Origin of the sequence: Streptomyces echinatus, from assembly GCF_014203595.1 — a bacterium.
In the GTDB taxonomy this organism is placed as follows: domain Bacteria; phylum Actinomycetota; class Actinomycetes; order Streptomycetales; family Streptomycetaceae; genus Streptomyces; species Streptomyces echinatus.
This window is the reverse complement of record NZ_JACHJK010000012.1, coordinates 206,230-262,234: the sequence shown is the minus strand read 5'-3', so window position 1 is coordinate 262,234 and position 56,005 is coordinate 206,230. Positions and strand designations below refer to the sequence as shown.

Sequence of the window (56,005 nt, the reverse complement as noted above, 5' to 3'; positions counted from 1 at the left end):
GATGTCGTGTGTCGGACGGGCGGCGCGAGGTGACGTGCCGTCGGCGGGGGGGCGGCCCGGTCCGCGCGATGTCCGTCACATCACCGCAAGGCTGTTACACGTCGTCGTTCGTGCGTCACCGCATGTAAACCCGCGTCAACACTTCGTAAGACCTCGGTGAACCCGGCGTCCCCGATGTGCGCGCGGACCGGCGCCACGAGTAATGTCCTCACCTGCACAGACTCATATCGCCCACCTTGACATCGGAGGACCCGTTGTCCCGCTTCGCGCTCATCAAGGCAGTGCTCGGACCGATCATGCGCCTGATGTTCCGCCCACGGGTGGAAGGCGCGGAGCACATTCCGGGCGACGGCCCGGTGATTCTGGCCGGTAATCACCTCACGTTCATCGACTCGATCGTGCTGCCGATCGTCACGAAGCGTCAGGTGTTCTTCATCGGCAAGGACGAGTACGTCACGGGCAAGGGCTTCAAGGGCCGGCTGATGGCCTGGTTCTTCACCGGCGTCGGCATGATCCCGGTGGACCGGGACGGGGCGAACGGCGGCGTGGCCGCCCTGATGACCGGGCGTCGGATCCTGGAAGAGGGCAAGGTCTTCGGCATCTACCCCGAGGGCACGCGCTCGCCCGACGGCCGGCTGTACCGCGGGCGCACCGGTATCGCGCGTCTGACGCTGATGACCGGCGCGCCGGTGGTGCCGTTCGCCGTGATCGGTACGGACAAGCTGCAGCCGGGCGGCCGGGGCATCCCGCGGCCCGGCCGGGTCACCATCCGGTTCGGTGAGGCCATGGAGTTCTCCCGCTACGAGGGCATGGACCGGGACCGGTACGTGCTGCGGGCCGTGACCGACTCCGTCATGACCGAGGTCATGCTCCTGTCGGGTCAGGAGTACGTGGACATGTACGCCACCAAGGCCAAGGCCGCCTAGAGCCGTCCGACGGACCGGCGCGGTGCCGCCGTCCGTCCGCCTGCAGGTGGAATCTGTCCCCGACACATCGAGCATTCGGCCGTATGAAACGGCCATATGACCCCACAACATGTCTGATTCAGACATGTACAAACCTTCTCGGCGTACTCTGCTCCGTACCCCGATCGCCGCCGCCGGCGCGGGACTCCTGGCATCCTGCACCAGCTTCGGGTCCGACCCCAGCGCCGGACCCGAACACGCGAGCGGCGGGGAGAAGTTCGTCCCGGCCGGGCCCAAGGGGTACGTCAACCCGTCGGATCCGGAGGTCCTCGCGGCCGAGCGGAAAAGAGGGGCCGGCCGCGTACGCACCTTCAGGTTCACCGCCGACGAAGCCACGCTGGACCTGGGCGGGCGGTCGGTCCGCACCTGGGCGTACAACGAGGAGGTGCCGGGCCCACTGGTGCGCGTCACCGCCGGCGACATGCTCGACCTGACGCTCGCCAACCGGCTGCCCGCCACGACCACGCTGCACTCCCACGGTGTACGGCTGCGCTGCGACATGGACGGTGTCCCGGACCTGACCCAGCGCGCCATCGCCTCCGGGGACGACTTCCGCTACCGCTTCACCGTGAAGCACCCGGGAACGTACCTGCTGCACTCCCACGTCGGGATGCAGCCCGACCGGGCCCTGTACGCGCCGCTCATCGTCGAGGACCCCAAGGAGCCGCTCTCCTACGACAAGGAGTGGCTGGTGATCCTGGACGACTGGCTCGACGGCGTGGACGGCTCCACCCCCGACGAGGTCCTGAACCAGCTCAAGCCCGGCGGCTCCATGGACATGGGGGGTATGGCCATGGGGCCGGGCCACCACAGTCAGAGCCCGGGCGGGTCGAAGAAGGCGCACGCCTCGCCGGCCAAGAAGTCCTCGGGCCCCAACCGGGTGCTGCACAAGTCCCACAGCCGGATGCTCCACGGGGAGGGCGGCAGCGTCGCCTACCCGTGCTACCTGGTCAACGGGCGCCTGCCGGACAACCCCTCGGTGTTCCGCTGCCGTCCCGGCGACCGCGTGCGGCTGCGCATCATCAACGCCGGTTCGGAGAGCGCCTTCCGGGTCGCGCTCGGCGGCCACAAGATGACCGTCACGCACACCGACGGCTATCCCGTGAAGCACAAGCAGACCGACTCCCTCCTGATCGGCATGGCGGAGCGGTACGACGTGCTGGTCACGGTCCATGACGGGGTCTTCCCCCTGGTCGCGCTCCCCGAGGGCAAGAAGGGCAGGGCGCTCGCCGTCCTGCGCACCGACAAGAAGAGCAGGAACCTTCCCTCAGCCGATGTCCACCCGGACGAACTCGACCGGGAGACCGTCCCCGCGCGCCGCCTGCTGCCGGACGACTCCGTGGCGCTGCGCGAGCGTGACCCCGACCGCGAGCTGCGCATCAGGATCACCGGCAGCATGGAGAAGTTCGACTGGGGGTTCGACCACAAGGCCTACTCCGCCCAGCAGCGTCACGCGGTCCGGGCCGGCGAGCGCGTGCGGCTCACCCTCATCAACGCCACCAGCATGTGGCACCCGATGCATCTGCACGGGCACACCTTCTCGGTGACCGGCCTGGACTCCGTGGGCGCGCGCAAGGACACCGCGCTCGTGCTGCCGCACCGGAAGCTGGTGATCGACTTCGACGCCGACAACCCGGGACTGTGGATGCTGCACTGCCACAACCAGTACCACTCGGAGAGCGGGATGATGACGGTGCTGGGCTACCGCAAGTGACGTCCGGGTGACGCGGCCGGTCCGGGCCGGGCCGCGCGGGGGCCTTCGCACGCCCGGGCGGCCCGGCAGCGCGTCGGCGGGGCTCCGCACGCCCGGGCCGGTCCGCTCAGCCCGTGCTCTCCAGGCTCTGCCCCTTCAGCAGGAACCACGCCACGGCCGAGGCCGCGAGGAGGACCACCGCCCCCGCTCCCGAGGCCAGGTGGAGACCGTGCACAAAGGAGTCGCGGGCCGCGTCGAGCAGGGCCTCCGCCTGCTGCGGCGGCAGGTGGGCCGACGCCTGCACCGCGGCCCCCAGGGACTCATGGGCGTCGGCCGGGGTTCCGGCCGGGCCGGTGAAGCCGCGGTAGACACCGGTCACGATCGAGCCCAGCAGGGCGATGCCGAGCGCCGCGCCCAGCTCGTACGCCGTCTCGGAGACCGCCGAGGCGGCGCCGGCCTGGTCCTTGGGGACGCTGGAGAGGATGACGTCGGCGGTCACCGTGAAGGAGAAGCCCGCGCCGACGCCCACGACCAGCAGGGCGGCGCCGAGGACCGGGTAGCCGGTGGACTGGCCGAGGGCCGTCAGCGCTGCCAGGGCGACACCGACGGCGGCCAGGCCGCCCGAGACCACCGTGCGGACCGAGAAGCGCCGGGCGGCACGGCCCGCGACCAGACCGGCCGCCACCGCGCCCACGGCGGCGGGCAGTTCGGCCAGACCGGCCTCGAACGGGCGTCGGCCCTGGACGAGTTGCAGGTACTGCGAGAGGAAGAACACCAGCCCGGACATGCCGAGGACGGTCAGCAGGTCGGCGAGGACCGCTCCGCTGAAGCCGCGGCGCCGGAACAGCCGCATGTCGAGCAGCGGTACCGGCATGGTGAGCTGGCGGTGGACGAAGCCGTAGAGGGCCGCCGCACCCAGCAGGCCGGAGCCGAGGACCGTCCCGGTGAGGCCGTGGGTGGCCGCCTCCTTCACCGCGTAGACCAGGGCGATCATGCCGATCAGCGACAGCAGGACGCTGATCAGGTCCCACGGGCCCGGGTGCGGATTGCGGGACTCGGGCAGGGTGCGGATCCCGACCAGGACCAGGACCGCCATCACCGGCAGGTTGATCAGGAAGACCGAGCCCCACCAGAAGTGTTCGAGGAGGAATCCGCCGGCGATCGGGCCGACGGCCGTACCGGCGGAGGCGGTGGCGCCCCAGATGCCGACGGCCAGGCTGCGCTCGCGCGGGTCGTGGAAGATGTTGCGGATCAGGGCCAGGGTGGCCGGCATCAGCGTCGCGCCCGCGACGCCGAGCAGCGCCCGGGCCAGGATCATCAGTTCGGGTGTCGTCGCGTAGGCGTTGAGCACGGACAGCGCGCCGAACGCCGTGGCGCCGACCAGCAGGATGCGCTTGCGGCCGATGCGGTCGCCGAGGCTGCCCATGGAGACCAGCAGACCGGCGATGACGAAGGAGTAGACGTCGCCGATCCACAGCAGCTGGGTGCCGGAGGGGTCGAGGTCTTCACTGATGTAGGGGGTCGCCAGGCCGAGGACGGTGGCGTCGACGGCCACCAGCAGCACGGCCAGGACGAGGACGGAGAGCGCGAGCCAGCGGCCCGGGCGCTTCACCGCCCCGGTCTCGTGTGCCGGCTGCAGGGTGCTGGTCATGATTCCTCTCTTCGTGCGCGTGTGCGTCGTGCGTGTTCGTCACGGGGTGGTGCGTCGTGCGCCGCCGAGCAGCAGCTCGACGATCATGTAGGTGAAGTCGTTGGCGGCCACCCGGCCCTCGCTGACGGCCCAGGCGCCGGAGGCCAGCAGGCCGTAGAGGGCCTCGGTGAGCCAGGCCGGGGTGAGGTCGATGCGGAACTCGCCGGTCTCCTGACCGCGCCGGAACAGGGCCGTGAGGCGTTCGTCCATGCGGGCCCAGCCCTGGTTCTGCTGCTCGCCCTCGAACAGCTGGTTCTCGGTGTAGAGGAAGGCGAGCAGTCCGGCGGCGGGTTCGATCGCGCGGACGAGACGGTGTACGGCCTCGCCCGCCGGCCCCTCGTCCACCCGGGCGGTGTCCAGTGCGGCCTCGCACTCGGCGATGCCGAGCGCCTCCAGCGCCCGGACGAGGGCGTCACGGCCGGCGAAGTGGCGGTGCAGCGTGGCGCGGCTGATCCCGGCGGCCTTGGCGACCTCGTCCATGGTCGCCGTGGATTTGCGCGTCAGCAGGGTGGCTGCGCTGCGCAGCACGTGGTCACGATCGAGGGCCATGAGACAACAATAGCCCACGTGAGACATTCTTGTCTCACAGTGGGCATGCGTGACTCATAGCTGCTGATCAGGACGCTGATCGTCAGTGCCAGGGCAGCCCTGCGCGCCGCTTCCAGTAGGCGGCCGGCTCCTCCCTCAGCGTGGCGAGGCGGGTCAGCTGGTCCACGTCGAGGTCGACGGCGGGGGCGTGCAGGTTGGAGAAGAGCTGGGGGACGGTCGCGGCGCCGGAGAGGACCACGCCGGCCCACGGCTGGCGCAGGATCCAGGCGAGGGCGACGGCGTCGCAGCCGAGGGAGGTCTCCTCGGCCACCGCCTTCAGCATGTCCGGGGCGTGGGGTTCGGCCAGCCGGCCGTTGGCCATGCCCTCCTTGACGATCACGGTGAGCCCCGCGTCGTGCGCCTCGGCGAGGGCGGGGCCGGCCGAGGTCTCCAGGGCGTTGTACGTGGACTGGACGGTACGGAAGAGGGGTTCGCCGTCGACCGTGACGGCAAGGGCGGCGCGGATCGCGTCGGCCTGGGCGGGGCCGCTGGTGGAGAAGCCGACGGTCAGACCGCCGGCGGCGGCCTCGGCGAGCCGCGCGTGCAGGTCCCGGTCGGTGAGGGCCGGGCTGTCCGGGGTGACGGAGTGGATCTGGTAGAGGTCGAGCCGGTCGCCGAGCAGGGCGTCGGTCTCGGCGCGCTGCCGGTCGTAGGTGGCGAGGCCGTGGTCCTTGACCTCGTGCTGTTCGGCGTCCGTCGTCCAGCCGGCGGTGTAGGTGTAGCCCCACTTGCTGCCGACGACCACGTCGTCGATGTCGGGGCGGGCGTTCAGCCAGTCGGCGAGGAACTCCTCGGAGCGGCCGTAGGAGCGGGCCACGTCGAAGTACCGGACGCCCTGGGCGTAGGCCGCGTCGAGGAGTTCGTGGGTGCGGGTGCGCAGGGCGTCCGCGCTGCGGTTCTCGCCGAGGTCCCGGTCCCTGCCGAGGTTGATGTAGCCGGGGCGGCCGACCGCGGCGAGGCCGAGGCCGATGTGGCAGGTGGGGGTGGTGGCTGTGGCCAGTCGCGCGAAGGGCATCGCGGGCTCCGTTCGGTCGGCTCCGGTCCGGCTTTCGACCAACGTAACCCGCGGTGGGCCGGGGGGCCGGGCGCCATCTGGCTCGGGCCCTGAGGTGGTTCGGCGGGTGCGCGTACCTCGTGGTTGCCCGCGCCGTTCCCCGCGCCCCCTTGCGCCTCTGGGCCCCAGGTGCGTCGGCGGGTGCGGCGGGTCTGTGGTTGCCCGCGCCGTTCCCCGCGCCCCTTTGGGGGGCGCGGGGTTCGGGGGGCTGTCAGGGGTGGGTTTTGGCTGTTGCCCAGGTCTGCTGGGCCGCTACGTCGGCCTTCACCTCTGCCAGTTGGACGGCCACCGCGGCGGGGGCCGTGCCGCCTCGGCCGTTGCGGGACGCCAGCGCGCCGGGGACGTTGAGGACCGAGCGGACCTCCGGGGTGAGGTGGGCGGAGATCTTCGCGAACTGCTCGTCCGTGAGGTCGTCCAGTTCCTTGCCCTCGGCCTCGGCGACCTTGACGCACTCCCCCGCGACCTCGTGCGCCACGCGGAACGGCACGCCCTGCCGGACCAGCCACTCGGCGATGTCGGTGGCGAGCGAGAAGCCCGCCGGGGCCAGCTCCTCCATGCGCTCACGGTGGACGGTGAGGGTGGCGATCATGCCGGTGAAGGCGGGGAGCAGCACCTCCAGCTGGTCGCAGGAGTCGAAGACCGGCTCCTTGTCCTCCTGGAGGTCGCGGTTGTAGGCGAGGGGCAGTGCCTTGAGGGTGGCCATCAGTCCGGTGAGGTTGCCGATGAGACGGCCGGACTTGCCCCGGGCCAGCTCGGCGATGTCCGGGTTCTTCTTCTGCGGCATGATCGACGAGCCCGTGGAGAACGCGTCGTGCAGCGTGACGAAGGAGAACTCCTTGGTGTTCCAGAGGATGATCTCCTCGGCGATCCGGGAGAGGTTCACGCCGATCATCGCGGTGATGAAGGCGAACTCGGCGACGAAGTCACGGGAGGCCGTGCCGTCGATGGAGTTGCCGGCACTGCCGTGCTCGAAGCCGAGGTCCTCGGCGACCGCCTCCGGGTCCAGGCCCAGGGAGGAACCGGCGAGCGCGCCGGAGCCGTACGGCGACACGGCCGTCCGCTCGTCCCACTGGCGCAGCCGCTCGGCGTCCCGGGACAGGGACTGTACGTGGGCCAGGACATGGTGGGCGAAGAGCACCGGCTGGGCGTGCTGGAGGTGGGTGCGGCCGGGCATCGCGACGTCCGGGTGGGCCTCGGCGAGGCCGATCAGCGCCTCCTGGAGGTCGGCGATCAGGCCGCCGATCGTCCGGGCGTGGTCCCTGAGGTACATCCGGAAGAGGGTGGCCACCTGGTCGTTCCTGGACCGGCCGGCGCGAAGCTTGCCGCCGAGGTCCGGGCCGAGGCGCTCCAGCAGGCCGCGCTCCAGGGCGGTGTGCACGTCCTCGTCGGCGACGGTGCCCACGAAGGTGCCGGCGGCGACGTCCGCCTCCAGCAGGTCGAGCCCGGCGATCATCCGCTGGAGCTCGTCCTCGGTGAGCAGTCCCGCCTTGTGCAGCACGCGCGCGTGGGCGCGCGAACCGGCGATGTCGTAGGGCGCCAGTCGCCAGTCGAAGTGGACGGACGCGGACAGCTTCGCCAGCGCCTCGGCGGGACCGTCGGCGAAACGGCCGCCCCAGAGCCGTACGTCACCGCTGTTGCTGCTCACTTGCGTTGCTCCTCGAAGCTTGTGATGTGCCACCGCCTCCCCACCCTTCCAGGCGGGGAGGCGGCTGTCAGGCCGATGCGCGCGAGGTGACCCGCGGGGGTTACGCCAGGTCCCGCTTGGCGGCGATCTTCGACGACAGGCTGTAGATGTCGATGAAGCCCTTGGCCGCGGCCTGGTCGAAGGTGTCGCCGGTGTCGTAGGTGGCCAGGTTGAAGTCGTACAGGGACGACTCCGAGCGCCGGCCGGTGACGACCGCGCGGCCGCCGTGCAGGGTCATCCGGATGTCGCCGGTGACATGCTGGCTGGCCTCGTCGATGAAGCCGTCCAGGGCGCGCTTGAGCGGGGAGAACCACTGGCCGTCGTAGACCAGCTCGCCCCAGCGCTGCTCGACCTGCCGCTTGTAGCGGGCCAGCTCGCGCTCGACGGTGACGTTCTCCAGCTCCTGGTGGGCCGTGATCAGCGCGATCGCGCCCGGGGCCTCGTAGACCTCGCGGGACTTGATGCCGACGAGGCGGTCCTCGACCATGTCGATCCGGCCGATGCCCTGGCCGCCCGCGCGCTCGTTGAGCTGCTGGATGGCCTGGAGGACCGTGACGGGCTTGCCGTCGATCGCGACCGGGACGCCCTGCTTGAAGCTGATGACGACCTCGTCGGCCTCGCGCTGGACGGCCGGGTTGGAGGTGTACTCGTAGATGTCCTCGATAGGGGCGTTCCAGATGTCCTCCAGGAAGCCCGTCTCGACCGCGCGCCCGAAGACGTTCTGGTCGATGGAGTACGGGGACTTCTTGGTGGTGGCGATCGGGAGCTGCTTGGCCTCGCAGAAGGCGATCGCCTTGTCCCGGGTCATCGCGTAGTCGCGGACCGGGGCGATGCACTTCAGGTCGGGGGCGAGGGCGACGATGCCGGCCTCGAAGCGGACCTGGTCGTTGCCCTTGCCGGTGCAGCCGTGGGCGACCGTGGTGGCGCCGTGCTTCTTGGCGGCGGCGACGAGGTGCTTGACGATCGTCGGCCGGGAGAGGGCGGAGACCAGCGGGTAGCGGTCCATGTACAGGGCGTTGGCCTTGATCGCCGGGAGGCAGTACTCGTCGGCGAACTCGTCCTTGGCGTCGGCGACCTCGGCCTCCACCGCACCGCACGCGAGGGCGCGCTTGCGGATGACGTCCAGGTCCTCGCCGCCCTGGCCGACGTCGACCGCAACGGCGATGACCTCGGCGCCCGTCTCCTCGGCGATCCAGCCGATGGCGACGGAGGTGTCCAGACCGCCTGAGTAGGCGAGTACGACGCGCTCGGTCACGGGTTTCTCCTCACAGTGCATTCGCTGACATGCATGAGTATGCAGGGTTCTGCATGATTCGTCAATCAACGCCCTGGGCCGGCGGTCAGCCGCACCGGATCGGGTGATTCCTTAGACAGACGAAAGAGCCGGGGCGATACTCGGGAGACATGGGAAAGACCTACGAGCGCATAGACGGCAGACTCCGCGCCTTCATCGAGGAACAGCCCCTCTTCTTCACCGCGACCGCCCCGCTCGCCACCGACGGCACGGTCAACCTCTCCCCCAAGGGCCTCAAGGGCTCCTTCGTCGTCCTCGACGAACTCACCGTGGCCTACCTGGACTTCGCCGGCTCCAACGCCGAGACCATCGCCCACCTCCGGGAGAACGGGCGGATCACCCTGATGTGGTGCGCCTTCCAGGGCCCGCCGAACATCGTCCGCGTGCACGGCCGGGGCGAGCCGGTCTTCCGCGACGACCCGCGCTTCCCGGAACTGCTGGCCCGGTTCCCGGACATCGACCACACCGCCCACGGACTGCGCGCGGTCATCGTGGTCCACGCCGAACTGGTGCGTGACACCTGCGGGTACGCCGTCCCCTACATGGCGTACGAGGACGACCGCGATCTGCACGGCAAGCGGTTCGCCCGCGAGGACGACGCCTCGCTGAACATGTACTTCACCAAGAAGGAGCACGTCGCGACGAGCCTGGACGGACTGCCCGGGCTGCCGTTGCCGTTGCCGCCGTCTACTGTCTGAGCCATGCGCCCCGGTGTGGTCCTCGCCCTCGTGTCCGCCTCCTCCCTCGCCCTGCTCGGCGCCGCGCCGGGCCGCGGCCCGGCACCGCTGCCGGCCGGGATGGCGGACACGGGCGGCGGCAGCCAGCTGATCCTCGCCCAGGCCCCGGACACCGGCTCCACGGAGGGCACGGTCAGCTGGTGGGACCTCCGGGACGGGCAGTGGGTCCAGGCCGGGTCCGCGCCGGCCCGGTTCGGGTCCAACGGGCTGGTGGAGGGCACCACCCGGAAGCAGGGCACGAACACGACACCGACGGGGCTGTACGAGCTCCCCTTCGCCTTCGGGATCAAGACGGCGCCGGCCGGGACGCGGGTCGCGTACCGCCCGGTGCGGGAGAGCTCCTGGTGGTGCCAGGACAACGACTCCGCCTCGTACAACCGCTGGGTCGACCCCCTGCCGGCCGACTGCGCCGCGGCCGAGTCGGAGCACCTGATCGACTACCAGGCGCAGTACGCCTACGGCCTCGTCGTCGCCTTCAACTACGCGCAGCCGGTCCGCGGACGCGGCGCCGGCATCTTCCTGCACGTCAACGGGGAGGCCGCCACGGCCGGGTGCGTGTCGGTGCCGGAGGACGCGATGCAGCGGATCCTCGGCTGGACCGACCCGAAGACGAACCCGCACATCGCGATCGGCACGGAGAGCGGCGAAACCGCGCTCACCCGGTACTGACCCGCCCGGGGGCGGCCGCACGGTGAAAGCGGCCGCCCCCCACACACACCAGCGGTCCCTCCGTCCGCTCCGGACTCGGCCGGCCTCTGAACACTCGGCGGACGCCGCACGTATTCACGGGCCAAGGGTCAAGTCCCCCCGGAGGAACCGTGACCACCACGCTCGCAGGCGGACGTGCCGCCCGCCGCCAGACGATGCGCCGCATCCGCCCGCGCCGCTCCCCGGCCGTCCCGCTGCTGCTCGCCGTCTGGGCGGGCGCGGTGGCCGTGCTGTGGCTGTGGTGGCACAACACCCCCTCCATCGCCGACGACACCGGCCGGATCCTCAACGCGGGCCGGATCACCGGTCTGCTGGCGGGCTATCTGATGGCGCTGGTCGTGCTGCAGATGGCGCGCGTCCCCGCGCTGGAACGGCGGGTCGGCTCCGACCGGGTGGCCCGCTGGCACGCGATGAGCGGCCGGTACACGCTGTCCCTGATCGTGGCGCACGTCTTCCTCACCATGTGGGGGTACGCGCGCCAGGCCGGCAAGTCGCTCGGCGACATCGTCCAGCAGACGGTCGACTCCGTCGAACAGCTGCCGGACATGGGGAAGGCCGCGATCGGCACCGGCCTGTTCGTGGTCATCGGCCTGTCGTCGATCGGCGGGATCCGCCGCCGGCTGCCGTACGACGCCTGGTACCACGTGCACCTGCTGACGTACGCGGCGGTGTTCCTGACGTTCTGGCACCAGATCAGCACCGGCAACGACTTCGCGGTCGAGCCGGCCGCCAAGACCTTCTGGTACGGCCTGTACGGCGCGGTCACCGCGCTGGTGGTCTGGTACCGCGTCCTCACCCCGATCCGGCTGAACGTCCGCCACCGCATGCGCGTGGAGGCGGTGGTCGAGGAGACGCCCGGCATCGTGTCGGTGCTGATCAGCGGGCACAAGCTGCACCGGATGGGCGCGGAGGCGGGCCAGTTCTTCCGCTGGCGCTTCCTCGCCCCGGGCATGCGCTTCAGCTCGCACCCGTACTCCCTCTCGGCCGCCCCGCGCCCCGGCATGCTGCGGATCACGGTGAAGGCGATCGGTGACCACAGCGCCCGGCTGCGGGAGCTGACGCCCGGAACCCGGGTGTGGGCGGAGGGCCCGTACGGCGCGCTCACCGCGCAGCGCCGCAGCCGCGGCAAGGTGCTGCTGGTCGCGGGCGGGGTGGGCATCACGCCAATGCGGGCGCTGTTCGAGACGCTGCCCGGGGCGGCCGGGGACATCACCCTCCTGTACCGGGCCAACACCACCCAGGACCTGGCGCTGTGGGACGAGCTGGCGGCGATCGCCGAGGAGCGGGGCGCCCGGCTGATGTACGCCGTGAACAGCCCCGAGGGCGAGCGCCCCGACATCTCCGCGGAGAACCTCCAGCGGAAGGTCCCGGACATCGACCGGCACGACGTCTTCATGTGCGGTCCGCCCGGGTTCGCGCAGTCGGTGTACGAGGCACTGCGCGGGGCGGGGGTTCCCGCCCGCCGTATCCACCACGAGTCGTTCGAGATGTGAGCGGAGCTGCGAAAGCGATGAGGAAGAGCCACCCCGTCCGACGGGTCGTGCTGGCGAGCGCCGCGACCGTGTCCGCAGTCGTGCTGCTGCTGTCGCTGAAGCCGGCGTCGGACCCGGCCACGGCGTCGGCGGCGGGCGCCGCCCCGCAGCAGACGGCGGGTCAGCGACCGCAGGGCGGGGCCCGGGCCGGCTCCGGCACCGTGACCGGTGACGCGGCGCAGACGCAGTACGGGGCCGTGCAGGTACGGCTGACCGTGAGCGCCGGGAAGATCACCGAGGCGGAGGCGGTCCAGGCACCCAAGGGCGGCCTCAGCGACCAGAAGACCCAGCTCGCGATCCCGAGACTCAACCAGGCGGCGGTGACCGCGGGCAGCGCGGACATCGACTCGGTGTCCGGGGCGACGTACACGAGCGAGGGCTACAAGAAGTCGCTGCAGTCCGCGCTGGACAAGGTGGAGCCGGCCGCTTCGGGCGCCGACGGCCCGGCCGCGGGCTCCTCGGGCCCGGCGCAGGCGCGCACCGTCACGGGGAAGGCGGCGCAGACCCAGTACGGGCCGGTCCAGGTGCGGATCACCGTCAGCGCCGGGAAGATCACCGAGGCGGAGGCGGTCCAGGCACCCAAGGGCGGCCTCAGCGACCAGAAGACCCAGCTCGCGATCCCGAGACTCAACCAGGCGGCGGTGGCCGCGGGCAGCGCGGACATCGACGCCGTCTCCGGGGCCACCTACACCAGCACCGGCTACCGGCAGTCGCTGCAGTCGGCCCTGGACCAGGCCGGTGACTGACACGGTGGCCGAACCGGCGAGTGCTCCGGAGGTGGCGCGTCACGCGGAGGAGGTCATGGGGACCGTCTTCTCGTTCGACGTCCGCGGCGGGGAACCGGCCGCGGTACGGGAGGCGCTCGCCGAGGCCGTCGCCGGGCTGCACCGGGCGGACGCGGTGTTCAGCACGTACCGCGAGGACAGCGACGTGTCGCGGCTGGCGCGGGGCGAGCTGAGCGTCGAGCGGTGCGCTCCCGAGGTGGCCGAGGTGCTGGAGCTGGCGGCCGAGGCGGAGCGGGTGAGCGAGGGCTGGTTCAGCACGCGGTACCAGGGCTCGCCGGACCCCACCGGCATCGTCAAGGGCTGGGCGGCCGAGCGGGCGGCGCGGACGGTCGGGAAGGTCGAGGGGGTGCACGGGGTCAGCGTCAACGGCGGCGGTGACGTACAGCTGCTGGGTGCGCCGGAGCCGCGTCGGGCCTGGCGGGTGGGAGTGGCCGATCCGCTCCGGCCCGGCGGGCTGGCGGCGGTGATCTCGGCGGCCGGCACCGAGGAGCTGGCGGTGGCGACGTCCGGTACGGCGGAACGGGGGGCGCACATCATGGATCCGCGCACCGGCCGGCCCGCGGTGACGGACCTGGTGGCGGTGACGGTGGTGGGGCCCCGGCTCACCTGGGCGGACTGCTGGGCCACGGCGGCGTTCGCGATGGGCTCGCGGGCGGGGCTCGCATGGCTGGAGTCGCTTCCGGACGTCGAGGCCCTGCTCATCACCGCCGGGGACGAGGTGCGCTGCACCGACGGTCTGGCGGCACGGCTGGGCTGAGCGGTGGTTCACTCCTCCGGGGTCAGGACCTGTCCCTTCCGCAGGGGGGCGGTGGCGAGGACGGTGCCGTCGGCGGAGGTCAGGCGGGCGCCGGAGAACCGGGTGAGATCGACGTCGACGCCCGCACCCCAGTGGCCGCGTCCGTCGCGCACGGGGAACGTGCCGACGCGGACGTCCGTGCCGTCGCCGCGCTCCAGGAGACAGGTGACCTCGCCGGTGTACGGGGTGCCGGGGCCGGTGAGGGCGACGGACACGAAGATCCAGGCGGGGCTGCCGGGGTGGGCGTAGATCTCGCCGACCGCGGCGCCGCCCCCGGCCGGGGTCATGTCGCCGACGAGCACGGGCTCGGACTCGACGGCGGGCGGCGGTGCGGCGGTGACGTCCTGCACGGCGGTGCCGACCGCCCAGCCGGCGAACCCGACGGCGAGGGCGGCCGCGGCGGCGGCCGCCGCGAGCCGCAGCCGGGCCCGCCGGGCGCGGACCCGCAGGCCCTGGTGCGCGGGGCCGGGGGCGCGGGCCCGCCGGTGGCCCCCGGCCGGGGCCGCCTGCCGGGCCAGCCCGCGCGCCACCCGGTTGTCGAAGCCGGGCGGTGGCTCGCCGTCGGGCAGCAGGCCGATCAGCCGGTCGCCGACGAGGGTCAGTTGCCGGACGTACTCCCGGCAGTCGGCGCAGCGGTCCAGATGGGCGACCGCCTCGGCCCGCTCCCGGCCGGGCAGCACGCCCAGCGCCAGTTCGGCGCCGACCTCCCGCAGCGTGTCGCAGGTGGGGTCACTGGACATGGTCGCCTCGCTCCAAAGACGCGACGACGGCCCGGAGTTTCGCCATCGCCGCCCTGATCCGCGTCTTGGCGGTGCCCAGCGGTATCCGCTCCGCGTCGGCGACCTGCCGGGCCGTCATGCCGTAGACGCCCGCCATCATCACCGCCCGGGCCTGTTCGCGCGGCAGGCGGGCCAGGGCGGCGCGGAGCTGGGTGGAGGCCTCGTCGGCCAGCGCCCACCGCTCGGGGGTCTCGGTGACGACGCCGAGGAGTTCCTCCAGGTCCTCGGGCGCCATCGGCTCGGTCCGCCGCGCTCGGACGGCGTCGACGGCCAGGTTGTGCGCGATGGTGGTCAGCCAGGTCATCACCGAGCCGCGGCGCGGGTCGTAGATCTGGGCGTGCCGCCACGCACGCTCGAACGTCTGCTGGGCGACGTCCTCGGCGAGCTGCGGGTCCCTGGTGACGGCCATGGCGACCCCGAAGACCCGGTGCTGGAACCTCCGGACGAAGATCACGGCGAGCTCCGGATCGCCGGTGGCCAGCCCGGAGAGCAGAGCCTCGTCCGGGAGACGGCCGACGGGGAACCGTGAGCCCGACACACCTCTGTATACGTTCGGCGGCCACCAGGGGATTGCCCGCCCGCCTGTCCGCCCGCCGCGGAAGATCACATGGACATTCTCCGTCGGCGGACCGGGCCCCGCATGCGGGTCAGTGGCCGTTCTGCGCCAGCCGCAGCAGGTGGTCCGCCAGCGCCTGGCCCCCGGTCGGATCCCGGCTGATCAGCAGCAACGTGTCGTCGCCCGCGATCGTGCCGAGGATGTCGTGCAGCTCCGCCTGGTCGATGGCGGAGGCCAGGAACTGCGCGGCCCCGGGCGGGGTCCGCAGGACCACCAGGTTCGCCGAGGCCTCCGCGGAGATGAGCAGTTCCTGCGACAGGCGCCGCATCCGCTCCTCTTTCGCCGACTCCCCCAGCGGCGCCCGCGGGGTACGGAATCCGCCCTCGCTCGGCACCGCGTAGATCAGGTCGCCGTCGTTGTTGCGGATCTTCACCGCGTTCAGCTCGTCGAGATCCCGGCTGAGCGTCGCCTGCGTGACGTTCAGCCCGTCGTCGGCGAGCAGTTTGGCCAGCTGGCTCTGCGACCGCACCGGCTGCCGGTTGAGGATGTCCACGATCCGGCGGTGCCGTGCGGTGCGGGTCTGCGGTACGGCGGGCCCGGCTCCCTGGGCCTGCTCGTGGTCCTGCGCCTCGCTCATCGTCGTCTCATTCCCCGGATCGTCCGTCCCCGTTCGCTGCGTCGAGGATGCCGGGCAGCGCCTGGAGCAGCGCGCCCGCCTCGTCGTCGCGGAGATTCAGCGGCGGCATGAGCCGTACGACGTCGGGGGCGGGCGCGTTCACCAGGAACCCGGCCTCCTGGGCCGCCTGCTGCACCTGCGGCGCGCGGGGCCCGGTGAGCACGATACCCAGGAGCAGGCCCGCACCCCGGACATAATCGATCAACGGGTGGTTCAGGGCCTCGATTCCTTCACGCAACCTCTCGCCCTGCCGCTTGACGTTGCCCAGCAGGCCCTCGCCCTCGATGGTGTCGAGCACGGCGAGTCCGGCGGCGCAGGCGACGGGGTTGCCGCCGAAGGTGGTCCCGTGGTGGCCCGGCCGGAGCAGCTCGGCGGCCCGGCCGAAGGCCACGGTCGCGCCGAGCGGCAGTCCGCCGCCCAGCTGCTTGGCGAGGGTGACGACGTCGGGCAGCACGCCCTCGTGCGCCTGGTACTCGAACCAGGTGCCGGTCCGGCCGATGCCGGTCTGCACCTCGTCCAGGACCAGCAGCGCGCCGGTGGCGGCGGTGATCGCGCGGGCCGCCTTGAGATAGCCGGCCGGGGGCACGACCACGCCGTTCTCCCCCTGGACCGGCTCGATGACCACCAGGGCCGTCTCCTCGGTGACGGCGGCGGCCAGTGCCTGCGCGTCGCCGTAGGGGACGTGGGTGACGTCGCCGGGCAGCGGCCGGAAGGGGTCCTGCTTGGCGGGCTGGCCGGTGAGCGCGAGGGCGCCCATCGTGCGGCCGTGGAAGCCGCCGTCGGTGGCGACCATGTGGGTGCGCCCGGTGAGCCGGCCGATCTTGAAGGCGGCCTCGTTCGCCTCGGCGCCGGAGTTGCAGAAGAAGACCCGGCCCTCGCGCCCGAAGAGCGTCAGGAGCCGTTCGGCGAGGGCGACGGTGGGCTCGGCCATGAAGAGGTTGGAGACGTGGCCGAGGGAGGCGATCTGCGTGCTGACGGCCGCCACGACGGCGGGGTGGGCGTGACCGAGCGCGTTGGTGGCGATGCCGCCGACGAAGTCCAGGTACTCCCGGCCCTCGGCGTCCCACACCCGGGCGCCCTCGCCCCGGACGAGGGGGAGGCGCGGGGTGCCGTAGTTGTCCATGAGGGCGCCCTGCCACCGCTGGGTCAGCTCCTGGTTGCCGGTCACTGCGCTTCCCCCTGGTGCTCGTCGGGCACGACCATCGTGCCGATGCCTTCATCGGTGAAGATCTCCAGCAGGATCGAGTGCTGGACCCGGCCGTCGATGACGCGGGCCGTCGTCACGCCGCCTCGCACGGCGTGCAGGCAGCCCTCCATCTTCGGCGCCATGCCGGAGCTCAGGTCCGGCAGCAGCTTCTCCAGCTGGGCCGCGGTGAGGCGGCTGATCACCTCGTCGGAGTTCGGCCAGTCCTCGTAGAGGCCCTCGACGTCGGTGAGGACCATGAGGGTTTCGGCGCCCAGTGCCGCAGCGAGTGCCGCAGCCGCCGTATCAGCATTGACGTTGTAGACATGTCCGTCGTCCTGACTGCGGGCGATCGAGGAGACGACCGGGATGCGGCCGTCGGCGAGCAGGGCCTCGATCGCGCCCGTGTCGATCGCGGTGATCTCGCCGACCCGCCCGATGTCGACCCGTTCCCCGTCGATCTCGGGGGTGTGCCTGGTCGCGGTGATGGTGTGCGCGTCCTCGCCGGTGAGGCCGACGGCGAGCGGGCCGTGCTGGTTGAGCAGGCCGACCAGTTCGCGCTGCACCTGCCCGGCGAGCACCATCCGTACGACGTCCATGGCGTCCTCGGTGGTGACGCGCAGGCCGGCCTTGAACTCGCTGACGATGCCGTGCTTGTCGAGGGCGGCGCTGATCTGGGGGCCGCCGCCGTGTACGACGACCGGCTTGAGGCCGGCGTGCCGCAGGAAGACGACGTCCTGGGCGAAGGCGGCCTTCAGTTCCTCGTTCACCATGGCGTTGCCGCCGAACTTGATGACGACGATCTTGCCGTGGTGCCGGGTCAGCCAGGGCAGCGCCTCGATGAGGATCTGCGCCTTGGGCAGTGCCGTGTGTTTCCGCGTCGTTCCGCTTTTGGGAGAGTCGCTCATGAGGAGTAGGCGCTGTTCTCGTGGACGTAGTCGGCGGTCAGGTCGTTGGTCCAGATGGTCGCGGTCTCGGTGCCCGCGGCGAGGTCGGCGACGATGTGGACCTCGCGGTAGCGCATGTCGACCAGCTCGCGGTCCTCGCCGACGGAGCCGTTCTTGCAGACCCAGACGCCGTTGATGGCGACGTTGAGCTGGTCCGGCTCGAAGGCGGCCCGCGTGGTGCCGATCGCGGAGAGCACGCGGCCCCAGTTGGGGTCCTCGCCGTGGATCGCGCACTTGAGGAGGTTGTTGCGGGCGATGCAGCGGCCCACCTCGACAGCGTCCTCCTCGGTCGCGGCGTTGACCACCTCGACCTTGATGTCCTTGCTGGCGCCCTCGGCGTCCCGGATGAGCTGCCGGCCGAGGTCGTCGCAGACCTGGCGTACGGCGTCGGCGAACTCCTCGTGGCCGGGCGTGATGCCGGAGGCGCCGGAGGCGAGCAGCAGCACGGTGTCGTTGGTGGACATGCAGCCGTCGGAGTCGACCCGGTCGAAGGTGACCTCGGTGGCGGCGCGCAGGGCGGTGTCCAGTGCGTCGTTGTCCAGGTCGGCGTCGGTGGTGAGGACGACGAGCATGGTGGCGAGGCCGGGGGCGAGCATGCCGGCGCCCTTGGCCATGCCGCCGACGGTCCAGCCGTTCTTCGCCACGACGGAGGTCTTGTGGACGGTGTCGGTGGTCTTGATGGCGATGGCGGCCTTCTCGCCGCCGTGCTCGGAGAGCTGGGCGGCGGCCGTCTCGATGCCCGGGAGCAGCTTGTCCATGGGCAGCAGGACGCCGATGAGCCCGGTGGAGCAGACGGCGATCTCGACGGCGCCGCGGCCGAGCGCCTCGGCGGCCTTCTCGGCGGTGGCGTGGGTGTCCTGGAAGCCCTTCGGGCCGGTACAGGCGTTGGCACCGCCGGAGTTCAGGACGACGGCCGAGACCTGGCCGCTCTTGAGGACCTGCTCGGACCAGAGGACCGGCGCGGCCTTCACGCGGTTGGAGGTGAAGACGCCCGCGGCGGCACGGCGCGGCCCGTCGTTGACCACGAGGGCCAGGTCGGGGTTGCCGTTCTCCTTGATCCCGGCGGCGATGCCCGCCGCCGTGAATCCCTTGGCTGCCGTGACGCTCACGGTGCGACTCCGATCGTGGAAAGTCCCGTGGTCTCCGGGAGACCCAGGGCGATGTTCATGCTCTGGACGGCACCGCCCGCGGTGCCCTTGGTCAGGTTGTCGATGGCGCTGATCGCGATGATGCGGCCCACGGCGGCGTCGTACGCGACCTGCAGCTGAACGGCGTTGGAACCGTGGACGGACGCCGTGGCGGGCCACCGGCCCTCGGGGAGCAGGTGGACGAACGGCTCGTCGGCGTACGCCTTCTCGTAGGCGGCGCGGACGGAGTCGGCCGTCACCCCGTCGGCGGCCGCGGCGCTGCACGTGGCCAGGATCCCGCGCGGCATCGGCGCGAGCGTGGGCGTGAAGGACACCGCGACCCGCTCGCCCGCCGCCGCGCTGAGGTTCTGGATCATCTCGGGGGTGTGCCGGTGGCCGCCGCCGACGCCGTACGGCGACATGGAGCCCATGACCTCGCTGCCGAGCAGGTGCGGCTTGGGCGCCTTGCCCGCGCCGGAGGTGCCGGACGCGGCGACGATCACCGCCTCGGGGGCGGCCAGGCCGGCCGCGTACGCCGGGTACAGGGCGAGGGAGACGGCGGTGGGGTAGCAACCGGGCACCGCGATGCGCTTGGCCCCCTCCAGCGCCGCGCGGGCACCCGGAAGTTCGGGGAGGCCGTAGGGCCAGGTGCCGGCGTGCGGGGAGCCGTAGAACGTCTCCCAGTCGGCCGGGTCCTTCAGCCGGAAGTCGGCGCCCATGTCGATCACGAGCACGTCGGGGCCGAGCCGCTCGGCGACGGCGGCGGACTGTCCGTGCGGCAGCGCGAGGAAGACCACGTCGTGGCCTGCCAGCGCCTCGGGCGTGGTCTCGGCCAGCACGCGGTCGGCCAGCGGCAGCAGATGCGGCTGGATCGCGCCGAGCCGCTGGCCGGCGTTGGTGTGGCCGGTCAGGGTGCCGATCTCGGTCTCGGGGTGCGCGAGGAGCAGGCGCAGGAGCTCTCCGCCCGCGTACCCGCTCGCTCCGGCCACCGCCGCACGTACTGCCATGTCCACCCTCCTCTGGATGGCATGACTATACGTATCGCTGCACGTTTATGCAACGACTATGCGATCGACCCGCTCTCCGCACCGGGGAGCATCACCCAGCGGGACACGACGAAGGTGACGGGGATGGCCGCGGCGGAGGCGAGGAGCGGGGCGAAGCGGCTGCCGGCGTGCAGGACGTCGACGATCAGGTACACCCCCGCCGTCGTGATCACGAAGTTGCTGACGTTGGTCAGCGGGAACAGCAGGAATTTACGCAGGGTGGGACGCGTCCGGTAGGTGAAGCGCGCGTTCAGGAAAAAGGATCCGATCATGCTGAGCACAAATGCGACGACGTGTGCGACCAGATATGGAAAAGCAGTGAGAAAAAGCAGGTAAAGACAGTAGTAGGTCGCCGTGTTGACCACACCGACCGCGGCGAAGGTGAGAATCTGCCGCGACATCGCACGATTCGGCATCAAGGGATGAGATCTTTCGTCCGTTCCACATTGGTCGCCTTCACCAGGAAGTGCGGACGCCCCTTCACCTCGTAGTAGATGCGGCCGGTGTACTCCCCGATGACTCCCAGCATGACCATCTGGACGCCCGCGAGGGCGGTGACGGCGGTGATGATGGTCACATAGCCCGGCGTCTGGACGCCGTTGACGAGCGCGGCGCCCACGATCCAGGCGGTGTACAGGCTCGCACACAGCAGCAGTCCCATGCCGAGCCAGAGCGCGGCGCGCAGCGGGCGGTTGTTGAAGGACAGCAGGCCGTCGAGGCCGTAGTTGAGCAGGCCGCGCAGGTTCCAGGAACTGCGGCCGGCCTCGCGCACGGCGTTCTGGTACTCGAAGGTGGTGCTCGGGAAGCCCACCCAGGCGAACAGGCCCTTGGAGAAGCGGTTGTACTCGGTCAGGGCCAGCACCGCGTCCACCACCCGGCGCGACAGGAGCCGGAAGTCCCCCACTCCGTCGGCGAGCTCGACATCAACCAGCCGGTTGACGAGCCGGTAGTACAGGCGGGCGGTGACGGTCCGGGTGAGCCGGTCGCCGGTGCGGGTGCGCTTGGCGATGACCTGGTCGTGGCCCTGTTCGCGCAGCTCGACCATGCGCTTGATCAGCCGCGGCGGGTGCTGCAGGTCGGCGTCCATCACGATCACCGAGTCGCCGGAGGCGTGCCGGAGACCGGCGAGCAGGGCCGCCTCCTTGCCGAAGTTGCGGCTGAAGGAGACGTAGCGCACCCGCGGGTCGTGGTCCGCCAGATGCCTCAGGACGGCGAGGGTACGGTCCCGGCTGCCGTCGTCCACGTACACGAACTCCATGTCGTGGCCGAGGGGCAGCAGTTCGTCGGCGACTTTCTGGACCTCCTCGTGGAACCGGGCGACGACGTCTTCCTCGTTGTAGCAGGGCGCGACGATCGATATCAGCATGGTGGGCCCCCCTGGGCGCGGTCAGGCAGCGGCGGTCACGCGCTCGCGCGGTGACGTGGTCGTGGGCGGCGCCGGGACGCGCCGGCGGCGGACGGCGGCGAGGACGGTGAGCAGGACGAGGGTCAGCAGTGAGCCGGCCCCGACCGCCGCGCCCAGCCGCAGCCCGGGTGGACGGAAGGTGCAGGTCAGACTGGTCGAGGTGGCGTCGAGGGGCACGGCGATCAGGCCGTGGTAGTCCCCCGCGGGCCGGGCCGGGCCGTCGCCCGCCGCGCACCGCCAGCCGGCGATCCGGGGCGCGGCGAGGACCGCGATCCCCTTGCTCCCCGCGGGCAGCCGGGCGTGCACGGTGCCGTCGGAGACGGTCACCTCCGTGGCGCCGGTGGCCTTCAGGTGCGCGGCGGCGGCGCGCAGCCGGCCGGTGTCGAGGCAGCCGATCGCGTCGGGCGGGACGCTGCCGGGCCGGGACGGGGTCAGCCGGATCCGCAGCCGCCCGGAGGCGGGGGCCGTGCCGAGCGGCTCCATGGCCGCGCGGTTGCGCGCGAGCCTGGAGTTGAAGTACGCGGTGGGGCCGCCGGCGAGCCGGGCGGTGCCGGCGTAGTGCGGGGCCCACAGGTGCACCTGGGTCCCCGCCGGGCAGCGGGCGGTGATCGTCGGCCGGGTCAGGGCGTTCCCGGAGCCGACCCGGCGCGACGGCAGCGGCTCGCCGGAGTCGTCCCGCACGGCGACGCGGGCCACGGTGTAGACGCGGGCGCCGAGGAGCATCTCCTGGTTGCGGAAGGGCGAGGCGCCGAACGGGCGCGGGTCCGGGGCGGGCCGCACCGTCACCAGGGGCGGCACGTCCCGCCGGGTCACGCCCGCGGGGTGCTCGGCCGGCGGCGCGTGCCTCTGGTGCTGGTCCGGCGGGGAGTGCACGCGGGCGCCGACGGAGAAGATCACGTCCATGACGGCGTTGTCCAGGCTCTGCACGCTGCGCCCGCGCGAGGTCCAGCCACCGCCGAGCGCGGTCAGGGTGCGGCTGAGGACGTCGGAGGTCAGGGAGCTGTAGTACTGGGCGCCCTGACCGCCCATCAGGAGCGGGTCGTTGCCGGTGGTCTGCTCGCGGCCGGGGTCGGTGCGGTACCGGGGCCAGTCGCCGGCCTCGGCGATCAGCGCCGACTCCCGCTCGTGCCGTTCGCCCCAGGGCGCGTAGTCGTCCATGTGCGCGAGGCGCAGCCGGGTGGCCACGGCCGAGGTGGCGGCGCTCTCCCCGATCTGTCCGCCGAGCAGGAGGAGGACGGCCAGCCCGGCGAGTCCGCCGCGGTGCCCGGCGCGGGCCAGCAGGACGAGCCCGCCCAGCGCCCCGGTGACGGCGAGCAGCAGCACCGGCCAGGTGAAGAACCGCACGGTCGTGCTGCGCCCGGCGAGGACGCTGATCAGGGTGAGCAGCGCGGCCGCCGCACCGAGGGTCCGCAGGTCCGGCGGGCCGTACGACAGTGCCTGCCAGGCGGCGAGGACGAGCAGCCCGCACACCACGAAGGTCTGCCGGTAGGGACTGCCCTGCGGGGTGGCGAAGGCGTGCCAGACCAGGTGGGTGGGTGCCCACTGGAGGGACAGGACCGCCGCGGCAACCAGGGCCGTCCAGCCCGCGCGGACCCGTCCGGGGACCGCTCGGTGGAAGGGCAGGGCGAGCGCCAGCAGCAGCGCGGTGGTACCGACGTAGAGGGCCGGCGAGCCCCAGCCGTACGCCGTCGGCAGCAGCCGGGCCAGCACGTCCTCGGCCGGTACCGGGCGGAAGGTGTTCACCCGGCCGGGGTAGGCGTGCCGGGTGCCGAAGTAGACGACCGTGACCAGCGGGGCGGCGAGACCCACGCCGAGGGTGACGGTGAGGACGGCACGGCCGGCCGCCGCGAGGGCCTGCCGCCGGGGCGGCCGGGTGAGCACGAGCCGGAGCAGCAGCACCAGGGCGGCGCCGAGGGTGGCCATGTAGGCGGTGTAGAAGTTGGCGGTCCAGGCGAGGGCGACGATCAGGACCCCGGGCAGCCGCCGGCGTCCGGCGAGCGCCCACTCGCCGACCAGGCAGAGCAGGGGCAGGGCGATCAGCCCGTCGAGCCACATGGGGTTGTAGTCGGCGTCGGCGAGGGTCCAGCCGCACAGCGCGTAGGAGGAGCCGAGCAGCCCCGCCGCCCACCAGCGGCCGGGGCGCAGGGTGAGGAGCAGCCAGGCCATGGCCGCGGCGGCGGAGGCGATCTTCAGGACGGTGATCGCGTAGACCGCGAGGTCGATCTCGTCCCGGGGGAAGAGGACGACCAGCGGGGCGAACGGGCTGCCGAGATAGGTGCCTAGGTCGGGCAGGAAGCTGGAGCCGTAGCCGGACTGCCAGTTGACGTAGAGGCCGCCCTGGGTCCTGCCGTGCAGCAGGTCCCACAGGTGGGCGTGGAAGGGCACGAACTGGTTGCCGAGGTCGTTGACGCTGCGGGTGCGTGGGCCGAAGGGATAGCAGCGCGCGAGCACGTCCGAGGCGCAGAGGGCGACGACCGTCAGGGCCGCGGCGAGCAGGGCGGCGGCCTGCCTCGGCCGCGATATCGCTTTCACACCCCGTTCCCGTCCGGGTGTCGCCACGCGTTCCCGCGGGCATTGCCACGTTCCCCCGGTGGAGTGTCGCGATGCATTTCGGCGGTCCTCACAGAATGTGCCCCCCATCTATTCGCCGACTTAGACGGAGAGCGTTTCCGGATGGTTGTGTGCGCACCGGAAAGTGACGCAACTTCCTGCGAGTACGGGAAACACCGCGTGAATTTAATGACGAGCCGGAGAACTCTGGATTTCCGGCTGGTGTTTTTCGGGTGAACCGGCCTTGCGGGCCGCGTAGGCCCGGGCCGCCCGGACCCGGTTGCCGCACTTGGTCGTGCACCAGCGGCGGGCACCGTGGGAGCGCAGGAACCAGCGGGCGCAGCCCTGGGCGGCGCACTCGGTGAGCTGGGCCGCGTCGGCACCGGTGAGCAGGTCGGTGGCGTCCTCGGCGAGCAGGGAGAGCGCGGCGGCGGCCGGGTTCCCGGAGTCGGGGACGGCGGCCCGGCGGGGGCCGTCGTCGCTCCAGGCCAGCCGGGGCGTGGCGGGTGCGGCGGCGAGGCCGGCGTTCAGGGTGTCGAGGGCGTCGGCGGGCGGCCGCGAGCCGGCGGCCCGGGCCGCGAAGAGGGCGCGCAGCGCCTCGCGCAGGGTCCGCAGCCGGCCGGACTGTCTGCCGTTCAGGGCGATCCGGTCGGGCAGCAGGGCGTGCCGGACCAGCCACAGGTGCGCGGCCTCGGTGTCGTCGAGCAGGTCGACGCGGCCGTGGCTGACGGTGAACCGCGTGTTGACCAGGGCCAGCGAGGCGTACCGGTCCTCCCCGGGGACCGGGAGCTGGTGCAGGTAGACGGGTGTCTCGTGATCCACGGCCCCATCATATCCGGGAGTCCTCACGGCAATTCTTGCGCTTCTCCGTGAGGAAGGCTTAGCGTGCCTCACGGAGAACGAGCTGCAAAACCGTGAGAGGTGAGATCCGTGGCCCTGGATGTGGACGCGCTGCGCAAGGACTTCCCGATCCTGGAGCGGACGGTGGAGAGCGGCGCCCCGCTCGTCTACCTGGACTCCGGGGCCACCACCCAGAAACCCCTGTCGGTCCTGGACGCGGAGCGGGACTTCTACCTCACGCGCAACGCGGCCGTGCACCGCGGTGCGCACCAGCTGGCGGGCGAGGCGACGGAGGCGTACGAGGACGCGCGGCACAGGATCGCCCGGTTCATCGGCGCCGCGGACGACGAGGTGGTGTTCACCAAGAACGCCACCGAGGGCATCAACCTCGTCGCCCACGCGCTCGGCAGCGCGGGCCGGCTCGGCCCCGGGGACCGGATCGTGGTGACGGAGATGGAGCACCACGCGAACCTGGTCCCCTGGCAGCAGCTGGCCGAGCGGACCGGCGCGACGCTGGACTGGTTCGGCCTCACCGACGAGGGCCGGCTGGACCTGTCCCGGGTGGACGAGCTGCTGGACGAGCGCACCAGGGTGCTCGCCCTCACCCACCAGTCCAATGTCCTCGGCACGCTCAACCCGGTCCGCGAGCTCGCCGACCGGGCCCGTGCGGCCGGCGCGCTGGTGGTCGTGGACGGCGCCCAGTCCGTCCCGCACCGCCCGGTCGACGTGCGGGAGCTGGGCGCGGACTTCCTCGTCTTCTCCGGGCACAAGATGCTCGGCCCGAACGGCATCGGCGTGCTGTGGGGCCGCGCGGAGCCGCTCGCCGCCCTGCCGCCCTTCCTCACCGGCGGCTCGATGATCGAGGTGGTGGAGATGGACCGCACCACCTTCCTGCCGCCGCCGCAGCGCTTCGAGGCGGGCGTGCCGATGACCGCGCAGGCGGTGGGGCTCGCGGCGGCGGTGGAGTACTTGGAGCGGCTGGGCATGGCGGAGGTCGCGGCGTACGAGGACACGCTCACCGCCCGCGCCCTGGAGCTGCTCGCCGAGGTGCCCGGGGTCCGGGTGGTCGGCCCCGCGGACCTCACCGACCGCGGCTCGGCCGTCTCCTTCACGGTCGACGGCATCCACCCGCACGACGTCGGCCAGGTGCTGGACGAGCGGGGCGTGGCCGTCCGCGTCGGCCACCACTGCGCCCGGCCGCTCGCGAAGCGGTACGGCGTCCCGGCGACCACCCGGGCGAGCTTCTACGTGTACAACACCCTGGAGGAGGTCGACGCGCTGGTGGCGGGGGTGCGGGCGGCCCAGCGGTACTTCGGCGTCTGACCGCGCTTGCGTTGGAGTGTGCTCCAACTCCTACGGTTTCCGTCATGAGCAACCAGCACAGCACCACCCGTGACGAGCGTTTCACCCACGGCCTGGAGGTCCTGCAGAGGGTCGACGGCGAGGCCGGGCAGCGGGTCCTCGACTCGCTCGCCGACATCAGCCCCGAGCTGGGCCACCAGGTCGTCGCCTGGGCCTTCGGGGAGATCTACGACCGGCCCGGACTCGCCCCCCGCGACCGCCAGCTGGTCACCCTGGGCATGCTCACCGCGCTGGGCGGCTGCGAGGCGCAGCTCGACGTGCATGTGAACGCGGCCCTGAACGTGGGCCTCACGCCGGAGCAGATAACGGAGGCCCTGCTGCACTCCGCCGTCTACTGCGGCATGCCGAAGGCGCTGAACGCCACCTTCGTCGCCAAGAAGGTCTTCGCCGAACGCGGGCTGCTGCCGGTCGGGCAGCAGCCCGAGCGGGAGACGCCGGCCGCCTCTGCCTGATCCGGAGGAATGTGACGGAGTCGCCGGGAAGGTAGAAGGTACAGGTGAACCGGCCGGCGACGCCGGTGAAGACGGGGCGGCCCCGCGGACGGCCGCCACTCGATACGAAAGGCGCACCGATGGGCGAGTTCTGGCCGGTCCCGGACGTGCTGGCCCACCTCGCCGGGCGCTGGCGGGTGGAGCGGGACGTACGGGACCTGGCGAACGGGGACGAGGGGCACTTCACGGGGGTGACCGTCTTCGGCCCGCTGGACGGCGGTGGGCTGCTGCACGAGGAGTCCGGGACCTTCACCTGGCGGGGCGTGGCACGGCCGGCCACCCGGACCCTGCGGTTCCTGCCGGGACCGACCCCCAGCCGGGCGGACGTGCGGTTCGCGGACGGCCGCCTCTTCCACGAGCTGGACCTGGCCACGGGGCGGTACGTCACCGACCATCCCTGCGCGGCCGACCTCTACCGGGGCGAGTTCACCGTGCGGGACGCCGGCCACTGGCACACGCGGTGGCGGGTCGGCGGCCCGGCGAAGGACCTCCTCCTCACCACCGGCTACGTGCGCGAGGACTGAGTCCGCACCCCGTCGAAGCGGAGGTTCCAGCGGCCGGAGCGGCCGGTGACCGTCGTCGTGGAGAGCGGGCGGACGTCGAGGTTCCAGTAGGTCGAGGGCGGCGCCTTCAGGGCGTAGACCAGGGCCGCCCGGATCACCGCGGGCTCGGCCACCGCGACGATCCGGCCGCCGTCGTCCACCGGCCGGGTGTCCAGCCAGCCGCCGACCCGGGAGATGAACGCCAGCAGGGACTCGCCGCCGTGCGGGGTGGAGCGGGGGTCGGCGAGCCAGGAGTCCACCGCCTGCGGTTCGCGGGCCATGGCCTCGCCCAGCGTCAGCCCGCGCCAGCGGCCCATGTCGCAGTCCCGCAGCGCGAGCTGGACCAGCGGGGCGTACCCGAGGGCGTCGCCCGTGGCCCGGCTGCGCGGGGTCGGCGAGCAGTAGCGCAGCTCGGCCGCGGCCAGCGGCAGCAGGTCCCCGGCGGCGCGCTGCACCTCGTCCCAGCCGGCCTGGTCCAGCGGCCGGTCGTCCTCGAAGCGCTCCGCGAGCAGCGGGGCACTGCGCGCGGCTGCGACGAACGACACCCTCAGTGGCATGCGGTGATGGTGAGCCGTGCCGGGAGGCAGGTCAAGGGCTGTCACCCCGCGGTTACGCGGGGCGTGCGATCACTCACCGGCCGCTTGCCCGAAGGTGTGCACCATCCACTGGTCGGGCCGGTCCAGCGGCTCGAAGCCCAGCTTCTCGTACACCCCGTGCGCGTCCGCCGTCACCAGCGCCAGCCGCCGCAGGCCGAGGGGCGCGAGGTGGTCTCGGACGCGGGCGACGAACGACGTGCCGAGCCCCTTGCCGCGCGCGGACGGGTCGACGTACACATCGGCGAGCCAGGCGAAGAGCGCGTGGTCGGTGACCACGCGCGCGTACGCCACCTGCTCCCCGGACGCGGCCGCGTAGACCCCGAAGTTCAGCGAGGACGCCATCGCCCGCTCGTGCGTCCGGCGGGGGCGCCCGATCGCCCAGTACGCGTCGGCCGACAGCCAGCCGTACACGCGGTCGACGTCGACTCGGGCGGGGTCGGCGGAGAACTCGTACCCCTCGGGAAGGTCGGGTGCATCGGTCATGCGGTGATCCTCACAGGTCCGGCTCTTTCATGACGACCGGATTTCCCACCGTCCGGGCTTCACAGCGCCCCGGCCGGCCCCCGCACCGCCTCGTCGTACGCCGTCCGCAGCCGTCGCACCCCCTCCGCGATCTCCCCGGCGCCGGCCACCGCCGCGAAGCTCAGCCGGATGTGGGCGGCGGGAGGCTCGGCGCTGAAGTAGGGGCGGCCCGGGGTGAGGGCGACGCCGGCGCGCAGGGCCGCCGCGGCCAGCGCGGCCTCTCCCCCGGAGCCGAAGGCCCGGGAGGTGCCCCCGGTGCCGTCGGGCAGGCGCAGCCACAGGTGGTAGCCGCCGGACGGGATGTGGGGCAGGGCGAGTTCGGGCAGGTGCCGGGCGAGCGCGCCCGTCATGGTGTCGCGGCGGGCCTTCAGTTCCGCCGACAGCGCCCGCAGATGGCGGGGCCAGGCCGGGGAGCCGACGAGTTCCAGGGCCGCCTCCTGGAGCGGGCGCGGGACGAAGAAGCTGTCCACGACCTGGATGGCGCGCAGGCGTTCCAGCACCGGCCCGTGCGCCGCCAGGGCACTCACCCGGAAGCTGGGCGAGGTCGCCTTGGTCAGCGAGCCGACGTGGACCACCACGCCGTCCGGGTCGTCGGCGGCCAGCGGGCGGGGCAGCGGCCCCGCGTCGGCGTGCACGAGCCGGCGGACGAAGTCGTCCTCGACGACGAACGCACCGGCCTCGCGGGCGATGCGCAGCACCTCGCCGCGCCGGCCGGGGGCCAGCACGGCACCGGTCGGGTTCTGGAACAGCGGCTGGCACACGAAGACCCGGGCGCCGGTGGCGTGGAAGGCGTCCGCGAGGAGGTCGGGGCGCACCCCGTCGGGGTCCACGGGCACCGGGACGGGCCGCAGCCCGGCCGCGCGGGCCAGGGCCAGCATGCCCGGGTAGGTGGGCGACTCCACGAGCACCGGGGCACCGGGCGGGGCGAGCGCGCGCAGCGCGGTGGCCAGCGCCGCCTGGCCGCCCGCCGCGATCAGCACCTCGGCGGCCGTGACGGCACCGCCGATCCCGCGCGCGAACCACTCCCGCAGCTCCGGCAGCCCCTCGAGGGGCGGCCTCCCCCAGGCACCGGGCCGCCGCCCGGCCCGGGCCAGGGCCGCCGCCATGGCCCGCTCCGGCTGCAGGGAGGGGTGCAGATAGCCGCCGCTGAACTCCAGCACGCCGGGCGGCGGCACGGACAGCGACACCGCGACGCCCGAGGCGTCCACCGTGCGCGGTACGAGGTCGGCGGCGCCGTCGGCGCTCAGCGTGACCTCCTGCCAGGACGTGTCCCCGGCGGGGGGCTCCGCCGGGTGCGGGTGGGCCCGGAAGGCACCGGCGCCCGGCCGGGTGACCACCAGGCCTTCGGCGGCGAGCTGCGCGAGGGCGCGGGAGACGGTCACCGGGCTCACCCGGAACCGCTCGACCAGCGCACGACTCGACGGGAGCTTTCCACCAGGAGAGTAGCGGTCCACTTCCCGCCGGAGCTTATCTGCCAGTTCCCCCACACTGCTACGCTGTTGCATGAGAACACAGAGTAGCGCTACTACCGCTAACTCGATAGCGGTCCCCGCTCCCCGGGAGTCCCGGAGCCTCGGTACCGTCCAGGCCCTCCTCGGCGTGATCGCCTTCTCGCTGACCTTCCCGTCGACCGCCTGGGGGCTGGAGAGCTTCGGCCCCTGGTCCCTGGTGGCGGTGCGCGGGGTGCTCGCCGCCCTGGTGGCCGGCGGCTGTCTGCTCGCTCTCCGGGTCCGGCTCCCGGCGCGGCGCCAACTCGCCGGGCTGGCCGTGGTCGCCGCCGGAGTGGTGCTGGGCTTCCCGATGCTGACCACGCTCGCCCTGGAGACGTCCACCACCGCCCACGCGGCCGTCGTGGTGGGCCTGCTGCCGCTGACCACCGCCGTGTTCTCGGCCCTGCGCACCGGCGCCCGGCCCTCCCGCCGGTTCTGGCTGGCGGCCGTGGCGGGCGCGGTGGCCGTCATCGCCTTCACCCTCGGCCAGAGCGGCGGCGCGCTCACCGTCGCCGACGGGTACCTCTTCGCGGCCCTGCTGGTGTGCGCCGCCGGGTACACCGAGGGCGGCCGGCTGGCCCGCGTCATGCCGGGCTGGCAGGTCATCGGGTGGGCGCTGGTGCTGTGCCTGCCGCTCAGCGTGCCGGCCGCCGCGGTGGCGCTCGCCCACGAGCCGGTGCACCTCACCGGGCACGGCATCGCCGGACTGCTGTGGGTGGCGCTCGGCTCGCAGTTCCTGGGACTGGTCGTCTGGTACCGCGGGATGGCGGCCATCGGCATCCCGCGGGCCAGCCAGTTGCAGTTGGCTCAGCCCCTGCTCACACTGGTGTGGTCGGCGCTGCTGCTGGGCGAGCACTTCACGGCGGCCGCTCCCCTGACCGCCGTCGCCGTGCTCGTCTGCATCGCCGTCACGCAACGGTCGTGATCGTGAGGAGGGCCGGCAGATGCGCGCATCCAAGGGTGACAAGCTTGTCCAGCACGGCAGGGTGGTGGGCCAGCACGACCAGGTCTCCGAAGTCGTCGAAGTCCTCGGCCAGGAGGGCAACCCGCCCTACCGCGTCCGCTTCGAGAACGGGCACGAGGCGATCATGTCCCCCGGCCCCGACTGCCAGGTCAAGCACCAGGACCGGCAGCGTCCGTAGTCACCGCGGTGGTTTCGCCGGCCCCCGGTAGTGGTCGGCGACCACCCTCGCCATCGCCCCGGCCGGATCCGCCGCCAGGTCCTTGGCGGCGAAGAACACGTGCCCGCGCACCTGCGGGTACCCGGCCGCGAGGGTGAGGTGCCGGGACAGCTCGACCGGGTCCTGCCAGGCCGACGGCTGCCCCGCGGCGCCCGCCCGGTACAGGGCCTCGCCGACGTACAGGTGCGTCTTGGTGCCCTTGGCGACCTCCGCCCACCACGCGACGAGCGCGGCGTAGTCGGCGGCGGCGTTGCCGATGTGCCAGTAGAGCTGCGGCACCAGGTAGTCGATCCAGTGCTTGCGCACCCAGGTGCGGGTGTCGGCGTACAGGTCGTCGTACGTCTCGACGCCCGCCCGTGTGTCGGAGCCGCGCGCGTCGGTCGTCGCGTTGCGCCACACCCCGAAGGGGCTGACCCCGAACAGGGTGCCGGGCCGGACCCGCGCGACGCCGGCGGCCGTCTCCCGCACCAGTGTGTCGATGTTGTCCCGGCGCCAGGCGGCCCGGTTCGGGAAGGCGCCGCCGTGGCGGTCGTACGCGTCGTCGTCGTCGAAGGTCTGCCCGGCCACCGGGTAGGGGTAGAAGTAGTCGTCGAAGTGGACGGCGTCGACCGGGTACCGGGCGACCGCGTCCAGCATCGCGCGCTGCACGAAGGCGCGGACCTCGGGCAGTCCGGGGTTGTAGTAGAGCCGGCCGCCGTACGGCACCACCCAGTCGGGGTGCTTGCGCGCCGGGTGCCCGGCGGACAGCCGGGTGGGCTCGGCGTGGTTGGCGATCCGGTAGGGGTTGAACCATGCGTGCAGCGCGAGGCCCCGGGCGTGCGCCTCCGTGACGGCGGTGCCGAGCGGGTCCCAGCCCGGGTTCTTGCCCTGGGTGCCGGTGAGGTACTCGGACCAGGGCTCGTGCGGCGAGGGCCACAGTGCGTCGGCCGTGGGCCGCACCTGGAGGATGACCGTGTTGAGCCGGTGCCGGACCGCCCGGTCGAGGTGGGCGATCAGTTCCTTCCGCTGCTCGGCCGCCGTCCGGCCCGGTCGTGAGGGCCAGTCCCGGTTGGCGACGGTCGCGATCCAGACACCCCGCATCTCGGTGGCCGCGCGCGACGGACGGTCCGGACCGGGTGCCGTGGCCCCGTCCGGGCCGGCGGCACCCCCGGCCGGCGTGGCCGGTGCCGGACCGCCGCCCCCGCCGGCCTCCCCCGGACCCGGACCGGCGCCCCCGGCCGCCTCCCCCAGCCCCGGATCCGCACCCATCGCCGCCGTGCCCGGTGCCGTGACCAGCGTGGACAGCGCCGTCAGCGCGAAGGCCCGCCGCGACATGCGCCCCATCTGCACCTCCCCGTACGCTCCGGATCCGCCTCGTCACGGACCGTTCCGCGCTTCAGGATGCCCCCACCCGGGCGATCGATCATCGATACTTGGCGGTAACGTGCACGATCGGAGCAGGCGCCGAACCCGGAGGTCCTGCCAGCGAGCCGGAAGACCAGCGAAGGGGACGATGTGACCGACATCGAGCGCGTCGGAGTCGTGGGCTGCGGCCAGATGGGCGCGGGCATCGCCGAGGTGTGCGCCCGCGCGGGACTGGACGTGAAGGTCGCCGAGACCACCGGCGAGGCCCTGGAGATCGGCCGTACCCGGCTGTACAACTCTCTGGCCAAGGCCGCCGAGCGCGGCAAGATCAGCGAGGCGGAGCGGGACGAGACCCAGGCGCGGCTGAGCTTCACCACCGACCTCGGCGAGTTCGCCGACCGGGATCTGGTGATCGAGGCCGTCGTCGAGAACGAGCAGGTGAAGACCGAGATCTTCCAGGTGCTCGACCAGGTGGTGACCCGCCCGGACGCGATCCTGGCCTCCAACACCTCCTCCATCCCGCTGGTGAAGCTGGCGGTCGCCACCTCCCGCCCCGACCACGTCGTGGGCATCCACTTCTTCAACCCGGCCCCGGTGCAGAAGCTGGTCGAGCTGATCCCGGCGCTCACCACCTCCGAGGGCACCCTCAGCCGCGCCCAGGTCTTCGCCGAGAAGGTCCTCGGCAAGCACTCCGTACGCGCCCAGGACCGCTCCGGGTTCGTCGTCAACGCGCTGCTGGTGCCGTACCTGCTCTCCGCGATCCGGATGTTCGAGTCCGGCATCGCGAGCCGCGAGGACATCGACAACGGCATGGAGCTGGGCTGCGCCCACCCCATGGGCCCGCTGAAGCTGTCCGACCTGATCGGCCTGGACACCATCGTCTCCATCGCCAACTCGATGTACGCCGAGTACAAGGAGCCGCTGTACGCCGCTCCGCCGCTGCTCCAGCGCATGGTCGAGGCGGGCCGGCTCGGCCGGAAGACCGGCTCGGGCTTCTACACGTACGGCTGATTACGAAGAGCGACGCCCGCGGGCCCGGCACTCGAAGGAGTGCCGGGCCTTCGTGTTTCACACACCGTGTGCGCGCCGGGCACGCATATGCCCGTCGCACACGCTCCCCACGCGCCCACCAGGCGAGTTGACTCTCCATGCGCATGCAAGGGATGCGGACCATCCACTTCGACCACCGAAAGGAGCGGACCCGTGACCGCCGAACCGGAGCATCCCGTGGTCCATGGAGAACTCGCAGAGTTACGGCGCCGCCTCGACGTGGCCTACGCCCGCGTCGAGGGAGGGCTGGCGCTGCTCCGTCACCGCACCGAGGAGACCGCCAAGGAACTGGACGATCTGAACTCCCGTCTGGCTTCTCTGGAACACGCACGCTGGCCGCTGCCGTCGCTCGCCGCACTGACCGCGCTCGGCGCGCTCGTGGTGACGGTCTGGCAGGCACTGGCCGTCCACTAGCCCACCCGCTGGCCCTCGTTGAGCCTGAGGTGGTGCAGCAGGAGTAAGGCGGCCGCCATGTTGGCGGCCGGGACCTCCCCACGGGCGATCAGGTCGGGAACGAGTTTGAGGGGGACCCATTCCCGCCGGTCGGACTCGAAGTCGTCCACGGGGTGCCCGATGTACTCGCCCCGGTCGGCCCAGTAGATGTGGTGCCGGGCGTCGGTGAGGCCGTTGGACGGCTCCACGCTCATGAGGTGGTGCAGGGGCCCCGGCCGCCAGCCGGTCTCCTCCTCCAGTTCCCTGGCCGCCGCGCTCGCGATGTCCTCGCCGTCCTCCACGACACCCGCGGCCAGTTCCCATCCCCAGCTGTCGGTGATGAAGCGGTGCCGCCACAACAGCAGCACTTCGTTCGCCTCGTTGACGACCGTGGCCACGGCCACGGGGCGCAGCCGGATGAGGAAGTGGTCCAGGTGCCGGCCGTCCGGCAGCTCGACATCTGCGAGATTGACGCTGAACCAGCGGTTTTCATACACAGTTTGTTCGTTCTGTTTCGTCCACTGCACGGTTCTGCCACCTTCCGCCGAGTAAGTGGCAATATCGCAGCAGGGACGAGCTACCTACAGTGGGCCTACAGCGGTACGCGCAGCGCCCCGTCGATCAGTTCGGCGGCCTCGGAGGTGCCCGCCGAGCCGCAGCGCGCCAGATGCTCGCGCACCGCGCGGAGTCTGTCGCGCAGCCGCTGGGACTCCATTCCGCGGGCCTGCTCCGCCATCTGCACGGCGGTGGCCACGGCCTGCTCGGCGTTGCCCTGGCGCAGTTCGATGGTGCTGAGCATGGCCAGCCGGTGCACCCGCCCCCGGTCGTGGGCCGGGTTGCCGACGGCCGCCGCGGCGTGCTCGCGGGCGGCGGCGAGTTCCCCCAGGCTGAGCAGCGCCTCGGCCACCTGCACATTGACGAGCCCCGGTTGCACATAGCCGGTCTCGTCCGGCTCGTGGCCCCGCCGGATCCGCTCGGCGGCCGTCTCCGCGCGCCGGATGCAGGACAGCGCGCTGCCGCCGTCACCGAGGTGCGCGTACGCCTTGGCCTGCATCGCGTACAGGTCGGAGGCGAGCGCCGGGGTGATGTGCCGGCCGGCGGCGCGCAGCGCGGCCTCGGCGAAGGCGACGGCCTGCCGGTACTCCCGCATGAACAGCGACTGGTTGACCAGCAGGGCGATCACATAGGCCCCGAGCCCCCGGTCCCCGCTGGCCTTCGCGAGCCGCAGCGCCTGGTGGAAGTAGCGCTGGGCCAGTCCGTGCGCGTCGGAGTCGTAGGCGCAGATCCCCGTGATCGCCACCAACCCGCCGGTCGCCCGGTGCAGTTGACGGCCGGTGGCGTCGGTGTAGCTGCCACGCAGCAGCGGCGCGGCCTCGGCGTTGAGGAACCCGACGATCCGCGTCCGGGTCGCGATCCCGCCGGCCTTCCGGTACATCTGCTCGTAGTGCGCCCGGGCGGCGCGCAGCATCTCGATGTCGGCCGGGGTGACCCGGTGCCGGCCGCCCCGGGAGACATCGACGTCCTCGGGCGGGTTCTCCCACTCCCACACCGGCATCACGGCCGGGGTCCCGGTGACCGCGGGGGCGCCCAGCACATGGGGGCGCTGCTGTTCGTCCGACCGCCACAGCGCGGTGGCCCGCTCCACGAAGCCGGACAGCGAACCGGCGTGCGGCGCACTCGGTTCGCCGGGCACGCCCAGGCCGATGTCGTCCAGCGTGACCGGGCGGCGCAGCCGGGCGGCCAGCACCTCGCAGATCAGGTCGGGCACCTGGCCACGGGGCCGCTGGCCCTTCAACCACCGCGCCACGGCGGTGTGTTCGTACCTCAGACCGAGACCGCGGGCGCGTCCCGCCTGGTTGACGTGGGCGGCGAGACCGGCGTGCGAGATGCCCGCCTCGTCCAGGATGGCGTCGAGCAGAGTGTTGGGCTGCATGGAATGCCCCCCGAGTGGCCTGGTGCGGTCAGCGTAGTGGGAACGCGTTCACACGGGGTGTGAACCGAGTGCCCGTATCCGTGGTGTGCGCGCGCTGTCGCGGAGCGTGCACGTCCGGTTGACTGAGATGCCTCGCAAGAGGCCGGCCAAGCCGCCGGCTCCCCCTCAACAACGGTGGCTTGGCCGGGGCGACAGGGTCTGGCGGTGCGTCATCTGCTGTGGGCGGGTGGTGGCGGCCCGGGTCCGCCCGGCGGAGCGGCAGGCGTCGTCGCCGTCCCGGGTCTCCGGGGAGCCGCGGCGGGACCCCCGGTCGTTCCGCAGGACCAGCATCGCGACGTCGTCCGTGGGCCGGCCCGCCGTGTGGCGCAGCAGAGCCCCGAAGACCCTGCGCAGTACCGCCTGCGGGGACACCGGATGCTCGTGCACCACCGCGCGCAACGTCTCCGGCAGCGAGAAGAACCGCCCCCGGCCGTCCCGGGCGTCCTCCACGCCGTCCGTGAAGAGAACGAGGGACTCCCCCGCGAGCAGCCGGCCGCAGGGCCCGGCCGCGGCATCCGCCGGCAGCGGGAACGGCCCCAGGGGCGGGAGGGGATCCGCGTGCGACAGCGCCTCCACCCGCGTGCCCCGGAGCAGGTACGGCCACGGATGACCGCAGTTGAGGGCACGCACTTCGCCGTCCCGGCCGATCTCCAGGAGCAGGACCGTGACGAACTCCTCGGCGACCGGGTTGTCCGGGTCGGCGGTGCCGTGCGCCGGGTGCTCGGCACGGGCCCGCTCGCGCAGGTGCCGGGCGAGGGCGCGGTCCAGTCTGCGCAGTACACGGCCCAGTTCGGGCTCGTCGTGGGCGGCCTCGCGGAAGCTGCCGAGGAGGGCGGCGACGGTGCCGAGGGCGGCCAGACCGTGTCCCCGTACGTCACCCATCACCACGCGGACCCCGTGCTCGGTGGCGACGGCCTCGTACAGATCGCCGCCGACACACGCGCCCCGGTCGGCGGACAGCTGGGCGGCGGCGACGCCCAGCCCGTCGAGCCGCGGGGGCAGCGGACGCAGGACGACGTTCTGCGCCGCGCGCGCCGCCCGCCGGGCGAGCCGCAGCTCCTGGAGCAGGGCGCGGCGGACATGGAATATGAGGCCGGTGCCCACGGCGAAGAACACCGCGCTGGTGACGATGCGCGCCCCGAGCCCGTCCTGCTGGGCGAGCGGGCAGCCGAACTTGTAGCCGACCGCGGCGGCTCCCCAGACCGTGGACTGTACGGCTGCCCGCCCGGTGGGCGCCCGTGCCTTGATGCGGATCATGCCTCTGGTCCCCCATGTGGGCCTGGCAAAGCAGACGGACCGGCCCCGAAAGGCCGGTCCGATTCTGTCGACGGCATGACCCACCGGGGCCGCAACCCCTCGGATTCCCACCCGAACGAGTGAGGACACCCCGGCCGGCCTGCATTTATGCAGCCAGCGGCAGGGACAGCCGCCCCAGGGGGCGGGGAGCCGCGCGGCCGGCCACGGGCAACCCGTGGCCGGCCGGCGACAGAACCGAAAACGGTGCTCAGCCGCGCAGCACCGCACCCGTCCGCTCACCCGCGAGGGCGACCGCCGCGTCCCGGGCGGCGGACGCCTCGTCCACGGTCAGCGTGCGGTCGGCGGCCCGGAACCGCAGCGCGTAGGCGAGGGACTTGCGGCCCTCACCCAGCTGCTCGGCGTTCTCGTACACGTCGAACAGCCGGATGGACTCCAGCAGCTCCCCGGCCCCCTCACGCAGCGCCGCCTCGACCTCCGCGGCCGGCACCGGCCGGTCGACGACGAGGGCGACGTCCTGCGTGGCGACCGGGAACGTGGAGATGGCCGGAGCCTGGGGGACGCCGTCGCCCGCCGTCTCCAGCGCGTCCAGGTCCAGCTCCATCGCACAGGTGCGCTCGGGCAGCCCCAGGGCCTTCAGGACCCGCGGGTGCAGTTCACCCGCATGGCCCACGACCCGCTCCGTGCCGTCGGCGACGACGACCAGTTCGGCGCAGCGGCCGGGGTGCCAGGGACCGTACTGCCCCTTGCGGACGATCAGTTCGGCCCCGGCCTCACCGGCGACCGTGCGCGCCGCCTCGACGGCGTCGGCCCAGTCCGCCGGGCGGCCCTTGCCCCACCAGCCGGCCTGTTCGCGGGCGCCCGCGAGGACCACGGCGACGTGCCGCGGCTGCTCGGGCAGCGCGGCGTCCAGCGCGGCGATCTCCTCGTCGGTGGGGCGCCGGTCGACGGGCAGGTGCACCGCGGTGCCCCGCTCCGCACGCGGCAGGAAGACCAGGCCGGTCTCGAACAGCGTCAGATCGTGCGAACCCCGGCCGTCGTTGCGGCGCAGGGCATTCAGCAGGCCCGGCAGCAGCGTCGTACGGAGCGCGGGCTCCTCGTCGCTGAGCGGGTTGACCAGCTTCACGACGCGGCGTGCCGGGTCGCCGGCGTCCAGGCCGAGCTGGTCGAAGACCTGCTCGCTGACGAACGGGTAGTTCGGCGCCTCGACGTAGCCCGCACCGGCCAGCGCGCGGCCGACCCTGCGGTGCAGCCGCTGGCGGTGGGTCAGGCCGCGGCCCGAGGGCGGCTTGGGCAGCGTGGAGGGCAGGTTCTCGTAGCCCTCCAGGCGGATGACCTCTTCGGCCAGGTCGTTCGGTTCGGTCAGGTCGGGGCGCCAGGACGGGGCGGTGACGATCAGCTCGTCCTGCCCGTACACGTCGCAGCCGACCTCCTGGAGACGGCGGACGACCGTCTCACGGCCGTAGTCGACGCCCGCGACCTTGTCCGGGTGGCCTGCCGGGAGGGTGATGGTGCGCGGGGCCGAGGGCGCGATGATCTCGGTGACGCCGGCCTCCGCCGTGCCGCCCGCGAGCAGCACCAGCAGGTCCACGGTGCGCTGCGCGGCCGCGGCGGCCGCCTGCGGGTCGACGCCCCGCTCGAAGCGGCGGGACGCCTCGGACAGCAGCTTGTGGCGGCGGGCCGTACGGGCGATGGAGACGGCGTCGAAGTGCGCGGCCTCGATGACCACGTCGGTGGTCCCGTTCACCCCGTCCTCGGTGACCTCGTGGTCGGCGATCTCCGTGTTGGCGCCGCCCATCACGCCCGCGAGGCCGATCGGGCCGCGCTCGTCGGTGATGACGAGGTCCTCGGCGTGCAGCTTGCGCTCGACGCCGTCGAGGGTGACGAGCTTCTCGCCCTCCTCGGCCCGGCGCACGCCGATGGTGCCCTGGACCAGACTGCGGTCGTAGGCGTGCAGGGGCTGGCCCAGCTCCATCATCACGTAGTTCGTGACGTCGACGGCGAGCGAGATCGGGCGCATGCCGACCTTCTGCAGCCGGCGCTGCAGCCAGATCGGGGAACGGGCCTCGGGGCGCAGGCCGGTGATCGTGCGCGCGGTGAAGCGGTCGCAGCCGAACGGGTCGGAGACCTGGACCGGGTAGCCGTAGGCGTTCGGGGCCGGCACGTCGATCAGGGCCGGGTCGCGCAGCGGCAGACCGTAGGCGATGGCGGCCTCGCGGGCGACGCCGCGGATGGACAGGCAGTCGCCGCGGTTGGCGGTGACGGCGATGTCCAGGACCTCGTCGACCAGCTCCAGCAGCTCGATGGCGTCCCGGCCGACCTCGGTCTCCGGCGGCAGCACGATGATCCCGTGGGTGCCGTCGTCGCCCATGCCCAGCTCGTCGGTGGAGCAGATCATGCCGTGGGACGTCTTGCCGTAGGTCTTGCGGGCGGCGATGGAGAACCCGCCGGGGAGCGTGGCGCCGGGGAGGACCACGACGACCTTGTCGCCGACGGCGAAGTTCCGGGCGCCGCAGACGATCTCCTGGGGCTCACCGGTGCCGTTGGCCTGGCCGACGTCGACGGTGCAGAAGCGGATCGGCTTCTTGAAGCCCTCCAGCTCCTCGATGGTCAGCACCTGGCCGACGACCAGCGGGCCCTTGAGGTCGGCGCCGAGCTGTTCGACGGTCTCGACCTCGAGGCCGGCGGAGACGAGCTTCTCCTGGACGTCGCGGCCGGTTTCCGTCGCCGGCAGGTCGACGTACTCCCGCAGCCAAGAAAGCGGGATCCGCATCAGATCTCCATCCCGAACGGCCGGGTGAACCGGACGTCACCCTCGACCATGTCTCGCATGTCTTCGACGTTGTGGCGGAACATCAGCATCCGCTCGATGCCGAACCCGAAGGCGAAGCCGCTGTACTTCTCCGGGTCGACACCGCAGGCCGTGAGCACCCGCGGGTTGACCATGCCGCAGCCGCCCAGCTCGATCCAGCCCTCGCTGGAGCAGGTGCGGCAGGGCCGGTCCGGGTTGCCGACGGACTCGCCCTTGCAGACGTAGCAGAGCATGTCCATCTCGGCGCTCGGCTCGGTGAAGGGGAAGAAGTTCGGCCGCAGCCGGGTCTTCATGCCCTCGCCGAACAGGGACTGGACCATGTGGTCCAGGGTCCCCTTGAGGTCGGCCATGGTCAGGCCCTCGTCCACGGCGAGCAGCTCGACCTGGTGGAAGACGGGGGTGTGGGTCGCGTCCAGCTCGTCGGTGCGGTACACGCGGCCGGGGCAGATCACGTAGACCGGCAGCTCGCGGTCGAGCAGGGAGCGGATCTGGACCGGCGAGGTGTGGGTGCGCAGCACCACACCGGACTCGGTGCCGCCGTCCGGGCCCTGGACGAAGAAGGTGTCGGCCTCGCCGCGGGCCGGGTGGTCCGGGCCGATGTTGAGGGCGTCGAAGTTGAACCACTCGGCCTCGACCTGCGGGCCCTCGGCGACCTCGTAGCCCATGGCCACGAAGATGTCCTCGATGCGCTCCGAGAGCGTGGTGAGGGGGTGGCGGGCTCCGGCCGGGACGCGGTCGTACGGCAGCGTGACGTCGACGTCCTCCTCGACCAGCACGCGGGCGTCCCGCTCGGCCTCCAGCTCGGTCTGACGGCCGGCGAGGGCCTTGTTCACGGCGCCGCGGGCCATGCCGACGCGCTTGCCGGCCTCGGCCTTGGCGTGCGGAGGCAGGGCGCCGATCTCGCGGTTGGCGAGCGCCAGCGGGGAGGCGGGGCCGGTGTGGGCGACCTTGGCCTCGTGCAGCGCGTCGAGGGAGTCCGCGGCGGCGAAGGCGGCGAGCGCCTCGTCCCGCATGCGCTCGATCTCTTCCGGTTTCAACGCCTCGACCTCGACAGGGTCGTACGACTTATTGGGTGCCGACATCTCTTCCCGTGCTTCCGATTGTCCCCCAGCTGACGCTGGGAGGTGCCCCCAGGCGGATGGTCCCCGTCACCGACTCGTGCGGGCCGTGTGCAGGACACAAAGGTGCCAAAGGCCGAGTCTAACGGGGTGGACGTGTACGAAGAGCCCGTGGGCCGTCAGGCGAGATACGCCGGGGCCGCCACGGGCAGGGTAAATCGGAACTCGGCGCCGCCGTCGGGGGCGCGGCCGACCGTGATGGTGCCGCCGTGGGCCTCCACGATGCCTTTGACGATGTACAGCCCGAGACCCGTGCCGCCGCGCTTGCTGCCCCGCCAGAAGCGGGTGAAGACGCGGTTCATGGATTCCTCCGGGATGCCTGGTCCTTCGTCGCTCACCGTGACCGACGTGCCGGTTGCCTCGCCCTCGCGCGGGGACGCGGAGGGCGTGACGTCAATGGTGACGGTTCCCTCGCCGTGCCGCACGGCATTTTCGATGAGGTTGCTGAGCACCTGGTCGATCTTGTCGGGGTCGGCCCACAGGGCGGGCAGCGGCTGTTCGATGCGCAGCAGGAAGCGGCCGGCGCTCTGGCCCGCGGCGACGTAGGCCTGGATGTGCCGGGAGACGGCGGCGCCGATGTCGACGGGCTGGCGGCGCACCTCCAGCCGCCCGGAGTCGATCCGGGAGATGTCCAGCAGCTCGGCGATGAGCCGGGTGACCCGGTCGGCGTCCGCGTCGACGGTCTCCAGCATGAGCCGCTTCTGGTCGTCGGTGAACCGTTCCCACTTGGCCAGCAGGGTCGCGGTGAAGCCCTTCACGGAGGTCAGCGGGGAACGCAGTTCGTGGGCGACGGTCGCGATCAGCTCGGCGTGGCTGCGCTCGGTACGGCGCCGGGCCTCGGTGTCCCGCAGGGAGACGACCACGCACCGCACCGGCCCCAGCGGCTCGTCGCGCACGTAGCGGGCGGAGACGAGGACCTCCCGGCCGCCCGGCAGCAGCAGGTTGCGCTCCGGCTGCCGCACCCGGATGGCGAGTCCGCGGTAGGGGTCGGTGAGCTGCCACCAGCGGCGGCCCTCCAGATCCTCCAAGGGCAGCGCCTTCTCCAGCGGCTGTCCGAGGGCGTCGGCGGGCCGTACGGCGGTGATGCGCGCGGCGGCCGCGTTGAAGCAGGTCACGCGGCCGTGCTCATCGGCGACGACGAGGCCGTCGGGCAGCCCGTCCGGGTCGAGGACCACAGCGTCGCCCGGCCTGGGCGCGGGCGTGCGCCGCGCGTCCCGGCCCTCCGGCGCGGTGCTCGTGCCGGCCACACTCATCCCCGTACCCCACCTCTCAGACGGCGCAGGGCCCCGAGCTCGTCACCCTACTAGCTCTCGGTGACAGAGCGGCACCCTCCGGAGGCGCGCTGTGCACGGGCCGACGCATAGAGACATACGGCGGCGGCCGTGGCGAGGTTCAGGCTCTCGGCCTTGCCGTGGATGGGGACGCGTACGACGGCGTCGGCGAGGGCGCGGGTCTCCTCCGGCAGGCCCCAGGCCTCGTTGCCGAAGACCCAGGCGGTGGGCCCGCCCATGGTGCCCTTGTCCAGCTCCTCGTCCAGGTCGCGGTCGCCCGCGCCGTCGGCGGCGAGGATGCGCACCCCGGCCTCCTTGAGGCCGGCCACGGCCCGCTCGACGGGGACGCCCACGGCGACGGGCAGGTGGAAGTGCGAGCCGACGGAGGCCCGGACGGCCTTGGGGTTGTACAGGTCGACGGAGGCGTCGGTGAGGACCACGGCCTCGGCGCCGGCGGCGTCGGCGCAGCGCAGCACGGTGCCGGCGTTGCCGGGGTCCCGCACATGCGCGAGGACGGCGACCAGGCGGGGCCGGGCGGCGAGGATGTCCTCGAAGGGGGTGTCCAGGAACCGGCAGACGCCGACCAGCCCCTGCGGGGTGACGGTGGTGGAGATCTCGGCGATGACCTCTTCGGAGGCGAGGTGCACGCGGGCGCCCACGTTCCGGGCCTCGCCGATGATGTCGGCGTACCGCTCCGCGGCCTCGACGGTGGCGAACAGCTCGACGAGCGTCGCCTGTCCCCCGGTGCGGTGCCCGGCGGCCTCCCGTACGGCCTGCGGCCCCTCCGCGAGGAACAGCCGGTCCTTGCCCCGGAAGTTGCGCTTGGCGAGCCTGCGGGCGGCGGACACACGGGCGGACCGGGGAGAGATCAGCTCGGGGCTGACGGGGACCATCCTCTGCTTCACCTTCAGGAGAGTTTCGACGTTTCCGACGCCGGTGGGCTGCGGCGCCCCGTGAGGGGCGCGGGGACTGCGCGACCGGCCACCGATCACCTGCGGCCGGACGACGGCCGGGCCGCCGCAACGACAGGACCCGCAAGCCATGCAGCCTGCGGGTCCTCGGTGACGTCGGCTTCGGGCCGGCGCGGCGTCACGCAGCCTTGGGCGCGTTCACGTCGCTCGGCAGCGCCTTCTGCGCGACCTCGACGAGCGCCGCGAAGGCACCCGCGTCGTTCACGGCGAGCTCGGCCAGGATCTTGCGGTCGACCTCGATGTTCGCGGCCTTCAGACCCTGGATGAAGCGGTTGTAGGTGATGCCGTTGGCGCGGGCAGCGGCGTTGATGCGCTGGATCCACAGCTGACGGAAGTCGCCCTTGCGCTTCTTGCGGTCGTTGTAGTTGTAGACCAGCGAGTGGGTGACCTGCTCCTTGGCCTTGCGGTACAGGCGCGAACGCTGACCGCGGTAGCCGGAGGCCTGCTCGAGGATCGCCCGGCGCTTCTTGTGGGCGTTGACTGCCCGCTTGACGCGTGCCACTTGTTAACTCCTTGTAGCGGGGTCGTGGGGGTGCTCACACGACCCGGAAACGACTGGGTCCCGGTCCTGACGTGAGGCGCTCGGCGAATGGTGAGCGCCGGTGCGTCACTTGCCGAGAAGCTTCTTGATCTTCGCGGCGTCGCCCGGGGCCATCTCGGCGTTGCCGGTGAGGCGACGCGTGACGCGGGACGACTTGTGCTCGAGCAGGTGGCGCTTGCCGGCGCGCTCGCGGAGCACCTTGCCGGAGCCGGTGACCTTGAAGCGCTTGCTGGCACCGCTGTGCGACTTGTTCTTCGGCATAGCGCCGTTCTCTCCTCGTCGGTGGCGCTCCGGTGCCCGGTCGTGAAACCGGGCACGGTGGAGCGTCGCTCTTGTTTCGGTTACATCCTCGGGGACACGTGTCCCCCGGGATCACGCCTCGGCAGGCTCCTCGGACGGCGCCTCAGCCTCGGCAGGCTCCTCGGACGGCGCCTCAGCCTCGGCAGGGTTCTGCGACTTGCCGGGGTTCGCCTTCGCGTCGGCCTTGCGGGCCTCCTGCGCCTGACGGGCCTCGGCCATCGCCTCGGTCTTCTTCTTGTGCGGACCGAGGACCATGATCATGTTTCGGCCGTCCTGCTTCGGGTTCGACTCCACGAAACCGAGGTCCTGGACGTCCTCCGCGAGGCGCTGCAGCAGTCGGTAGCCCAGCTCGGGGCGGGACTGCTCACGGCCACGGAACATGATCGTGATCTTGACCTTGTCGCCCTGCTTGAGGAACCGGACGACGTGACCCTTTTTGGTGTCATAGTCGTGCGGGTCGATCTTCGGCCGGAGCTTCATCTCCTTGATGACCGTGTGCGCCTGGTTCTTGCGCGCCTCACGGGCCTTCATGGCCGACTCGTACTTGAACTTCCCGTAGTCCATGAGCTTGCACACGGGCGGACGGGCGTTCGCCGCGACCTCGACCAGGTCCAGGTCGTACTCCTGCGCAAGCTCCAGTGCCTTAGCGAGCGGGACGATGCCCACCTGCTCGCCACTGGGACCGACAAGTCGCACCTCGGGAACGCGAATCCGGTCGTTGATGCGGGGCTCGGCGCTGATGGATCCTCCTCGGTAGCACCACGCGACGGTCTGGCGGACAGCCGCGTACTGTCTTGTTCGTTAGACCTAACCGCGCCGAAGCAGCAAAAATGCCCCGGACGATCACAGGCGGGGCTCCAAACACTTCCGGAGCACCGCCGCGATGTCGCGGGGCGCACTTTCGGGCGACTCCATCGTCCGTACGGAACGATGGTGGCCGCCTGACCGGGTGACCCGCCGTCCCGGAGGGCGGTCGGGTGGGAGATCGGAGCCTCCACTTGTGGGCCGGACACATGGTGTCCAGCCGGTCGTCCACCAGATTAGCAGGATCGCTTGACAAGGCCTAATCGAGGGACGCGCGAATGCGTCACCGGTCACCGCTTATCGTGTGGGACATGAGTGACACCCCTCCTGAGTCCCCCGACTTCGACGCGATGACCCGGGACATCGCCGAGGTCCCCGCCGTCGAGGTGATCGTGACGGTCGCCGTCAACCTGATGAGCGCCGCCGCCGTGAAGCTCGGGCTGAGCGAGGAGGGCGAGAAGTACAAGGACCTGGACGAGGCCCGGAAGCTGATCAGCGCCCTCGCCGGCCTGCTGGACGCGAGCGCGACCGAGGTCAGTTCCTTCCACGCGGCACCGCTGCGCGACGGCCTGAAGTCGCTGCAGCTGGCGTTCCGCGAGGCCTCGATCGTCCCGGACGAGCCGGGCCAGGGCCCCGGTGAGAAGTACACCGGGCCCGTCTACAGCTGATCTATTCCTTCACGTACAGGGGCTCGCCCGGTGGCGTGGTCCCGGCCGGCAGCAGTGCCAGGTCGAGGCCGCGCACCAGGCGGGCCCTCAGTGTTTCGTCGGCCGCGAGGCGCTCGGCGACCGCACGGGCGGCCTCGGCGGGCGGCACGGCCGGGTCGAGGACGAGGGCGAGGGTGCCGTCGGCCTGTCCCGGCCCGAGGTGGGCGCGGAGCACGGCGGGCTCCCCGGCCACCGCCGCGCGGACGGCCTCCACCACGGCGGGGTCGGCGAGCGGGTCGATGCTGGTGCGGCCCTCGGCGAGGGCGAGCAGCGCCGGGCCGGTCAGTTCGAACGGCACCGGGCCGGCGAGGTCGAGCACGACCGTGTCGGCCTTCTCGTGCGCGGCGGCCTGCAGCGCCTGGTGCAGCGGTACGGCGACCGGCCGGGCCTCGGGGTCCCAGCGGGCGAGGGAGCCGGTGGAGGTGAAGGCGGGCAGCGCGGTGCGGTGGCCGGCCTTCAGGGTGGGTACGGCCATGTCGCTGGTCTTCTCGCGGCGCAGCCCGTTCTCGTCCTCCTCGACCTCGCCGAGCACGGCGACGACGGGGACCAGCAGGCGGGCGCCCTTCAGCGCCTCCAGCACGGGGCCGAGGGCGCTGCGGTCCTCGGCCCAGGCGGCGAGCGCCGCGCTCAGCCGGGGGTCGGCGGAGCCGTCGTCGTCGGAGAAGCCGGGGTCGGGAATGTTCTTGTTCGCCACGGTCACCGACCCTATAGGCACGCCCCCGCCCACCCGCACGGGAGCCCGCGGCCGTCCACGCGGGGGCCTGCGGCCGTCCACGCGACGGTCCTCGGCCGTCCGCACGGGAGTCCTCGATCGTCCGCGCGAGGGCCGGGCCGACCGGGCTCGCGCATCGCCGGACAGCGGGACGCGGGCCGGACCACCGGGTGGCGGACGGCGGGGCTCAGGCCCGCCTTCTGCGGCCGCGCCAGAGGAGCACCCCGGCCACCGCGAGGACGACGCCCGCGCCGCCGGCGAGCGGGGCCGCCCAGTCGGCGGCGCCGCCAGTGGCCCCGGTGGCGTCCGGGCCGGCGCCGAAGTACTTCCCGCCGTACGCCGCGGGACGCAGCGGGCCCTGGGGCTTGAGACGGGCGGCGGCCTTCAGGGCCGCCGCCGGGTCGATCATGCCGAAGCCCCGGGAGTCGTCCCGGCCGCCCACCGGAGCGTCCCGGGCGCTGTCCTCCAGGAGCTTCTTGATCTGGGCCGGGGCCAGTCCGGGGTGGGCCGACCTGATCAGGGCCGCCGCGCCGGAGACGAAGGCGGAGGCGGCGCTGGTGCCCCAGCCCGCGTAGTACTTGTGGTCGGGGTCGGCGATGACGACGTCGACGCCGGGCGCGCTGACGGCCGCGTACCAGCGGCGGGTGGAGAAGGCGGCGCGGGTGCCGTACTTGTCGACGGCGGTCACGGCGATGACGCCCGGGTAGGCGGCCGGGTAGGAGACGTGGTCGCCCTTGTCACCGCCGTTGCCCGCGGAGGCGACGACGACCACGCCCTTGTCGAGGGCGTACTGCACGGCCTCGTCCTCGCCGGGCTCCGGATGGGCCGAGTTCGAGTCGTCGCCCAGGGAGAGGTTGATGACGTCGGCGCCGTGGTCGGCGGCCCAGCGGATGCCGTCGGCGAGGGCGTTGCCGCGGGTGGTGCGGGCCTTGGCGCGGGCGGGGTCGCCGTCCTCCAGGATCACCCGGACCGGCAGGATCTTCGCCTCGGGGGCCACGCCCATGACGCCGTCGGTGCCGCCGGATCCGTGGCCGTGTCCGGCGATGATGCCCGCCATGGCGGTGCCGTGCCGGGCCCAGGTGCGGTCGCCGGGGCCCGCACCGAAGCCGATCATGTCCTTGGCGGGCAGGACGTTGCCCGCGAGGTCCGGGTGATCGGTCTCCACGCCGGTGTCGAGGACGGCGACGGTGATGCCCCGGCCCTTGGTGGTCCCCCAGGCTTCGTCGAGGTGCAGGGCGGACAGACCCCACTGCTGGCCGCGGAGGCCGTCGGCGTGGGCCGCGGTGACGGGCAGCAGGGCGAGGGAGCCGGCGAGCAGCAGGCTCACGGCCGCCGCGGGCGCGGCCGCCCGGCGGCGGCCCCGCGTCGATCGCGTCATGAGGACTTCTCCGTGGCCGTGCCGACGGTCTTGCGCAGGCGCCGTTCGACGCGGTCGGCCAGGCCCTGGGCCTCGTTGCCGAGGCCGGCCTGGGCGGGCGCGGTGGTGGCGCCGGAGCGGACGGCGTCCGCGGCGGGCTGGGGCGAGTCGACGCCGCGGCCGTCGGCCCAGCCGGAGACGGCGAAGGCGACGACGGGGGCGTCGGCGAGGACGGAGATGGTCCAGGAGGCCCGTTGCGTGTCGCCGAACCCGGCGGCGGCGGTGCCGGGGGCGGCGTACGGCCGGGGCATCAGGTCGGCGCGCCGGTCCAGGTGTTCGTCGCGGAAGCGGGCGGCGAGCGCGGACATGGCGGCGGGGTCGGCCTTGGTGAACAGCAGCCCGACGGTGGTGACGTAGCTCTGGGTGGCGTCGGTGTAGGTGGCGCGCAGCAGCCGCCGGCAGCCGACCGGGGCGAGGGCCGTGCGCAGGAGCGGGTCGAAGGCGTGGGCGCATCCGGTGTCCGGGGCCACGGCGATCCGGGTCCAGCTGCGGTCGGCGCCGCCGGGGCCGGCGCCCGTGCCCTGGACGGTGGGCGGGAACAGTTCGTCCACGGGCACGCTGTGCCAGAGCGTGCCGGCGGTGCTGTACGCGTTCCCGGCGCCGCCTTCCTCGCCGGTACCGGTGAGCCAACTGCCGGTCAGGGCGCCGCCGATGAGGCCGAGTCCGAGGACGAGGCAGGCGGCGGCAGCGGCGGTGCGCGGCCCCACCCGGAGGCGGGTGCGCCCGCCGGACAGCTCGGGCTCCGCGAATGACACGACGGGCCGCCCGGCCGGGCCGGCGCTCCAGGAGTGGGCCGGGTCGGGCACGACGCGGCTCATGGGGCGGGCGGGCGCCGTGGGGTGAGCGGGCGCGGTCGGATGGGCCGCTGCCGAAAACCGCGGGGCGCCGGGCGGACGGCTGAACTGCGACGCCGACGCCGACGCCGACGCCGACTCCGCCTCCGCCTGCGGCTGCGGCTGCGGCTGCGGCTGCGGCTGCGGCGAGCGGATCGGGCGCAGCCGTGCCGTCGTCTCCGACGCGGTCTCCGCCGGGGCGCCCTGCTTGCGGGGTTCGCGACCGGGCCGGAGCCGGGCCGTCGTCCTCCCGGCCGCCTCCGCCGGGGGCGCGTCGGGGAACCGGGCCGAGGCGGGGGGCGGGGGCGGGCTCACGGGGTCGGCGGCCCCGGGCACGACGGGATGCCGGAACGCGGGCCGTCGCCGCCCCTGACCGGCGCCGTTCACGGGCCCGGGCCGGTCGGCGGATGCGGTCCCGGAACGGTCCGCGGATGCGAGCCCGGAACGGTCGGCGGTCGCGGGCCGGTCGGCGGGTGTGGTGTGCCCCGGCCCCCGCGTCGCACCACCTGCTCCGGCACTCCCGGCACGACCGGGCACGCTCGCCGGCGATCGGGTGTCCCGGGGGGTGAACACCGACGGCTCTTCGTCGGGGTCACCGGCCGGTGTCCGGTCACTCGTCCGGGTGGTCGCGGAGTGGCCCGGCGGGCGCTGGGGCGGAGGTCCCGGAGGCGTGCTCCGCGGTGCGGTCTCACCGCCGGTACCGGCGGTCCCCCCGGGGGAAGCCGACGGGCGCGGCGGGACGGAGGCGTGCGGCCGGCCGGGCGGAGCCGAAGGACGGGGCGGGACGGAAGCGTGCGGCCGGCCGGAAGCTTCGGACTGGCCGGGGGGAGCCGACGGACGGGGCGGGGCGGGGGGAGCGGGCGGGCGGGGCGGGACCGGGGCGTGCCGCGCTTCCGTGCTCATGCACCCCCCCGTTTCCTCGTGCCCGGGCCGCTTCCTCGCACGCGGGCCGTCCTGCCGCTCGGCCGCGCCCGGCGCACAAGCCGTCCCGGGCACGCATACCCGTACGGCTGGACCGGCATCCCGGTTCACCTGGTGCGCCGGTGCGTTCCGCCGTACGTGCGCGTCACTCTACGGCTTGTCGGGGGCCGGGACGGAACCGGTCCACGAGCCCGGGGCATCTGCCCGGAACGTCCCCCTACCCTGCGGTAATCCTGTCTGGCAGGCTTCCGTCATGACTGCGCCTGCCGCCGATCGGGCCCGTTACGACCGGGCCACCGCCCATCTCGACGCCCCGCTCGCGATCGTGGATCTCGACGCGTTCGACGCCAACGCGGCCGACCTGGTGCGCCGTGCCGCCGGCAAGCCGGTCCGGGTCGCCAGCAAGTCGGTGCGCTGCCGGGCCCTGCTGGAACGGGTCCTGGCCCGGGACGGCTTCCAGGGCATCATGTCGTTCACCCTGGCCGAGTCGCTGTGGCTCGCGCGGTCCGGGTTCGACGACATCCTGCTGGCCTATCCGTCGGCCGACCGGACCGGGTTCGCGGAGCTCGCCGCGGATCCCAAGCTCGCCGGGGCCGTCACCGTGATGGTGGACGACCCGGCACAGCTGGACCTCATCGACGCCGCCCGCGGTGGCGGGCGCGAAGTGGTGCGGGTCTGCCTGGAGTTGGACACCTCGCTGAAGGTGCTGGGCGGCCGGGTGCGGGTGGGCGCCCGCCGCTCGCCGCTGCACTCCCCCGCCCAGCTGGCCGAGCTGGCCCGGTCGGTGGCCCGGCGGCCGGGCTTCCGGCTGGTGGGGATCATGGCGTACGAGGGACACATCGCCGGGGTCGGGGACACGGTCGCCGGCCGGCCCCTGCGGTCCCGGGCGATCCGGCTGATGCAGGCCGCCGCCCGCCGGGAGCTGGCCGGGCGCCGGGCCGCGGTCGTCCGGGCGGTGCGGGCCGTCGTGCCGGACCTGGAGTTCGTGAACGGCGGCGGCACCGGCAGTGTGCAGCACACCGCCGCCGAGGACGCGGTGACCGAGATCGCGGCCGGCTCGGGGCTGTACGTGCCGCGCCTGTTCGACAACTACGCGTCCTTCACCGGCCGTCCGGCCGCCCTGTTCGCGCAGCCGGTGGTCCGGCGCCCCGGGGTGGGCGCCGTCACCGTGCTCGGCGGCGGTTACCCGGCCTCCGGCGTCGCCGGCCCCGACCGGCTGCCGGTGCCGTATCTGCCGGAGGGGCTGCGGTACGACCCGCAGGAGGGCCCCGGGGAGGTGCAGACCCCGCTGCTGGGTTCGCCCGCCGACGACCTGCTCATCGGCGACCGGGTGTGGTTCCGGCACGCCAAGGCGGGTGAGCTGTGCGAGCGGTTCGCGGCGCTGCACCTCGTCCGGGGCGACGAGGTGACGGCGACCGTGCCGACCTACCGGGGTGAGGGGCACACGTTCCTGTGAGGCTCCCTACAGGGGCGTGACGTACGCGCCGGCGATCCCGCCGTCCACCAGGAAGTCGGTGGCGTTGACGAAGGAGGAGTCGTCGCTGGCCAGGAAGGCGACGGCGGCGGCGATCTCCTCGGCCTCGGCGAACCGGCCCACCGGGATGTGCACCAGGCGGCGCGCGGCCCGCTCCGGGTCCTTGGCGAACAGCTCCTGGAGCAGCGGGGTGTTGACCGGGCCGGGGCACAGGGCGTTGACCCGGATGCCCTCGCGGGCGAACTGCACGCCCAGCTCGCGGGACATGGCGAGGACCCCGCCCTTGGAGGCGGTGTAGGAGATCTGGGAGGTGGCCGCGCCCATCCGGGCCACGAAGGACGCCGTGTTGATGATGGAGCCCTTGCCCTGGCGGCGCATGTAGGGGATGGCGGCCTTGCAGCACAGGTAGACGGAGGTGAGGTTGACCTCCTGGACGCGCTTCCAGGCCTCCAGGCCCGTCTCCAGGATGGAGTCGTCGTCGGGCGGGGAGATGCCGGCGTTGTTGAAGGCGATGTCGACGCTGCCGTAGGTGTCGTGGGCCGCCTTGAACAGCGCCTCGACCTGCTCGGGGTCGGTGACGTCGACCTTCACGAAGAGTCCGCCGACCTCGTCGGCGGCGGCCTTGCCGCGGGTCTCGTCGACGTCCGCGCAGACGACGTGGGCTCCCTCGGAGGCGAGCCGGCGGGCGGTGGCGAGTCCGATGCCGCTGCCGGCTCCGGTCACGACGGCGGTACGGCCGGCCAGGCGGCGGCAAACGATGTTGTCGGTCACTGTGCGGGGCCCTCCGTGCTGATGAAGACGTTCTTGGTCTGGGTGAAGGCGGTCAGGGCGTCGGGGCCGAGTTCGCGGCCGAGGCCGGACTGCTTGTAGCCGCCGAACGGGGTCCAGTAGCGGACGCTGGAGTGGGAGTTGACGGACAGGTTGCCCGCGCGGACGGCCTGCGAGACGCGCAGGGCGCGGCCCACGTCCCGGGTCCAGATGGAGCCGGAGAGACCGTAGGGGGTGTCGTCGGCGAGACGGACGGCGTCCTGCTCGTCGGTGAAGGGCAGGAGGACGGCGACCGGGCCGAAGATCTCCTCGGTGGCCGCCGGGCCGTCCGGCCGTTCCCCGGTGAGGACGGTCGGCGGGAACCAGAAGCCGGGCCCGTCGGGGGCGGTGCCGCGCAGGGCGGGGGCGTCCTCGGGGACGTAGGACCGTACGCGGTCCAGTTGCTGCCGGGAGATCAGCGGGCCCATCCGGGTCTTCTCGTCGGCGGGATCGCCCACGACGACGGCGGCGAGCGCGTCGGCGAGGAAGTCCCGGGCCTGCTCGAAGACCGGCTCCTGGACCAGGATGCGGGTGCGGGCGCAGCAGTCCTGGCCGGAGTTGTCCAGGAAGGAGAAGGGGTCGAGGGCGGCTTCGAGGTCGGCGTCGGCGAAGACGATGTTGGGGCTCTTGCCGCCGAGTTCGAGGGTGACCGGCTTGACCAGGCGGGCGCAGCGCTCCATGACCTCGCGGCCGGTGCGGGTGGAGCCGGTGAACACGATCTTGGCGACGTCCGGATGGTCCACCAGGGCGCGTCCGGCGGTGGCGCCGTAGCCGGGCAGCACCTGGAAGAGGTGCTCCGGCAGGCCCGCGTCCAGGGCGAGTTCGGCGAGGCGGAGCGCGGTGAGCGGGGTGGTCTCGGCGGGTTTGAGGACGACCGCGTTGCCCGCGGCGAGCGCCGGGAAGGAGCCCCAGGCGGCGATCGGCATCGGGAAGTTCCAGGGGGCGATCACGCCGATCACGCCCAGGGGCTCCTGGAAGGTGACGTTCCAGCCGCCGGGGGCCGGGATCTGGCTGCCGAGCAGGCGTTCGGCTCCGCCGGCCGCGTAGAGGAGCAGGTCGCGGGCGTTGCCGGCCTCCCAGCGGGCGTTGCCCACGGTGTGACCGGCCTCGCGGACCTCCAGCTGGGCGAGTTCCTCGGTGTGGGCGTCGACGGCGTCCGCGAAGCGGCGGAGCAGCCGGGCCCGGTCGGCGGGGGCGACGGCGGCCCAGGTCCGCTGGGCCCGTACGGCCCGTACGACGGCGGCGGCGACGTCCTCCTCGCTCGCGGCGGGGACGGTGGCGACGACCTCTTCCGTGGCGGGGTTGAGTACGCGGAGTTCGTGCGGGTCAGTCAAGGGACGGCCTTTCACAGGCGTTCGAAGGAGCGGCGCAGCTCCCAGTCGGTGACCGCGGCGTCGAAGGTCTCCAGCTCGACGCGTGCCATGTTGCGGTAGTGCGCGACGACCTCGTCGCCGAAGGCGGCCCGGGCGATGGGGCTGTTCTCCCAGAGTTCGGCGGCTTCGCGGAGGGTGGTCGGTACGTGCTCGAAGCCGGCGGTGTAGGCATTGCCGGGGCAGGGGTCGGGCAGTTCGAGTTTCTGCTCCACGCCGTACAGTCCGGCCGCGACCAGGCCCGCCACCGCCAGGTACGGGTTGACGTCTCCGCCGGGGAGGCGGTTCTCGAAGCGCAGGGAGCGGCCGTGGCCGACCACCCGTAGCGCGCAGGTGCGGTTGTCGTGACCCCAGGCGACGGCGGTGGGCGCGAAGGAGCCGGGCTGGAACCGCTTGTAGGAGTTGATGTTGGGGGCGTAGAGGAGGGAGAAGTCCCGGAGTGCGGCGAGCTGTCCGGCGAGGAAGTGCCGCATGATCTCGGACATGCCCCCGTCGCCGTCGCCCGCCATGGCGTTGGTGCCGTCGGCGTCGGCGAGCGAGAGGTGGATGTGGCAGGAGTTGCCCTCGCGCTCGTTGTACTTGGCCATGAAGGTGATGGAGACGCCCTCCTGGGCGGCGATCTCCTTGGCACCGGTCTTGTACAGCGCGTGCTGGTCGCAGGTGGTGAGGGCCTCGTCGTAGCGGAAGGCGATCTCGTGCTGGCCGGGGTTGCACTCGCCCTTGGCGGACTCGACGGTGAGGCCGGCGCCGGCCATGTCGTTGCGCAGGCGGCGCAGCAGGGGCTCGATGCGGCCGGTGCCGAGGATGGAGTAGTCGATGTTGTACTGGTTGGCGGGGGTCAGGCCGCGGTAGCCCGCGTCCCAGGCCTGTTCGTAGCTGTCCTTGAAGACGATGAACTCCAGCTCGGTGCCGACCTGGGCGGTGAGGCCGAGGGCGGCGAGCCGGTCGAGCTGGTGGCGCAGGATCTGGCGGGGGGCGGCGACGACCGGGGTGCCGTCGCTCCAGGCGAGGTCGGCGACGAGCAGGGCGGTGCCGGGGTGCCAGGGGACGCGGCGCAGGGTGGCGACGTCGGGGTGCATGGCGAAGTCGCCGTAGCCGCGCTCCCAGGAGGACATCGCGTAGCCGTCGACGGTGTTCATCTCGGTGTCCACGGCGAGGAGGTAGTTGCAGCCCTCGGTGCCGTGGTGCAGTACCTCGTCGAGGAAGAAGCGGGCGGCGAACCGCTTGCCCTGCAGCCGCCCTTGCATGTCGGGGAAGGCCAGGACGACAGTGTCGATCTCACCGCTCGCGACGAGGGCGTGCAATTCCTCGACACTGAGCGGGGGTGTGCGGTCTGCCACGGGAGATCCTCCTTCGGCGCCATCGCGCTTTTTCGGCCGGGCCGGGAGCCATAAGGTATTGCGGAGAACCATTGCTTGGGAAGGGGGTACGGCGGATGTCGCACGAGACGGAGTGGCAGGGGGTGGGCGACCGGCTCGCCCCGGTGCTGCGGCCGGTGCGGGCCGGCAACGGCTTCGAGGAGGCGCTGGAACAGATCCTGCAGGTCGTCCGGCTGGGGCTGGTGCCCGGCGGCGAGCGGCTGCCGGCCGAGCGGGAGCTGGCGGAGCGGCTCGGGATCAGCCGGGTGACGCTGCGCGAGGTGCTGAAGGTGCTCCAGGACCAGGGGCTGGTGGAGGCGCGGCGCGGGCGGTACGGCGGAACGTTCGTGCTGCCGCGCCCGGACGCGGGCGGCGAGGACGAGCTGCGGCGCCGGATCGCCGAGGTCGACGTCGAGGACGTGCTGCGCTTCCGCGAGGTGCTGGAGGTGGGCGCGGCCGGGCTGTGCGCGGCGCACGGGCTGGACGGGGAGCGGGCGGAGCGGCTGCGGGAGGCCCTGGACCGCACCCACGAGGCGCCGCTGGCGGACTACCGGCGGGCCGACACGCTGCTGCACCTGACGCTGGCCGAGCTGTGCGGCTCGCCGTCGCTGACCGCGCAGTACGCGGCGGTCCGGGCGACGGTCAACGACCTGCTGGACTGCATCCCGCTGCTGGTGCGCAACCTGGAGCACTCCCAGCGGCAGCACACCGCGCTGGTGGAGGCGGTGCTGGAGGGGGACGCGGACGGGGCGCGGGAGATGATGCGCGAGCACTGCGCGGGGACGGCGGCCCTGCTGCGGGGCTTCCTGACCTGACCGGGATCTGCAAAGGTTTGACTGAAAAGGTTTGACCGCGAACCTTTGCAGGGGGCGTCTTGAGGCGGTCCCCGGAAGCGAGCACCGTGGAGCGGGCAGCTCCGGAAGCCAGGGAGGGCAGCATGACCGTACGGCCGCTGATCGGCGTGAGCACGTATCTGGAGTCCGGGGCGCGCTGGGGCGTGTGGGAGCTGGAGGCGGTGCTGGTGCCGGCCGGCTATCCGCGGCTGGTGCAGCGGGCCGGCGGGCTGGCGTGCCTGCTGCCGCCGGACGGCCCGGGGCGGGCCGCCGAGGCGGTGGCCCGGCTGGACGGGCTGGTCATCGCCGGGGGCCCGGACGTCGACCCGGCCCGGTACGGTGCCGAGCGCTCCCCGCGCACGGGGCCGCCCGCGCCGGAGCGGGACGCCTGGGAGCTGGCGCTGATCGAGGCGGCGCTGACGGCCGGCCTGCCCCTGCTCGGCGTCTGCCGGGGCATGCAGCTGCTGAACGTCGCCCTCGGCGGCACGCTCGTCCAGCACCTGGACGGGCACGCGGAGGTGGTCGGCGTGTTCGGCGGGCACCCGGTGAAGCCGGTACCGGGGACGCTGTACGGCGGCATCGTCCCGGAGGAGCTGACCGTGCCGACGTATCACCATCAGGCGGTGGAGCGGCTCGGCGAGGGACTCGTGCCGTCGGCCTACGCGGCGGACGGGACCGTGGAGGCCGTGGAGCTGCCGTCGGACCGGGGCTGGGTGCTGGGTGTGCAGTGGCATCCCGAGATGGGCGAGGACCTGCGGGTCATGCGGGCCCTGATCACAGCCGCCTCCTGAGCGGGGCCGGCCGTCGCCGGGTGCGGAGGCTTTGGGGCCGGGGGTGCGGACCGTTGTCGGGTGCGGGTCCTGGGTGGCTGGGCGCGCAGTTCCC

At 72.8% G+C, this 56,005-nt stretch carries 54 protein-coding genes; 18 read left to right on the top strand and 36 right to left on the bottom strand.

Features of this window, described 5'->3' with window-relative positions; genetic code table 11:
* The first annotated feature begins 236 nt into the window (after nt 1-236).
* Both FHS34_RS30070 and FHS34_RS30065 read left to right on the top strand, forming a co-directional pair.
* On the top strand, nt 237-926 hold the full coding sequence (locus tag FHS34_RS30070; protein WP_184971164.1) for a lysophospholipid acyltransferase family protein: 690 nt from the start codon (nt 237-239) through the stop codon (nt 924-926).
* 124 nt (nt 927-1,050) lie between these two features.
* The gene (locus tag FHS34_RS30065; RefSeq protein ID WP_184971162.1) at nt 1,051-2,679 is read left to right on the top strand and encodes a multicopper oxidase family protein; all 1,629 of its coding nucleotides are present in this window, start codon (nt 1,051-1,053) and stop codon (nt 2,677-2,679) included.
* A gap of 106 nt (nt 2,680-2,785) precedes the next feature.
* On the opposite strand, the gene FHS34_RS30060 is transcribed toward FHS34_RS30065, so the two are convergent.
* The 5 genes from FHS34_RS30060 to FHS34_RS30040 form a co-directional block, all read right to left on the bottom strand.
* Nucleotides 2,786-4,309: an MFS transporter gene (locus FHS34_RS30060; protein ID WP_184971160.1), complete on the bottom strand. Its 1,524-nt coding sequence runs from the start codon at nt 4,307-4,309 to the stop codon at nt 2,786-2,788.
* 39 nt (nt 4,310-4,348) lie between these two features.
* Complete coding sequence (locus FHS34_RS30055) at nt 4,349-4,897, bottom strand: TetR/AcrR family transcriptional regulator (protein WP_221509631.1); 549 nt, start codon at nt 4,895-4,897, stop codon at nt 4,349-4,351.
* Between the two features lie 82 nt (nt 4,898-4,979).
* Nucleotides 4,980-5,951, bottom strand: a complete 972-nt coding sequence (locus FHS34_RS30050; RefSeq protein ID WP_184971157.1) for an aldo/keto reductase — start codon at nt 5,949-5,951, stop codon at nt 4,980-4,982.
* A 250-nt stretch (nt 5,952-6,201) separates the two neighbouring features.
* Nucleotides 6,202-7,635 (bottom strand): argininosuccinate lyase, encoded by a 1,434-nt coding sequence (gene argH / locus FHS34_RS30045; RefSeq protein ID WP_184971155.1) that lies wholly within the window; start codon nt 7,633-7,635, stop codon nt 6,202-6,204.
* Between the two features lie 100 nt (nt 7,636-7,735).
* Complete coding sequence (locus tag FHS34_RS30040) at nt 7,736-8,929, bottom strand: argininosuccinate synthase (RefSeq protein WP_184971153.1); 1,194 nt, start codon at nt 8,927-8,929, stop codon at nt 7,736-7,738.
* A gap of 149 nt (nt 8,930-9,078) precedes the next feature.
* Between FHS34_RS30040 and FHS34_RS30035 the strand changes: the two genes are divergently transcribed.
* The 5 genes from FHS34_RS30035 to FHS34_RS30015 all read left to right on the top strand — a co-directional run bounded on the left by FHS34_RS30035 (nt 9,079) and on the right by FHS34_RS30015 (nt 13,487).
* Nucleotides 9,079-9,666 (top strand): pyridoxamine 5'-phosphate oxidase family protein, encoded by a 588-nt coding sequence (locus tag FHS34_RS30035; protein WP_184971151.1) that lies wholly within the window; start codon nt 9,079-9,081, stop codon nt 9,664-9,666.
* Between the two features lie 3 nt (nt 9,667-9,669).
* On the top strand, nt 9,670-10,374 hold the full coding sequence (locus FHS34_RS30030; RefSeq protein WP_184971149.1) for a L,D-transpeptidase family protein: 705 nt from the start codon (nt 9,670-9,672) through the stop codon (nt 10,372-10,374).
* Nucleotides 10,375-10,523: 149 nt separating this feature from the next.
* On the top strand, nt 10,524-11,906 hold the full coding sequence (locus FHS34_RS30025; RefSeq protein WP_184971147.1) for a ferredoxin reductase family protein: 1,383 nt from the start codon (nt 10,524-10,526) through the stop codon (nt 11,904-11,906).
* Nucleotides 11,907-11,923: 17 nt separating this feature from the next.
* Nucleotides 11,924-12,691, top strand: a complete 768-nt coding sequence (locus FHS34_RS30020) for an FMN-binding protein (protein WP_184971145.1) — start codon at nt 11,924-11,926, stop codon at nt 12,689-12,691.
* Nucleotides 12,692-12,746: 55 nt separating this feature from the next.
* Complete coding sequence (locus FHS34_RS30015) at nt 12,747-13,487, top strand: FAD:protein FMN transferase (RefSeq protein ID WP_221509629.1); 741 nt, start codon at nt 12,747-12,749, stop codon at nt 13,485-13,487.
* Between the two features lie 8 nt (nt 13,488-13,495).
* On the opposite strand, the gene FHS34_RS30010 is transcribed toward FHS34_RS30015, so the two are convergent.
* The 11 genes from FHS34_RS30010 to FHS34_RS29960 form a co-directional block, all read right to left on the bottom strand.
* Nucleotides 13,496-14,266, bottom strand: coding sequence for a zf-HC2 domain-containing protein (locus FHS34_RS30010; RefSeq protein ID WP_184971143.1), 771 nt, complete (start codon nt 14,264-14,266; stop codon nt 13,496-13,498).
* Nucleotides 14,256-14,843 carry an RNA polymerase sigma factor gene (locus FHS34_RS30005; protein ID WP_184971141.1) on the bottom strand — a complete coding sequence of 196 codons (588 nt, stop codon included), beginning with the start codon at nt 14,841-14,843 and terminating at the stop codon, nt 14,256-14,258. The genes FHS34_RS30010 and FHS34_RS30005 overlap by 11 nt, the downstream gene beginning before the upstream one ends.
* A gap of 109 nt (nt 14,844-14,952) precedes the next feature.
* Complete coding sequence (locus tag FHS34_RS30000; RefSeq protein WP_184971139.1) at nt 14,953-15,498, bottom strand: arginine repressor; 546 nt, start codon at nt 15,496-15,498, stop codon at nt 14,953-14,955.
* Nucleotides 15,499-15,505: 7 nt separating this feature from the next.
* Nucleotides 15,506-16,705 (bottom strand): acetylornithine transaminase, encoded by a 1,200-nt coding sequence (locus FHS34_RS29995; protein ID WP_184971137.1) that lies wholly within the window; start codon nt 16,703-16,705, stop codon nt 15,506-15,508.
* A complete protein-coding gene (gene argB, locus FHS34_RS29990) occupies nt 16,702-17,628 on the bottom strand; it encodes an acetylglutamate kinase (protein WP_184971136.1) in 927 nt (308 codons plus the stop codon). Before argB ends, FHS34_RS29995 begins: the two co-directional genes overlap by 4 nt.
* The gene (gene argJ, locus FHS34_RS29985; RefSeq protein ID WP_184971133.1) at nt 17,625-18,776 is read right to left on the bottom strand and encodes a bifunctional glutamate N-acetyltransferase/amino-acid acetyltransferase ArgJ; all 1,152 of its coding nucleotides are present in this window, start codon (nt 18,774-18,776) and stop codon (nt 17,625-17,627) included. The genes argB and argJ overlap by 4 nt, the downstream gene beginning before the upstream one ends.
* Nucleotides 18,773-19,801, bottom strand: coding sequence for an N-acetyl-gamma-glutamyl-phosphate reductase (gene argC, locus FHS34_RS29980; protein ID WP_184971131.1), 1,029 nt, complete (start codon nt 19,799-19,801; stop codon nt 18,773-18,775). The genes argJ and argC overlap by 4 nt, the downstream gene beginning before the upstream one ends.
* Nucleotides 19,802-19,857: 56 nt before the next feature.
* Nucleotides 19,858-20,256, bottom strand: a complete 399-nt coding sequence (locus tag FHS34_RS29975; protein WP_184971129.1) for a GtrA family protein — start codon at nt 20,254-20,256, stop codon at nt 19,858-19,860.
* Nucleotides 20,256-21,206: a glycosyltransferase family 2 protein gene (locus tag FHS34_RS29970; protein WP_184971127.1), complete on the bottom strand. Its 951-nt coding sequence runs from the start codon at nt 21,204-21,206 to the stop codon at nt 20,256-20,258. Before FHS34_RS29970 ends, FHS34_RS29975 begins: the two co-directional genes overlap by 1 nt.
* 21 nt (nt 21,207-21,227) lie before the next feature.
* Entirely contained in the window at nt 21,228-23,777 is a 2,550-nt protein-coding gene (locus tag FHS34_RS29965; RefSeq protein WP_184971125.1) for a YfhO family protein, read from the bottom strand.
* 204 nt (nt 23,778-23,981) lie between these two features.
* Nucleotides 23,982-24,617, bottom strand: coding sequence for an ABATE domain-containing protein (locus FHS34_RS29960; protein WP_184971123.1), 636 nt, complete (start codon nt 24,615-24,617; stop codon nt 23,982-23,984).
* A gap of 108 nt (nt 24,618-24,725) precedes the next feature.
* Here FHS34_RS29960 and FHS34_RS29955 point away from each other — a divergent pair, with 108 nt between their 5' ends.
* The 3 genes from FHS34_RS29955 (at nt 24,726) to FHS34_RS29945 (ending at nt 27,012) form a co-directional block, all read left to right on the top strand.
* Nucleotides 24,726-25,958, top strand: a complete 1,233-nt coding sequence (locus tag FHS34_RS29955; RefSeq protein WP_184971121.1) for a cysteine desulfurase — start codon at nt 24,726-24,728, stop codon at nt 25,956-25,958.
* Between the two features lie 44 nt (nt 25,959-26,002).
* Nucleotides 26,003-26,449: a carboxymuconolactone decarboxylase family protein gene (locus tag FHS34_RS29950; RefSeq protein ID WP_184971119.1), complete on the top strand. Its 447-nt coding sequence runs from the start codon at nt 26,003-26,005 to the stop codon at nt 26,447-26,449.
* A 119-nt stretch (nt 26,450-26,568) separates the two neighbouring features.
* The gene (locus tag FHS34_RS29945; RefSeq protein ID WP_184971117.1) at nt 26,569-27,012 is read left to right on the top strand and encodes a DUF6314 family protein; all 444 of its coding nucleotides are present in this window, start codon (nt 26,569-26,571) and stop codon (nt 27,010-27,012) included.
* Here FHS34_RS29945 and FHS34_RS29940 read toward each other — a convergent pair.
* The 3 genes from FHS34_RS29940 to FHS34_RS29930 all read right to left on the bottom strand — a co-directional run bounded on the left by FHS34_RS29940 (nt 26,994) and on the right by FHS34_RS29930 (nt 29,653).
* Nucleotides 26,994-27,587, bottom strand: coding sequence for a histidine phosphatase family protein (locus FHS34_RS29940; protein WP_184971115.1), 594 nt, complete (start codon nt 27,585-27,587; stop codon nt 26,994-26,996). The genes FHS34_RS29945 and FHS34_RS29940 overlap by 19 nt on opposite strands.
* A gap of 69 nt (nt 27,588-27,656) precedes the next feature.
* A complete protein-coding gene (locus tag FHS34_RS29935; protein WP_184971113.1) occupies nt 27,657-28,109 on the bottom strand; it encodes a GNAT family N-acetyltransferase in 453 nt (150 codons plus the stop codon).
* Nucleotides 28,110-28,168: 59 nt separating this feature from the next.
* The gene (locus FHS34_RS29930) at nt 28,169-29,653 is read right to left on the bottom strand and encodes an aminotransferase-like domain-containing protein (protein WP_184971111.1); all 1,485 of its coding nucleotides are present in this window, start codon (nt 29,651-29,653) and stop codon (nt 28,169-28,171) included.
* On the opposite strand from FHS34_RS29930, the gene FHS34_RS29925 reads away from it, so the two are divergent.
* Together FHS34_RS29925 and FHS34_RS29920 are read left to right on the top strand one after the other, a co-directional pair.
* Nucleotides 29,652-30,563 carry a DMT family transporter gene (locus FHS34_RS29925; protein WP_184971109.1) on the top strand — a complete coding sequence of 304 codons (912 nt, stop codon included), beginning with the start codon at nt 29,652-29,654 and terminating at the stop codon, nt 30,561-30,563. The two genes, FHS34_RS29930 and FHS34_RS29925, sit on opposite strands and share 2 nt — an antisense overlap.
* Before the next feature lie 19 nt (nt 30,564-30,582).
* Nucleotides 30,583-30,780, top strand: coding sequence for a DUF1918 domain-containing protein (locus FHS34_RS29920; RefSeq protein ID WP_184971107.1), 198 nt, complete (start codon nt 30,583-30,585; stop codon nt 30,778-30,780).
* On the opposite strand, the gene FHS34_RS29915 is transcribed toward FHS34_RS29920, so the two are convergent.
* Nucleotides 30,781-32,142, bottom strand: a complete 1,362-nt coding sequence (locus tag FHS34_RS29915; RefSeq protein ID WP_245002447.1) for a glycoside hydrolase family 10-like protein — start codon at nt 32,140-32,142, stop codon at nt 30,781-30,783. It lies immediately after the preceding gene.
* A gap of 171 nt (nt 32,143-32,313) precedes the next feature.
* On the opposite strand from FHS34_RS29915, the gene FHS34_RS29910 reads away from it, so the two are divergent.
* Nucleotides 32,314-33,174, top strand: coding sequence for a 3-hydroxybutyryl-CoA dehydrogenase (locus tag FHS34_RS29910; protein WP_184971105.1), 861 nt, complete (start codon nt 32,314-32,316; stop codon nt 33,172-33,174).
* Nucleotides 33,175-33,366: 192 nt separating this feature from the next.
* Nucleotides 33,367-33,627, top strand: coding sequence for a hypothetical protein (locus FHS34_RS29905; RefSeq protein WP_184971103.1), 261 nt, complete (start codon nt 33,367-33,369; stop codon nt 33,625-33,627).
* On the opposite strand, the gene FHS34_RS29900 is transcribed toward FHS34_RS29905, so the two are convergent.
* From FHS34_RS29900 to infC, 10 genes are all read right to left on the bottom strand, one after another.
* Nucleotides 33,624-34,172 carry an NUDIX hydrolase gene (locus FHS34_RS29900; RefSeq protein WP_184971101.1) on the bottom strand — a complete coding sequence of 183 codons (549 nt, stop codon included), beginning with the start codon at nt 34,170-34,172 and terminating at the stop codon, nt 33,624-33,626. The genes FHS34_RS29905 and FHS34_RS29900 overlap by 4 nt on opposite strands.
* Before the next feature lie 65 nt (nt 34,173-34,237).
* A complete protein-coding gene (locus FHS34_RS29895) occupies nt 34,238-35,578 on the bottom strand; it encodes an NsdA family TPR-like regulatory protein (RefSeq protein ID WP_184971099.1) in 1,341 nt (446 codons plus the stop codon).
* A gap of 165 nt (nt 35,579-35,743) precedes the next feature.
* Entirely contained in the window at nt 35,744-36,874 is a 1,131-nt protein-coding gene (locus FHS34_RS29890) for a PP2C family protein-serine/threonine phosphatase (protein WP_184971097.1), read from the bottom strand.
* Between the two features lie 247 nt (nt 36,875-37,121).
* Nucleotides 37,122-39,644: a phenylalanine--tRNA ligase subunit beta gene (gene pheT / locus FHS34_RS29885; RefSeq protein WP_184971095.1), complete on the bottom strand. Its 2,523-nt coding sequence runs from the start codon at nt 39,642-39,644 to the stop codon at nt 37,122-37,124.
* Nucleotides 39,644-40,765 carry a phenylalanine--tRNA ligase subunit alpha gene (gene pheS, locus FHS34_RS29880; RefSeq protein ID WP_184971093.1) on the bottom strand — a complete coding sequence of 374 codons (1,122 nt, stop codon included), beginning with the start codon at nt 40,763-40,765 and terminating at the stop codon, nt 39,644-39,646. The genes pheT and pheS overlap by 1 nt, the downstream gene beginning before the upstream one ends.
* 155 nt (nt 40,766-40,920) lie before the next feature.
* Nucleotides 40,921-42,054 (bottom strand): sensor histidine kinase, encoded by a 1,134-nt coding sequence (locus FHS34_RS29875; RefSeq protein WP_184971091.1) that lies wholly within the window; start codon nt 42,052-42,054, stop codon nt 40,921-40,923.
* A gap of 50 nt (nt 42,055-42,104) precedes the next feature.
* The gene (locus FHS34_RS29870) at nt 42,105-42,965 is read right to left on the bottom strand and encodes a TrmH family RNA methyltransferase (protein WP_184971297.1); all 861 of its coding nucleotides are present in this window, start codon (nt 42,963-42,965) and stop codon (nt 42,105-42,107) included.
* Nucleotides 42,966-43,161: 196 nt separating this feature from the next.
* Nucleotides 43,162-43,545 carry a 50S ribosomal protein L20 gene (rplT, locus tag FHS34_RS29865; protein WP_019325184.1) on the bottom strand — a complete coding sequence of 128 codons (384 nt, stop codon included), beginning with the start codon at nt 43,543-43,545 and terminating at the stop codon, nt 43,162-43,164.
* A 105-nt stretch (nt 43,546-43,650) separates the two neighbouring features.
* The gene (rpmI, locus tag FHS34_RS29860) at nt 43,651-43,845 is read right to left on the bottom strand and encodes a 50S ribosomal protein L35 (protein ID WP_004933563.1); all 195 of its coding nucleotides are present in this window, start codon (nt 43,843-43,845) and stop codon (nt 43,651-43,653) included.
* A 111-nt stretch (nt 43,846-43,956) separates the two neighbouring features.
* Nucleotides 43,957-44,625, bottom strand: coding sequence for a translation initiation factor IF-3 (gene infC / locus FHS34_RS29855; protein ID WP_184971295.1), 669 nt, complete (start codon nt 44,623-44,625; stop codon nt 43,957-43,959).
* A gap of 374 nt (nt 44,626-44,999) precedes the next feature.
* On the opposite strand from infC, the gene FHS34_RS29850 reads away from it, so the two are divergent.
* Nucleotides 45,000-45,356, top strand: a complete 357-nt coding sequence (locus FHS34_RS29850; RefSeq protein WP_184971082.1) for a DUF1844 domain-containing protein — start codon at nt 45,000-45,002, stop codon at nt 45,354-45,356.
* A 1-nt stretch (nt 45,357) separates the two neighbouring features.
* On the opposite strand, the gene FHS34_RS29845 is transcribed toward FHS34_RS29850, so the two are convergent.
* From FHS34_RS29845 to FHS34_RS29835, 3 genes are all read right to left on the bottom strand, one after another.
* A complete protein-coding gene (locus tag FHS34_RS29845) occupies nt 45,358-46,089 on the bottom strand; it encodes an SseB family protein (protein WP_184971080.1) in 732 nt (243 codons plus the stop codon).
* Nucleotides 46,090-46,294: 205 nt separating this feature from the next.
* Complete coding sequence (gene mycP, locus FHS34_RS29840) at nt 46,295-47,485, bottom strand: type VII secretion-associated serine protease mycosin (protein ID WP_184971078.1); 1,191 nt, start codon at nt 47,483-47,485, stop codon at nt 46,295-46,297.
* The gene (locus FHS34_RS29835; RefSeq protein ID WP_225817671.1) at nt 47,482-48,693 is read right to left on the bottom strand and encodes a hypothetical protein; all 1,212 of its coding nucleotides are present in this window, start codon (nt 48,691-48,693) and stop codon (nt 47,482-47,484) included. The genes mycP and FHS34_RS29835 overlap by 4 nt, the downstream gene beginning before the upstream one ends.
* An 838-nt stretch (nt 48,694-49,531) precedes the next feature.
* On the opposite strand from FHS34_RS29835, the gene FHS34_RS29830 reads away from it, so the two are divergent.
* Nucleotides 49,532-50,734, top strand: coding sequence for an amino acid deaminase/aldolase (locus tag FHS34_RS29830; RefSeq protein WP_184971076.1), 1,203 nt, complete (start codon nt 49,532-49,534; stop codon nt 50,732-50,734).
* A 6-nt stretch (nt 50,735-50,740) separates the two neighbouring features.
* Here FHS34_RS29830 and FHS34_RS29825 read toward each other — a convergent pair whose 3' ends face one another.
* The 3 genes from FHS34_RS29825 to FHS34_RS29815 are packed head-to-tail and all read right to left on the bottom strand — an operon-like array spanning nt 50,741 to nt 54,269.
* The gene (locus tag FHS34_RS29825) at nt 50,741-51,523 is read right to left on the bottom strand and encodes a 3-oxoacyl-ACP reductase (RefSeq protein WP_184971074.1); all 783 of its coding nucleotides are present in this window, start codon (nt 51,521-51,523) and stop codon (nt 50,741-50,743) included.
* Nucleotides 51,520-52,893 carry an aldehyde dehydrogenase family protein gene (locus FHS34_RS29820; protein ID WP_184971073.1) on the bottom strand — a complete coding sequence of 458 codons (1,374 nt, stop codon included), beginning with the start codon at nt 52,891-52,893 and terminating at the stop codon, nt 51,520-51,522. The genes FHS34_RS29825 and FHS34_RS29820 overlap by 4 nt, the downstream gene beginning before the upstream one ends.
* Before the next feature lie 11 nt (nt 52,894-52,904).
* A complete protein-coding gene (locus tag FHS34_RS29815; RefSeq protein WP_184971071.1) occupies nt 52,905-54,269 on the bottom strand; it encodes a glutamine synthetase family protein in 1,365 nt (454 codons plus the stop codon).
* 95 nt (nt 54,270-54,364) lie between these two features.
* Between FHS34_RS29815 and FHS34_RS29810 the strand changes: the two genes are divergently transcribed.
* Nucleotides 54,365-55,102, top strand: coding sequence for a FadR/GntR family transcriptional regulator (locus FHS34_RS29810; RefSeq protein ID WP_184971069.1), 738 nt, complete (start codon nt 54,365-54,367; stop codon nt 55,100-55,102).
* 122 nt (nt 55,103-55,224) lie between these two features.
* Nucleotides 55,225-55,911 (top strand): gamma-glutamyl-gamma-aminobutyrate hydrolase family protein, encoded by a 687-nt coding sequence (locus FHS34_RS29805; RefSeq protein WP_184971067.1) that lies wholly within the window; start codon nt 55,225-55,227, stop codon nt 55,909-55,911.
* Nucleotides 55,912-56,005 lie beyond the last annotated feature (94 nt).

Bases quoted from the DNA above. Each gene is read 5' to 3' on its own strand.
- FHS34_RS30065 (WP_184971162.1), top strand. From the start codon at position 1,051: ATGTACAAACCTTCTCGGCGTACTCTGCTCCGTACCCCGATCGCCGCC.
- FHS34_RS30060 (WP_184971160.1), bottom strand. From the start codon at position 4,309: ATGACCAGCACCCTGCAGCCGGCACACGAGACCGGGGCGGTGAAGCGC.
- FHS34_RS30055 (WP_221509631.1), bottom strand. From the start codon at position 4,897: ATGGCCCTCGATCGTGACCACGTGCTGCGCAGCGCAGCCACCCTGCTG.
- FHS34_RS30050 (WP_184971157.1), bottom strand. From the start codon at position 5,951: ATGCCCTTCGCGCGACTGGCCACAGCCACCACCCCCACCTGCCACATC.
- FHS34_RS30035 (WP_184971151.1), top strand. From the start codon at position 9,079: ATGGGAAAGACCTACGAGCGCATAGACGGCAGACTCCGCGCCTTCATC.
- FHS34_RS30030 (WP_184971149.1), top strand. From the start codon at position 9,670: ATGCGCCCCGGTGTGGTCCTCGCCCTCGTGTCCGCCTCCTCCCTCGCC.
- FHS34_RS30020 (WP_184971145.1), top strand. From the start codon at position 11,924: ATGAGGAAGAGCCACCCCGTCCGACGGGTCGTGCTGGCGAGCGCCGCG.
- FHS34_RS30015 (WP_221509629.1), top strand. From the start codon at position 12,747: ATGGGGACCGTCTTCTCGTTCGACGTCCGCGGCGGGGAACCGGCCGCG.
- FHS34_RS30010 (WP_184971143.1), bottom strand. From the start codon at position 14,266: ATGTCCAGTGACCCCACCTGCGACACGCTGCGGGAGGTCGGCGCCGAA.
- FHS34_RS30000 (WP_184971139.1), bottom strand. From the start codon at position 15,498: ATGAGCGAGGCGCAGGACCACGAGCAGGCCCAGGGAGCCGGGCCCGCC.
- argB (WP_184971136.1), bottom strand. From the start codon at position 17,628: ATGAGCGACTCTCCCAAAAGCGGAACGACGCGGAAACACACGGCACTG.
- argC (WP_184971131.1), bottom strand. From the start codon at position 19,801: ATGGCAGTACGTGCGGCGGTGGCCGGAGCGAGCGGGTACGCGGGCGGA.
- FHS34_RS29975 (WP_184971129.1), bottom strand. From the start codon at position 20,256: ATGCCGAATCGTGCGATGTCGCGGCAGATTCTCACCTTCGCCGCGGTC.
- FHS34_RS29970 (WP_184971127.1), bottom strand. From the start codon at position 21,206: ATGCTGATATCGATCGTCGCGCCCTGCTACAACGAGGAAGACGTCGTC.
- FHS34_RS29950 (WP_184971119.1), top strand. From the start codon at position 26,003: ATGAGCAACCAGCACAGCACCACCCGTGACGAGCGTTTCACCCACGGC.
- FHS34_RS29945 (WP_184971117.1), top strand. From the start codon at position 26,569: ATGGGCGAGTTCTGGCCGGTCCCGGACGTGCTGGCCCACCTCGCCGGG.
- FHS34_RS29940 (WP_184971115.1), bottom strand. From the start codon at position 27,587: ATGCCACTGAGGGTGTCGTTCGTCGCAGCCGCGCGCAGTGCCCCGCTG.
- FHS34_RS29935 (WP_184971113.1), bottom strand. From the start codon at position 28,109: ATGACCGATGCACCCGACCTTCCCGAGGGGTACGAGTTCTCCGCCGAC.
- FHS34_RS29925 (WP_184971109.1), top strand. From the start codon at position 29,652: ATGAGAACACAGAGTAGCGCTACTACCGCTAACTCGATAGCGGTCCCC.
- FHS34_RS29930 (WP_184971111.1), bottom strand. From the start codon at position 29,653: ATGCAACAGCGTAGCAGTGTGGGGGAACTGGCAGATAAGCTCCGGCGG.
- FHS34_RS29920 (WP_184971107.1), top strand. From the start codon at position 30,583: ATGCGCGCATCCAAGGGTGACAAGCTTGTCCAGCACGGCAGGGTGGTG.
- FHS34_RS29915 (WP_245002447.1), bottom strand. From the start codon at position 32,142: ATGGGGCGCATGTCGCGGCGGGCCTTCGCGCTGACGGCGCTGTCCACG.
- FHS34_RS29895 (WP_184971099.1), bottom strand. From the start codon at position 35,578: ATGCAGCCCAACACTCTGCTCGACGCCATCCTGGACGAGGCGGGCATC.
- FHS34_RS29890 (WP_184971097.1), bottom strand. From the start codon at position 36,874: ATGATCCGCATCAAGGCACGGGCGCCCACCGGGCGGGCAGCCGTACAG.
- pheT (WP_184971095.1), bottom strand. From the start codon at position 39,644: ATGCGGATCCCGCTTTCTTGGCTGCGGGAGTACGTCGACCTGCCGGCG.
- pheS (WP_184971093.1), bottom strand. From the start codon at position 40,765: ATGTCGGCACCCAATAAGTCGTACGACCCTGTCGAGGTCGAGGCGTTG.
- FHS34_RS29875 (WP_184971091.1), bottom strand. From the start codon at position 42,054: ATGAGTGTGGCCGGCACGAGCACCGCGCCGGAGGGCCGGGACGCGCGG.
- FHS34_RS29870 (WP_184971297.1), bottom strand. From the start codon at position 42,965: ATGGTCCCCGTCAGCCCCGAGCTGATCTCTCCCCGGTCCGCCCGTGTG.
- rpmI (WP_004933563.1), bottom strand. From the start codon at position 43,845: ATGCCGAAGAACAAGTCGCACAGCGGTGCCAGCAAGCGCTTCAAGGTC.
- FHS34_RS29850 (WP_184971082.1), top strand. From the start codon at position 45,000: ATGAGTGACACCCCTCCTGAGTCCCCCGACTTCGACGCGATGACCCGG.
- mycP (WP_184971078.1), bottom strand. From the start codon at position 47,485: ATGACGCGATCGACGCGGGGCCGCCGCCGGGCGGCCGCGCCCGCGGCG.
- FHS34_RS29830 (WP_184971076.1), top strand. From the start codon at position 49,532: ATGACTGCGCCTGCCGCCGATCGGGCCCGTTACGACCGGGCCACCGCC.
- FHS34_RS29810 (WP_184971069.1), top strand. From the start codon at position 54,365: ATGTCGCACGAGACGGAGTGGCAGGGGGTGGGCGACCGGCTCGCCCCG.
- FHS34_RS29805 (WP_184971067.1), top strand. From the start codon at position 55,225: ATGACCGTACGGCCGCTGATCGGCGTGAGCACGTATCTGGAGTCCGGG.